This is a genomic window from Lysinibacillus sphaericus OT4b.31, from assembly GCF_000392615.1.
GTDB lineage: Bacteria > Bacillota > Bacilli > Bacillales_A > Planococcaceae > Lysinibacillus > Lysinibacillus sphaericus_B.
Map to the genome: position 1 here is coordinate 3,015,039 of NZ_KB933398.1, position 57,671 is coordinate 3,072,709.

Annotated in this window: 62 protein-coding genes, 1 riboswitch and 1 other annotated feature (1 of these 64 only partly in view); of the genes, 13 read left to right on the forward strand and 49 right to left on the reverse strand. The window is 38.0% G+C overall.

Going from position 1 to position 57,671, the window contains the following annotated elements:
* The 31 genes from H131_RS13815 to comGA form a co-directional block, all read right to left on the reverse strand.
* Positions 1–700, reverse strand: a 700-nt coding sequence (locus H131_RS13815) for a contractile injection system protein, VgrG/Pvc8 family (protein WP_473222651.1), incomplete at its 3' end; no start/stop codon positions are given.
* A gap of 297 nt (positions 701–997) precedes the next feature.
* Complete coding sequence (locus H131_RS13820) at positions 998–1,405, reverse strand: DUF4280 domain-containing protein (RefSeq protein WP_010859790.1); 408 nt, start codon at positions 1,403–1,405, stop codon at positions 998–1,000.
* A 133-nt stretch (positions 1,406–1,538) separates the two neighbouring features.
* Positions 1,539–2,276, reverse strand: a complete 738-nt coding sequence (locus tag H131_RS13825) for a hypothetical protein (protein WP_010859791.1) — start codon at positions 2,274–2,276, stop codon at positions 1,539–1,541.
* A gap of 18 nt (positions 2,277–2,294) precedes the next feature.
* Entirely contained in the window at positions 2,295–2,870 is a 576-nt protein-coding gene (locus H131_RS13830; RefSeq protein ID WP_010859792.1) for a hypothetical protein, read from the reverse strand.
* Positions 2,871–2,896: 26 nt separating this feature from the next.
* Complete coding sequence (locus tag H131_RS13835) at positions 2,897–4,027, reverse strand: pentapeptide repeat-containing protein (RefSeq protein WP_010859793.1); 1,131 nt, start codon at positions 4,025–4,027, stop codon at positions 2,897–2,899.
* Positions 4,028–4,074: 47 nt separating this feature from the next.
* Positions 4,075–5,499, reverse strand: coding sequence for a hypothetical protein (locus H131_RS13840; protein ID WP_010859794.1), 1,425 nt, complete (start codon positions 5,497–5,499; stop codon positions 4,075–4,077).
* Entirely contained in the window at positions 5,499–6,176 is a 678-nt protein-coding gene (locus H131_RS13845) for a hypothetical protein (protein WP_010859795.1), read from the reverse strand. The genes H131_RS13840 and H131_RS13845 overlap by 1 nt, the downstream gene beginning before the upstream one ends.
* Before the next feature lie 52 nt (positions 6,177–6,228).
* Complete coding sequence (locus H131_RS13850; RefSeq protein ID WP_419185151.1) at positions 6,229–7,014, reverse strand: DNA and RNA helicase; 786 nt, start codon at positions 7,012–7,014, stop codon at positions 6,229–6,231.
* Between the two features lie 30 nt (positions 7,015–7,044).
* Positions 7,045–9,690 carry an acetate and sugar kinases/Hsc70/actin family protein gene (locus tag H131_RS13855; protein WP_010859797.1) on the reverse strand — a complete coding sequence of 882 codons (2,646 nt, stop codon included), beginning with the start codon at positions 9,688–9,690 and terminating at the stop codon, positions 7,045–7,047.
* 22 nt (positions 9,691–9,712) lie between these two features.
* Positions 9,713–10,408 (reverse strand): hypothetical protein, encoded by a 696-nt coding sequence (locus H131_RS13860; RefSeq protein ID WP_036130326.1) that lies wholly within the window; start codon positions 10,406–10,408, stop codon positions 9,713–9,715.
* Positions 10,399–11,676, reverse strand: a complete 1,278-nt coding sequence (locus H131_RS13865) for a hypothetical protein (protein ID WP_010859799.1) — start codon at positions 11,674–11,676, stop codon at positions 10,399–10,401. The genes H131_RS13860 and H131_RS13865 overlap by 10 nt, the downstream gene beginning before the upstream one ends.
* Position 11,677: 1 nt before the next feature.
* A complete protein-coding gene (locus H131_RS13870; protein ID WP_010859800.1) occupies positions 11,678–13,315 on the reverse strand; it encodes a PP2C family protein-serine/threonine phosphatase in 1,638 nt (545 codons plus the stop codon).
* Positions 13,316–13,365: 50 nt separating this feature from the next.
* Positions 13,366–14,208, reverse strand: a complete 843-nt coding sequence (locus H131_RS13875; RefSeq protein ID WP_010859801.1) for a PP2C family protein-serine/threonine phosphatase — start codon at positions 14,206–14,208, stop codon at positions 13,366–13,368.
* Between the two features lie 6 nt (positions 14,209–14,214).
* Positions 14,215–14,742 carry an FHA domain-containing protein gene (locus H131_RS13880; RefSeq protein WP_010859802.1) on the reverse strand — a complete coding sequence of 176 codons (528 nt, stop codon included), beginning with the start codon at positions 14,740–14,742 and terminating at the stop codon, positions 14,215–14,217.
* Positions 14,743–14,782: 40 nt separating this feature from the next.
* Positions 14,783–15,346, reverse strand: a complete 564-nt coding sequence (locus H131_RS13885; protein ID WP_036131520.1) for an FHA domain-containing protein — start codon at positions 15,344–15,346, stop codon at positions 14,783–14,785.
* 46 nt (positions 15,347–15,392) lie between these two features.
* Entirely contained in the window at positions 15,393–15,821 is a 429-nt protein-coding gene (locus H131_RS13890; protein ID WP_010859804.1) for a J domain-containing protein, read from the reverse strand.
* A 92-nt stretch (positions 15,822–15,913) separates the two neighbouring features.
* On the reverse strand, positions 15,914–16,339 hold the full coding sequence (locus H131_RS13895) for a hypothetical protein (protein ID WP_010859805.1): 426 nt from the start codon (positions 16,337–16,339) through the stop codon (positions 15,914–15,916).
* A gap of 386 nt (positions 16,340–16,725) precedes the next feature.
* Positions 16,726–18,894, reverse strand: a complete 2,169-nt coding sequence (locus H131_RS13900) for a hypothetical protein (RefSeq protein WP_010859806.1) — start codon at positions 18,892–18,894, stop codon at positions 16,726–16,728.
* 541 nt (positions 18,895–19,435) lie between these two features.
* Positions 19,436–20,356 carry a serine/threonine protein kinase gene (locus H131_RS13905; RefSeq protein WP_010859807.1) on the reverse strand — a complete coding sequence of 307 codons (921 nt, stop codon included), beginning with the start codon at positions 20,354–20,356 and terminating at the stop codon, positions 19,436–19,438.
* 510 nt (positions 20,357–20,866) lie between these two features.
* Positions 20,867–22,330 (reverse strand): aminomethyl-transferring glycine dehydrogenase subunit GcvPB, encoded by a 1,464-nt coding sequence (gene gcvPB / locus H131_RS13910; protein ID WP_010859808.1) that lies wholly within the window; start codon positions 22,328–22,330, stop codon positions 20,867–20,869.
* Positions 22,323–23,669 carry an aminomethyl-transferring glycine dehydrogenase subunit GcvPA gene (gene gcvPA / locus H131_RS13915; RefSeq protein WP_010859809.1) on the reverse strand — a complete coding sequence of 449 codons (1,347 nt, stop codon included), beginning with the start codon at positions 23,667–23,669 and terminating at the stop codon, positions 22,323–22,325. The genes gcvPB and gcvPA overlap by 8 nt, the downstream gene beginning before the upstream one ends.
* A 25-nt stretch (positions 23,670–23,694) precedes the next feature.
* Entirely contained in the window at positions 23,695–24,798 is a 1,104-nt protein-coding gene (gene gcvT / locus H131_RS13920; RefSeq protein WP_010859810.1) for a glycine cleavage system aminomethyltransferase GcvT, read from the reverse strand.
* 205 nt (positions 24,799–25,003) lie between these two features.
* A riboswitch (glycine riboswitch) is annotated at positions 25,004–25,096 on the reverse strand.
* A 144-nt stretch (positions 25,097–25,240) separates the two neighbouring features.
* Positions 25,241–25,756, reverse strand: a complete 516-nt coding sequence (locus H131_RS13925; RefSeq protein WP_010859811.1) for a shikimate kinase — start codon at positions 25,754–25,756, stop codon at positions 25,241–25,243.
* 19 nt (positions 25,757–25,775) lie between these two features.
* On the reverse strand, positions 25,776–25,976 hold the full coding sequence (locus H131_RS13930; protein WP_010859812.1) for a hypothetical protein: 201 nt from the start codon (positions 25,974–25,976) through the stop codon (positions 25,776–25,778).
* Positions 25,954–26,379, reverse strand: coding sequence for a competence type IV pilus minor pilin ComGF (gene comGF / locus H131_RS13935; protein ID WP_010859813.1), 426 nt, complete (start codon positions 26,377–26,379; stop codon positions 25,954–25,956). Before comGF ends, H131_RS13930 begins: the two co-directional genes overlap by 23 nt.
* Complete coding sequence (locus H131_RS13940; RefSeq protein WP_010859814.1) at positions 26,376–26,690, reverse strand: hypothetical protein; 315 nt, start codon at positions 26,688–26,690, stop codon at positions 26,376–26,378. The genes comGF and H131_RS13940 overlap by 4 nt, the downstream gene beginning before the upstream one ends.
* Positions 26,687–26,830 carry a hypothetical protein gene (locus H131_RS25455; protein ID WP_010859815.1) on the reverse strand — a complete coding sequence of 48 codons (144 nt, stop codon included), beginning with the start codon at positions 26,828–26,830 and terminating at the stop codon, positions 26,687–26,689. The genes H131_RS13940 and H131_RS25455 overlap by 4 nt, the downstream gene beginning before the upstream one ends.
* Positions 26,830–27,126, reverse strand: a complete 297-nt coding sequence (locus H131_RS13945) for a prepilin-type N-terminal cleavage/methylation domain-containing protein (protein ID WP_010859816.1) — start codon at positions 27,124–27,126, stop codon at positions 26,830–26,832. The genes H131_RS25455 and H131_RS13945 overlap by 1 nt, the downstream gene beginning before the upstream one ends.
* Positions 27,123–27,464, reverse strand: coding sequence for a competence type IV pilus major pilin ComGC (gene comGC, locus H131_RS13950; RefSeq protein WP_010859817.1), 342 nt, complete (start codon positions 27,462–27,464; stop codon positions 27,123–27,125). Before comGC ends, H131_RS13945 begins: the two co-directional genes overlap by 4 nt.
* An 11-nt stretch (positions 27,465–27,475) precedes the next feature.
* Entirely contained in the window at positions 27,476–28,549 is a 1,074-nt protein-coding gene (gene comGB / locus H131_RS13955) for a competence type IV pilus assembly protein ComGB (RefSeq protein WP_010859818.1), read from the reverse strand.
* Complete coding sequence (gene comGA, locus H131_RS13960) at positions 28,527–29,546, reverse strand: competence type IV pilus ATPase ComGA (protein ID WP_010859819.1); 1,020 nt, start codon at positions 29,544–29,546, stop codon at positions 28,527–28,529. The genes comGB and comGA overlap by 23 nt, the downstream gene beginning before the upstream one ends.
* A 324-nt stretch (positions 29,547–29,870) precedes the next feature.
* Here comGA and H131_RS13965 point away from each other — a divergent pair, with 324 nt between their 5' ends.
* Together H131_RS13965 and H131_RS13970 are read left to right on the forward strand one after the other, a co-directional pair.
* Positions 29,871–30,581, forward strand: coding sequence for a helix-turn-helix transcriptional regulator (locus H131_RS13965; RefSeq protein ID WP_010859820.1), 711 nt, complete (start codon positions 29,871–29,873; stop codon positions 30,579–30,581).
* A 117-nt stretch (positions 30,582–30,698) separates the two neighbouring features.
* Complete coding sequence (locus H131_RS13970; protein WP_010859821.1) at positions 30,699–30,941, forward strand: DUF2626 family protein; 243 nt, start codon at positions 30,699–30,701, stop codon at positions 30,939–30,941.
* Positions 30,942–31,345: 404 nt separating this feature from the next.
* On the opposite strand, the gene H131_RS13975 is transcribed toward H131_RS13970, so the two are convergent.
* The gene (locus H131_RS13975) at positions 31,346–31,990 is read right to left on the reverse strand and encodes an MBL fold metallo-hydrolase (protein WP_036130333.1); all 645 of its coding nucleotides are present in this window, start codon (positions 31,988–31,990) and stop codon (positions 31,346–31,348) included.
* A 167-nt stretch (positions 31,991–32,157) separates the two neighbouring features.
* On the opposite strand from H131_RS13975, the gene H131_RS13980 reads away from it, so the two are divergent.
* The 3 genes from H131_RS13980 to H131_RS13990 all read left to right on the forward strand — a co-directional run bounded on the left by H131_RS13980 (position 32,158) and on the right by H131_RS13990 (position 33,655).
* On the forward strand, positions 32,158–32,337 hold the full coding sequence (locus tag H131_RS13980; RefSeq protein ID WP_010859823.1) for a DUF2759 domain-containing protein: 180 nt from the start codon (positions 32,158–32,160) through the stop codon (positions 32,335–32,337).
* Between the two features lie 258 nt (positions 32,338–32,595).
* Positions 32,596–33,135, forward strand: a complete 540-nt coding sequence (locus tag H131_RS13985; protein WP_010859824.1) for a TlpA disulfide reductase family protein — start codon at positions 32,596–32,598, stop codon at positions 33,133–33,135.
* 217 nt (positions 33,136–33,352) lie between these two features.
* Positions 33,353–33,655, forward strand: a complete 303-nt coding sequence (locus H131_RS13990) for a hypothetical protein (protein WP_010859825.1) — start codon at positions 33,353–33,355, stop codon at positions 33,653–33,655.
* 339 nt (positions 33,656–33,994) lie between these two features.
* On the opposite strand, the gene H131_RS13995 is transcribed toward H131_RS13990, so the two are convergent.
* The 4 genes from H131_RS13995 to rpmG form a co-directional block, all read right to left on the reverse strand.
* Positions 33,995–35,890, reverse strand: a complete 1,896-nt coding sequence (locus tag H131_RS13995) for an LTA synthase family protein (RefSeq protein WP_010859826.1) — start codon at positions 35,888–35,890, stop codon at positions 33,995–33,997.
* Positions 35,891–36,173: 283 nt separating this feature from the next.
* Positions 36,174–36,383 carry a YqgQ family protein gene (locus tag H131_RS14000; protein WP_010859827.1) on the reverse strand — a complete coding sequence of 70 codons (210 nt, stop codon included), beginning with the start codon at positions 36,381–36,383 and terminating at the stop codon, positions 36,174–36,176.
* A 2-nt stretch (positions 36,384–36,385) separates the two neighbouring features.
* Positions 36,386–36,970 carry a 5-formyltetrahydrofolate cyclo-ligase gene (locus tag H131_RS14005; RefSeq protein WP_010859828.1) on the reverse strand — a complete coding sequence of 195 codons (585 nt, stop codon included), beginning with the start codon at positions 36,968–36,970 and terminating at the stop codon, positions 36,386–36,388.
* A 65-nt stretch (positions 36,971–37,035) separates the two neighbouring features.
* Entirely contained in the window at positions 37,036–37,185 is a 150-nt protein-coding gene (rpmG, locus tag H131_RS23785) for a 50S ribosomal protein L33 (protein ID WP_008408521.1), read from the reverse strand.
* A gap of 150 nt (positions 37,186–37,335) precedes the next feature.
* On the opposite strand from rpmG, the gene H131_RS14010 reads away from it, so the two are divergent.
* Together H131_RS14010 and H131_RS14015 are read left to right on the forward strand one after the other, a co-directional pair.
* Positions 37,336–37,791, forward strand: a complete 456-nt coding sequence (locus tag H131_RS14010; RefSeq protein WP_230491853.1) for a hypothetical protein — start codon at positions 37,336–37,338, stop codon at positions 37,789–37,791.
* A 2-nt stretch (positions 37,792–37,793) separates the two neighbouring features.
* Positions 37,794–38,291, forward strand: a complete 498-nt coding sequence (locus tag H131_RS14015) for a hypothetical protein (RefSeq protein ID WP_010859830.1) — start codon at positions 37,794–37,796, stop codon at positions 38,289–38,291.
* 202 nt (positions 38,292–38,493) lie between these two features.
* Here H131_RS14015 and H131_RS14020 read toward each other — a convergent pair whose 3' ends face one another.
* The 9 genes from H131_RS14020 to H131_RS14060 form a co-directional block, all read right to left on the reverse strand.
* Positions 38,494–39,072 carry an anthranilate synthase component II gene (locus H131_RS14020; RefSeq protein WP_010859831.1) on the reverse strand — a complete coding sequence of 193 codons (579 nt, stop codon included), beginning with the start codon at positions 39,070–39,072 and terminating at the stop codon, positions 38,494–38,496.
* Complete coding sequence (gene trpE / locus H131_RS14025; RefSeq protein WP_010859832.1) at positions 39,069–40,454, reverse strand: anthranilate synthase component I; 1,386 nt, start codon at positions 40,452–40,454, stop codon at positions 39,069–39,071. Before trpE ends, H131_RS14020 begins: the two co-directional genes overlap by 4 nt.
* 519 nt (positions 40,455–40,973) lie before the next feature.
* Positions 40,974–41,179, reverse strand: a binding site (T-box leader).
* 39 nt (positions 41,180–41,218) lie between these two features.
* On the reverse strand, positions 41,219–42,289 hold the full coding sequence (locus tag H131_RS14030) for a mechanosensitive ion channel family protein (RefSeq protein WP_010859834.1): 1,071 nt from the start codon (positions 42,287–42,289) through the stop codon (positions 41,219–41,221).
* Between the two features lie 76 nt (positions 42,290–42,365).
* Entirely contained in the window at positions 42,366–43,238 is an 873-nt protein-coding gene (locus H131_RS14035; RefSeq protein ID WP_010859835.1) for a vWA domain-containing protein, read from the reverse strand.
* A 187-nt stretch (positions 43,239–43,425) separates the two neighbouring features.
* Positions 43,426–44,085 carry a phosphate signaling complex protein PhoU gene (gene phoU / locus H131_RS14040; protein WP_010859836.1) on the reverse strand — a complete coding sequence of 220 codons (660 nt, stop codon included), beginning with the start codon at positions 44,083–44,085 and terminating at the stop codon, positions 43,426–43,428.
* 13 nt (positions 44,086–44,098) lie between these two features.
* On the reverse strand, positions 44,099–44,890 hold the full coding sequence (pstB, locus tag H131_RS14045; protein WP_219362986.1) for a phosphate ABC transporter ATP-binding protein PstB: 792 nt from the start codon (positions 44,888–44,890) through the stop codon (positions 44,099–44,101).
* 54 nt (positions 44,891–44,944) lie between these two features.
* Positions 44,945–45,823 carry a phosphate ABC transporter permease PstA gene (gene pstA / locus H131_RS14050; protein WP_010859838.1) on the reverse strand — a complete coding sequence of 293 codons (879 nt, stop codon included), beginning with the start codon at positions 45,821–45,823 and terminating at the stop codon, positions 44,945–44,947.
* 1 nt (position 45,824) lies between these two features.
* Complete coding sequence (gene pstC, locus H131_RS14055; protein WP_010859839.1) at positions 45,825–46,772, reverse strand: phosphate ABC transporter permease subunit PstC; 948 nt, start codon at positions 46,770–46,772, stop codon at positions 45,825–45,827.
* 64 nt (positions 46,773–46,836) lie between these two features.
* Complete coding sequence (locus H131_RS14060; protein WP_010859840.1) at positions 46,837–47,814, reverse strand: PstS family phosphate ABC transporter substrate-binding protein; 978 nt, start codon at positions 47,812–47,814, stop codon at positions 46,837–46,839.
* Positions 47,815–48,045: 231 nt separating this feature from the next.
* On the opposite strand from H131_RS14060, the gene H131_RS14065 reads away from it, so the two are divergent.
* On the forward strand, positions 48,046–48,240 hold the full coding sequence (locus H131_RS14065) for a hypothetical protein (RefSeq protein ID WP_010859841.1): 195 nt from the start codon (positions 48,046–48,048) through the stop codon (positions 48,238–48,240).
* A 192-nt stretch (positions 48,241–48,432) separates the two neighbouring features.
* On the opposite strand, the gene H131_RS14070 is transcribed toward H131_RS14065, so the two are convergent.
* The 4 genes from H131_RS14070 to H131_RS14085 form a co-directional block, all read right to left on the reverse strand.
* Positions 48,433–50,637, reverse strand: coding sequence for a peptidoglycan D,D-transpeptidase FtsI family protein (locus H131_RS14070; RefSeq protein ID WP_010859842.1), 2,205 nt, complete (start codon positions 50,635–50,637; stop codon positions 48,433–48,435).
* A 282-nt stretch (positions 50,638–50,919) separates the two neighbouring features.
* Positions 50,920–51,525 carry a superoxide dismutase gene (locus H131_RS14075; RefSeq protein ID WP_010859843.1) on the reverse strand — a complete coding sequence of 202 codons (606 nt, stop codon included), beginning with the start codon at positions 51,523–51,525 and terminating at the stop codon, positions 50,920–50,922.
* Between the two features lie 229 nt (positions 51,526–51,754).
* Complete coding sequence (locus H131_RS14080) at positions 51,755–52,234, reverse strand: DUF456 domain-containing protein (protein ID WP_010859844.1); 480 nt, start codon at positions 52,232–52,234, stop codon at positions 51,755–51,757.
* A gap of 66 nt (positions 52,235–52,300) precedes the next feature.
* Complete coding sequence (locus H131_RS14085; protein WP_010859845.1) at positions 52,301–53,932, reverse strand: Na/Pi cotransporter family protein; 1,632 nt, start codon at positions 53,930–53,932, stop codon at positions 52,301–52,303.
* A gap of 194 nt (positions 53,933–54,126) precedes the next feature.
* Here H131_RS14085 and H131_RS14090 point away from each other — a divergent pair, with 194 nt between their 5' ends.
* The 5 genes from H131_RS14090 to H131_RS14110 all read left to right on the forward strand — a co-directional run.
* Positions 54,127–54,636: a DUF1189 family protein gene (locus tag H131_RS14090; RefSeq protein ID WP_010859846.1), complete on the forward strand. Its 510-nt coding sequence runs from the start codon at positions 54,127–54,129 to the stop codon at positions 54,634–54,636.
* Between the two features lie 52 nt (positions 54,637–54,688).
* The gene (locus tag H131_RS14095; RefSeq protein WP_010859847.1) at positions 54,689–55,033 is read left to right on the forward strand and encodes a hypothetical protein; all 345 of its coding nucleotides are present in this window, start codon (positions 54,689–54,691) and stop codon (positions 55,031–55,033) included.
* Positions 55,034–55,129: 96 nt separating this feature from the next.
* Complete coding sequence (gene ispG, locus H131_RS14100; protein WP_010859848.1) at positions 55,130–56,245, forward strand: flavodoxin-dependent (E)-4-hydroxy-3-methylbut-2-enyl-diphosphate synthase; 1,116 nt, start codon at positions 55,130–55,132, stop codon at positions 56,243–56,245.
* A gap of 12 nt (positions 56,246–56,257) precedes the next feature.
* On the forward strand, positions 56,258–56,842 hold the full coding sequence (locus H131_RS14105) for a 5' nucleotidase, NT5C type (protein ID WP_010859849.1): 585 nt from the start codon (positions 56,258–56,260) through the stop codon (positions 56,840–56,842).
* A gap of 560 nt (positions 56,843–57,402) precedes the next feature.
* Positions 57,403–57,671, forward strand: the 5' portion of a protein-coding gene (locus tag H131_RS14110) for a hypothetical protein (protein WP_230491901.1). Its footprint extends 217 nt past the window's final position; only the first 269 of its 486 coding nucleotides appear in the window; it begins with the start codon at positions 57,403–57,405; its stop codon lies beyond the right edge, outside the window.

Sequence of the window (57,671 nt, forward strand, 5' to 3'; positions counted from 1 at the left end):
TGGCTTCTTCCTTCTTTTGCGCCTCATCAATCGCTAGATGCAGTCGCACTTGATCCTTCTTTACCTCTAATACGGTCCCTTCAATCGCTGTGCCTGGAAGGGAGGGAATGCTTAGTCTCCCTTGACGAATGCCTGCCTCCGACAGCAAATGGTATTCATAGCTAAGCACACCTCGTTGCATGCGGGCCATGGACTTTGCCACAACTAGCTCCTTGTTTTGGATCAGGACACGGTCACCAAGTGCTAATGTTTTTTTCGATTCAATTATATACGATACCGTATCCCGCTCCTCCATCGGTCGTTCGATGTCATTGTGTAGCGTATGTAAATAGATGGAGCGATCCTTAGCGATGGTATAGCTAGTAGCGGACAGCTTTTCTACTTGTCCTTCCGGCAGACCAAACCAGAGCTTGGGCGTATCGGCATCTACTGCGGGTACCAGTACCGTGCGAAAATGAGAGGCCATACGCTGTAAGAACTGCCAGTCTGTCTCCTTATATTGTAATATAAACTGCTTGATAGGAGTAGCCTTTGACGCCGTATCTATGACGTCCGCTCCGGGATGAGCAGCGAGCACTTGCTCAAGCATTTTACTATACGTCAGCTTATCGTGCTGGAAGGAACGCGCATTTCGTTTACAATCTAACGTGAATGTTGACGACACAGCTTCAAGTTCAATTTGATAGACGCCTCTTACCATACGAACCGCCACTTCGGTTACTTGTCCCTTAAAAAGTGGGCGCACGCGCTGGCCATTGTTCTTTTGGTAGAGCTCTATACGATCTGCACTACTAGCAAGCTGCAGACAACTATCTTTCTTTTCCTCGGGGATTATTCCCGTAATGGATAACCTTGCATGGTCATTAACGGTTTGTATCAGGCTGATATCATGCAACGTCTGGACTTCATAGGGGGATACGAGATCGAGTTCTCCGTACCCAATCACTTCCTCATACGTCTTCACATGAATTCCCTTCTTTCCTCAGGGGATGGCGGCTTATTCCTGACCGTCATCTTCTACTTTAATGGTCCCGCAATAGAGGCACATATTGATAGATTGATTGATGAGTGCGGGGGATTTCTCAATCAACTGATCTGCTTTGCCATTAATCCATGGCATCGTGATAACAGGTGTGCAGGGCATTGGTGTCAGGACACCGTTATTCGCTGCTGTAGCTGCTGCGACCGTTGGATTGGATAATGTTTGGCATAAGCCAAAGGGTTGAATATTGACACCCGGTTTAAAATCCATCGTATTCATCTGTGCCTTGTTCTTCACGTAAACGCCGTGGCTTACGGGCATCTGTAAACTACTTGTTTGATCTCCCTGAGAGCATGATAATTTGGCGCCTGCTACTACATAGCTGCGCTGCTCGTCGCCCTTTGTTTGCATTTCGTCTGCCATCGAGAACCTTCCTTTCTATATGAATCGTGCATTCGCGTCCGTTTGAAGTGTTTCTTTATTTGCTTAACAAACAGAACTCAAACGTGTGGAGTAAATGCCTAGACTTTGATTAGAAAATTTATAGTACCTTGTATCAGAACATTAGAATTTCTTCTTTTTTCTCTTGTCCTTCCTCAAACAACTCTTTATAAATAACTTTTTTCTTGCTATCCTCTAGCTGACCAATTGAAATTTGTAACACCTGTTTTGTATTTTCTCCACCCATACGATAGAAATGACCGTTCCATTTGCCTGTAATTTTTTGTGCATCAGAAGCTACGATTTCCTCTACATATGTTAAGTCACCTAAATCGCTTGTTAGCGTGTTGCCATCCGCACTAATTGTCAGCTCCTTAACAATGGAAGCTGTTGGATTTTGAATCGTTGGCTGTTCATCAGCTGTTGTAATGGTGATGTCGCTTTCACCAACTTTTCCAAGCTGGAAGTGTTCATTTGCCTCTAGTAAAAACTTGTACTCATTTTCTGTAATGCCTAGTTTTTCATCGTAGGGCAGAATCTCGCCTTCAGCTAAGCCACCTACTGTCTCTAAATACCATGCTTCATTTTTTGCAAGAGACGCCTGCATAGTTTCTGTGATTTTTTCCATCTTTTCATTTAAATCTGCAGGTAGACCGATTGCCATAACATCCGCTTTGTATGACCCTTCTGCAAAAATTTTAGCGAGATTCGCTTTGCTATTATCTACTTTTTCTTTAGCTGCGCTTTCCTGTCCAGCTACTTGTTCTTTTTTCTCACCTTTTTCAGCTTCATCTGAGCCACAGCCTGCTAGTACTAATGCTGCGAACATAACTGAAATCCATTTGCTTTTCATGATTACTTCTCTCCAAATCTAGTTATATGAAATACTGCAATCTGTTCCGCTAAACGTCGCGTTCCATGTTCCCTCAGTTTGCACCTTTAGCAAGCGAATGCCTCGAAAAGCTCGGCGCAGTATGCTTTCTGCGAGCTCGATATTAACGATGAGATAATCCTCTTTAATACCGGCAATTTTAAAGATGGTATACGGGGCAGCTAACGCCTCATCGATAACCAATTTTTTCAAAGTTCCATCTAGATGGAACTCTGTTTGAGCTGAAAGACAAGCCACTTGTGGTGGAATGATGAGCCAATATAATACCTGTTTTAACTTGGCCTGTTCCATTAAAATTACAGGTTTGATTGGTAGTCGAGGTTCGTATTTTTCGACTAATTGTTTAACAGGGTCTGCTAATAGAGCAATAGGCTTTGCGATAAAATCGATATAGTCATTGTCATGCTTATTTAAAACTGGGAATTGACGATCAATGTCCTCCAATTCCTCCATTCTTTCCACTGTTAATAATTCTTTTTTGATGACTTGGGCTAGACCAATTGGTTCTACAGCATTCGAGATACGATCATCCTGGGATAGAATAAAATAGTTCATCTTCTATAGGCTCCTTTTTACAACATCTACTTCCAAATGACATTTGCGGCTTGAAACGGATCAAGCTTCAGATGCTCCCGTGCTTCCTGCGAGAATATAGCCCGCTCTAAATTCGCACCTGCAAAATCAGTATTTTTTAGCTTCGCCCCGATAAAACAAGCCCCTCGTAAATTAGCCAACTCGAAGTTCGCCCCTTCTAGATTGGCTTCCGTAAAGCGTACTGGAAGATAACCTGGCATTTCCCACTTCTCTCGATTAGCAAGACCGCTTGCCCCTTGCACCTGTTGGAAATTAGCCCCCTGTAGCTGGCTATTGCTGAAATCCGCTTCATGGATGGCGCTAAAGCTCAAATCTGCTGCCATCAGCTGACTAGCATGTAAGTTAGCGCCAATCAGCAGACTACCTCGCATGTGGCTATGCGATAAATTGGTTTTTTTGAAAAACGCATAGCGTACATCGAGGCTTTCATAGTTGCCTGCGGATAAATCTAAATTGTTAAAGACCTCATACGGATATTCGTCCTCTAGTTTTTGGTCAAGCCAAGCCTTAATTTCTTCCGTATCTTTCTTGGAGAAATCATCACTATAAACAACTTCATTTATATCCATATACTCGCCGATACGAATTTCTACAGTTTCAGCTCTTTCAAGTGCTAAGTATTGTGGGCATCTGATGATGTCAGGCAGTGCATATCTTGCAAGGCTAATGACATACTGATGAAAAAGAGTGGCTTCCTGTAACTTGATGCGCTCTATCTCTGCCAGTGTAATCGCGCCCATGAATGTTTTGCTGTACATAGTTAGCTCTTCTATGAATTGCTCTAAAAAACGAAATGCCCAGTTTGCATCATAGCTCGCTAAAATAGGGTGTAGGTCAAAAAACCATTCTTCATCTGTGCCCTCCACTAGGTAACGATGCTGCCCCTCTAGAAGCTCTGTTCGTAGCATGGAAAAAGTGATATGTCCGATTGGCCCCTTTTGTTGCTGGGATTGTTGTTGTTGCAACTGTAGACAAATGTTTTGAAAAGATTTTTGAAAGTCTTCTGCAAGCTCATCTTTAGAAGCTTGAAAAAAATCTTCTAATGCCAATAAATACTTCAATCGTCTTTTTTCTACTTCGGTTTCATAAAAATGCTGTAAAATTTCCTGTGCTTGCATATACGTCTCCTTCTTTCTTTTTGGTCAGAACGTCTCCCATACGGCTGTTAATTGGCCTTGACTTCTTTGCCGAAAATCTGGACATTGCCGTCCATTGTTATTTTACTTTCTTTGCATTTTAATGAAATTTCTTCCTCTGCAGACAAAAGAATTTTCTTACTGGCATTGACAGAAATATCTGCCGCTGAAATGAGTTTAATGTCCTTCTTGCTAAAAATCTCGATGCCGCTTTCTTCATTTAAGCGGATAAAAATATCGCCATCCTGCGCCGTAATGACAATTTCGCTTGGGCTCATCTTAATTTCTTTACCAAAGGCCGTTCGATAGTATTTAGTAGAAGGATCATCGAGCTTATTCGTCGCACTACTATCTAAATTTTTGCGAATCGAGCTACTTGCAAGCCCCTCTTCTTCTTTATGGCTCGGGAAATATACATGGACATAATCATTGATTTCAGGCATACAATACCAGCCGCTATGCCCCTCAGCTGTATAGCCAGTCGAGTACAAGAACCAATGTGCTTTTTCCTTATCTTGTTTTTCATCGATAGTTAGATGGACCTTGATATGATCCTTGGCCACCTCAAGCACTTTACCCTCAATGGACAGACCAGAAATAGCTTGATTAAAGACTTCGCTTTTGTTCATGCCCTTTTTTGTTGAAAGGCTATAAATATGTTTTAGCAGCCCATCATTCATGGACGTGGATGCTTCAGCTACATAGAGGGTTTGTTCATTAAACGATACATGATCCCCAATATTGAAGACTTTGTCCGTCTCCACCTCATAGTAAAGAAAATCATTTTCTTCCATACCTTCATTACCGTTCTCTATATAGAGGAGATAGTCTGCTAGTTTTTTTCTTGTTGTATGGTGATAGTCTGCAAGCTTACCTTTCGCACTACCAGCAGGAACACCGAAATGAAACTTCGGTTTATCGAAGGTCGCCGCAGGTACTAACCCCGTGTTAAAACGAGAGGCAAGTCGTTTTAAAAATTGCCAATCTGTTTCTCGATACTGCATGGTAAATTTGTCTAATTTATCGCCTTTTGTTGCTTCATCAATAATATCGAGGCCAGGGTAAGCGGGACTCATTAGTTGGAACAAGGATGAGTAGGTCATATCTTTGTGCTGATAGGAGCGACTTTTCGTTTTAATATCAAGTTGATAGCTGTTTGAGGCAGCCTCTACTTCTAGATAGTAAATATCTCGAACCGCTCTCACTTTTATGCTTAAAATCACACCTTTAAATAAAGGAATGGGATTTCCTTGATGATCCAATTGATTGACTGCAATGGCTGCGTTGGCTTCAGTCATTTCGACGTATTTATCTCTTATCTCTTCAGGCACAATACCAGTAAAGCGTAATGTGGCATGCTCATTCATTTTCTTTGTCAGTGTAAGCTCTTGGAGACTGACTAGCTCAAAAGGTAAGACCTGTAAATTGTGATACGCTGTGACGGATACGCTCATTACTGTGCCCCTCCATTCATTCCATTAGGAGTAAATTGCAAGGTTTCCATCATCGCCCTTGCGATAGGACGCCAATCCTCAAGATCCTCCTCCATACAATTGAAAGTACCAATGAGCGCTTGTCCATCTATAGAAGCAAAGAACATTAAATTAAAAATATCGCCATCTATAGCAGGTGTTATCACTTCGATAAAGCCAATTGTTTTGTCATTAATTTCTATCACATCTGTGTCTAACCATTCCGCTGATGGCTGGGCTTGTTCGAGAACGTCAATCATGTTTTCTTGAAACTCAGCAACCCCTGCTTCTGTTAAAACATGTGGTGTCATGTTGAAGGCTAGATTGATCGTTGTCGATTCATCTGTATAAATAATATTCGGCCTACGTTCCGAAGGGTATTTGAGAGATGCCAATTCAGGTAACATGATGGAAAATAGCTTGGGCATTCGTAACGTAATTTTCCCATTCAATATACGTTGGTCGATGACTGGAACATCTTCACCATCAATATCTACAAAGTCCTGGTAAAGGTCAATTGCTTGTAGCTCATGCTGTTCCTCCTGTTGAGGTTCCGGCTCATTTTCTTGTAAAGCCGCTTCCTTTTGGGCTAATTCATGCTTTTCTTGTTCCCGCATTTCATTTCTAAGTGCAAGTATCTTTTCATCTAAAAATTTCAACCTGTTTCACCTTCCCTTTCTTGAACGTATTATCACTAACAGACTTTCATTATTAGTCGACAATCATGCGCTTTGGGCGTCCTAGAGTCTGTCCTGCCTGACGACTGCCGCCCTTTGCTTCCACTAAAATACGACTTAAATATTTATGAATTTGTACATTTGTATACGCTTGGTCTTCCAACCCTAGTCGATTGCTAACGTAAAAGTCAATGACATCCCGTTGCACACGGTCATGATTTAAACATTCCAGCGCAAATGCTATATCATAGGCATTAGAGGGTCTACTTTTCAAAAGCTCGCGCGCAAAAAATTGTAAAATGATTGGATGAGATGTACTTTTTTGTACACCTGCATACTGACAGTGAATAAAATTGACCGTATTATATTCAGTAGCTAAATCGTGAAAATCGACATGTTGTGAACGGAGTCGAGCCCCTGGTTTTAATTTAAAGCGACCTAATTCCAGCTCATTTTTAGCCATTTCCACCGAATCATCGAGAACAATTTGCGTTGTGAAAGATGTAAAGTCTAATTCATTTACTTCTTCAGCAAATTTTATTTTCACCATCGTTTCATGCCCTGTTGCATGATAGGGCAGCTCGTAATCTGAATGAAGTATATAGAGATGATCGTTATACTTGACAATTCCCTGGGTAATAATGAGCGATGTTTCAGCTACAAGGACATTAACCCCAGTGATTATGCCATTTGAATAATCCTTAAAATACAAATCGAGAAAGTCTCTTGGATAATCACGAAGATTTTCAAGCATTTCTCGTTTTAAAATCCTTCCTTTTTGGAAATGTGGATATTGATTGGCAAACATTCTGTCGTTCACCCCTCTCCTCTATTTCAATATTGATGTGACTTACTTTAATCCATCAAAGAAATCCAGTTCAGACAAATCTGTTTCAAAGGCAAAGAAATCTTTCTTACCTATAAATAGTTGCTCTTCTCTTCTCGCTACAGGTACTACATGGAAGCCCCAATGATCTTCTCCTGCAAATACAAAGAATTTTACTTCTCCATTAACGATGGAATCCGTCTCATCTTGTGGAATTTTATCTTGATAGTACGCAGCGATGTTCTCATAAAGAACTGAAACAAAATCTTCTTGTCGATTAAAGTAAATGTATTTATGTGTCGTATGATTGTCACTGCCGCTGAGGTAAAATTCAACTTCCGTGACACCCCAGGGACGTGATATCGTACCGTGAATTTGGTTCAGTCGTTCCAGACTGCTGATGAGCAGTTTTTCCTGACGATTATGCGTAAAGGCACTGACAGCGTAAGGCACTACCGGTGCATGGTTGGTTACATTGGTTTCGATCATGCCTATCTTCTTAGCATTTAAATAGCGAAGTGCGCCTCGTAAACAAGCAAGCTTTAATTCAGGTACTTTTCCAACATTTTCAGCCTTTTGTCTAAATTCAATGCTTCGTCCTGGTACAAATTCCTTTAATGCCTCTCGAAAGGCATCAATTCTACAGGATTGACCCGTCAGTTTAATAATCGAATATTCGCCAAGCAGGCCGTTTTCATAAAAATCTTCTAAAAACTCTCTGACGATATCATAAATATCAGCCTTTATAAGGTGATTAATTTCCTTAATATTGAAATAGACATTAGGATAGTCGTAGACATCTTTGAATTGATTGTTTTCGAGTAGTGACAGACACCAGCGATCCACTGCTGTTACGTTAATATCACTATCCTGATGCAGATCATTTTCTGAATAAAAACGACTTCTTAAAATCCCTGTCTTTCGGAAGAACTCTTTCTTCATCTCATCTGCCATTTCCCATAAGAAATAATAATTATTACGTACACGCAAGTATTCATCGCGCGTTCGATTTTCATATTCTTTAAAACGAGTAGGGATAATGTATTCTGCTTCACGAAAGGCCGTTTCGAATTGTTCATAGACTGCTTCCACACCAAAATCATCAACATGTCTATAAATATCCTTGCCCGGAATATCGATTAATGCATCGATATCATAGGCACTTTTCCCTCGACTATAATAATTCGCAAAAACAATTTTCATAAACTGAAAAATACGGTATGTAATATTATTGCCGCCGAAATTTGTATCTCCATTTTCGTAAGTTGTATGAATATCAATTTTATAAGAGATATGTCCATCCTCGATTTGGAACTTACAGGAAGAAAGGTCGGTTGTACCGCCTCCACAATCGATGACCAGTGCTTTGTATTCCTTGCCATCCGTAAAGCTATTATTCTCTATTTGATTCGCGATGGTATTATAGAGCACAGCCATCCCTTCATCGAGTGCATGTTGTGATTCAATTTGATATTCAGGCAAAATAGCATGAAACATATCAAGAAATTGTGTTTTCAGCTTTACGGGACTTGAAATGTGCAAATGCTTGAATCGACATTTAAATTGATGCTCCGCCATGCGGACAATGTACAGCACAAACTCTCTTAAAATTTGACTTCGTGGAACAAGTGCCGTGTTGCCGTTTGCATCCATCACTTCTTCCAGCTTTGCATAGTTACTGACCCAGCGTTTAATGCCCTGAAATTTTGTTGCAAGCGTTGTATAGCTATTTTTTTTCATGACCTTTAACGCTTCGTAGCCAAAATGATAGCTTACTTGATCTGGATTCGAGCAGTCTGCTACGGTCATAACGGTCGGCACTACTTCAATCCATTCATTTTGATGAAGAGGGTCTGGGAACGCTACAAAGTTGATGCTATTTAACTGAATTCTTTGGTTTAATAAATCATGACTACATGGCGAGGTAACATAATCACTATCTAAATAAACACCTGCCGTTGTATTCGTCGTTCCAAAATCGATTGCAAGAATAGCATTGGTCGTTTCCAGCTGTTTGATTTCCAAATCTGGTAATGGCACTTTATAATAATGAAGATTTGTCGGTGGAAGTGGATTCTCTTGATAGTAAGACTTGTAAATATACTCTGAATCTTGCTTTCTTAAGAAAATACAGCTGTAGTTTTTATTTTTTGTCTCCCGTATGCCGATTGCTTGCTCAGCTGCAAGATAGTAACGATTCGGATATTGGTCATCTTTTATTAGGTTAAGAATTCCGCAAAGCGCAAACTGTTCATTCACTAACAGTACATTGGACTCCACAAGAAAACCGCCTGTTTCTACAAGATACTGGTCTGGCTTATCGATTTTCATTCCTTGATAAAGGCTCATTTTCGCGGGAATTTTTATCTCGCCATTATCAGAAAGGGGCGTTTTTAAATAAGTTTGCATCGCGGCTTCAACTCGTTCAAAGCCCCCATCCTTGTTCTCTTTAATAAGAAGATTTTCTTCAGCACCTCGGTATCTTAATATGGTCTGAATTAGCTGATCTCTTGTCAGTGTATTAATGAGTCCTGTGACAAGCTTTTCCTTATAGCAAATATTTCTAAGCTGAAAGGTTGTCATTTCCATTAATTCCACACGTGTAAATGTCATGTATTTCTTTTCTGTATAGCGCTTATTTGCATACAGTTTATACGAATATTTATTCATCCTGAATCCTCCTCCGCTCTATTCAGTAAAGGGCTATTCGATCCAGCTTCATTGTCTCCTCTGCACCAATTATGCCAAAGTGATTTTGCCAATAAACCTCCGTTTTAAAGTTCACTGGCAGGAAGATTTCTTGAACAAGTCGTACTTTCATCTCGTTAAGCTCTGACTTCTTTTGGCCAATATATAGAAGTAGCTCATCTTGTTCCTCTGACTTAACATAAATCATGCAATGTTTAAAAAGCCTTTTCATCGTATCCTTTAACAGGTAAATTTCATCACCTGTTTGATATAATCTTAAAATATTTAGCACGACCATCTCTTTTTCCTTTTTTGTAAATGCATGCATGTTGTCCCTCACCGTATTGCCAAATACATTTGCGTCGATTTCTCTGAGGATGAATTGTATAGAGAACTCTCGTTTATTCATGCCTTGCATTCGATCGATTTCTGCCAGAAAATGCAGGACAAAATCCAAGAAATACTCCCTTAGCTCTAAGTCATTCATGTTATCTGGATGAAATAGGTTTTTAAAGATTTCATAATAACGATAATAGGGATTTACTTCGACCTGTTGTTCTAGATGTTGTGCATTCAATAATTGTGGGCTAAGTTCCATATAGGGTGAAAAGTCTTTGGCAAGAAGAAACTGGATATCCTTTTTCGCAAAGCCCTCATCCTCGGCTCTAATAAGCAAGTCCCAAATATAATTCATAGCCATATACCTTCGCATCTATATTCAAAGAAGTGTCTTTGCACTTCCGAAACAAGGAAGCTTAAAATATCATTTGAAATAAAACTTTTTTCCTCTTTTGCCGTAAATTGCAACAACATGACTTTCTTGTTACTTTTCTCTCCTATTACATCTAATAAGGACGGATCTGTAGAATGACTGAAGCTTGTTCCTTGGAATGATTCCATTATTTCTACATTTGCCAGCTCTATCTTTTCAGCAATTTCAAAGGAATTGACAAGTCTTATGATTTCACCCTTTGTTTTCACATTGGCTGAATATTTACTTGCATACTTGTGCATAAAACGATCCGTTCTGCGATTAGACACAAGTGGATAATTCAGTTTTCCAATTTTCTCTTCTTCTATTTGCGCTATTTTTAATAATTGCCAAATACCGGATTTGTCCTGTGGTGAAACAATGGTTATTTCATTTTCTAAGCGTTTCACATAACGTACATTTTCCTCTTGTGTATCTACGAGATAGCCATGGTGACTTCCGGTCTTTCGAAGGGAAAGAACATGCTCATAATTCACTTTATCGACGGCTGGGGTGGGGAATCCTACATTCTTCACCGCATGTCTTTCAATATTCCATAGCGGCACCATATCCAGACGCTTTTTATGCTCAAATTCTTGTAAATCCATGGTGAATTCAATAATTTCGGCATCCTCGTTTAAAGGAGGGCTATCGACGAGAACAACATCAAAAAATTTATGGGCATAGGGGTGATTGATGGTTTTCCACGGTAGGCCATTTATTTGAAAAATGGGATATAGCTTGTCTATCTCTTCCAAATAAGTTGTATTCTTTTGAAGACTTACCTTTATGTCGACTTGTCCTTGCGTCGTTAAAAGTTTGCCAGCAAAGTAGCGCTGCTGCGTAAGTAACTGCTGGATTTGTCTAGAATCACACTGTAAAAATAATGTGAGCAGGACAAATGTTTCATTTTTCCTAAGTGCTTCAAGCATTTTTCCGATATGGATTTGTTTCTGTTCAAGATCAGATGGAAGCATAGGGAATAAGCAATCATGAATGGGATCGACATCTTCCTTTGTACTGAGTGTTACAAAAATATCGTGCTTATTCTCCAAATCTTCCATTTCGTTGAATATGCGCTCCTCAAGCTTTTTGTTCATTTCATCCTGATAATCGACTAAATTGACAAAGACGCCACTGACAATATCCTTTAGCAGTTGACGTTGCTCTAGATTTTCTATTTTACGTAACCGTTCAAACATGAGCTCTTTTATCACTTTACTTTCCTTCTTTCTCAGTATTTGAATTCTGATCGGCCGCTGTCGCTTCATCCATTGGCGGTTCCGCTCCACTGGCTGCTGTATCAGCTGGTTGTGCTTGAGGAACCGGATTTAACTTGTCATTGGCATTCATGATTTTACGTTCGAGACCTAAAACCTTCGCGAGTAAATCTGTCTCTTGATAGATTTCTTGTGCAAGTGTATAGGATTCGATTGCCTGCAAGTATTCTTGTCGTGCATAGCTTTGATCGCCGTTTTTTTCTAATCCTTCCGCTTTCAATTCCTTCTGTGCCTTCTTCAATTCCGCTATTTTTTCTTCTGTTTCTTCAATCTTTACCTTTATTTGAGGTTCACCAGTAAAGGATATAGCAAGTGCCTTCTTTCGTGCTTTTTGATAGGTTTCTAGTGCGCCATTATAGTCCTCTGCCTCAAATCTAAAATCGCCATCCTTTATGCCCTCAACAATTTGAACAATGGAATCCATATTGGTAATTCTTTGTTCAATAACCTCTTTGCCGAAGCTTTTAATAAGCTTGCCTTCCTTTTTGGCCTTCTCATAATGCTCCATTGCGTCAGTAAATTCTCCTGCCTCAGCTGCCTTATCGCCATTAATAATCAGCTGCGTCACTCTTAACTTTCTAGCTAGTAAATTTCTATGTATAGGATCTTTCAATTTCTTGGCGGCATTTCGGCCTTCGCTATATTCCAGTAAAGCATCCGCATAATTTCCATCCTGAAAATTAACGTTACCGGTCTTTTCATGCTCCTTCATCTCTACTGTCAATTCTGCTAATTTTTTTGCTTGTTTTGCTTGATAAAAGATCGTACTTCCTCCAACAATTAATGCTACGATGAGGGCAGCTACAATCATCTTAATGTATTTCATTTTTTTCTTGTTTGTTTCCTGATAAATCTTATTAGCGAAAATAGATGCTATTGTGTAGTTATTGACGACTTTTTTTTGCCTACTTAAAAGTACTTCCTCCAATAGATCTGTATATTGCTCGGGTTCCTTGGCGCCCTCTAATGCGTCTGCCATCTCAATTTCACTAACTTCTTCCCATAATCCCGATGTACAAAGTAGCAATACGTCGCCATCCATTAGCTTGATCTTATTGGAAACGAAAGGTTGAAAACTATTCGGTTTTCCAAGATAATTTAACAGATTCGTTCGTTCATCATGTTGGCTAATATCGAATGAACTGTTCCTGTCATTCACTAGCTCTTGTGCTAGACTTTGATCATTGCTTTTATAGGTCAATAGGCCGTTTCGAAAATGATAGAGTCTTGTGTTCCCTGCCACTGCACAAATCATTTTGGAGTAATCTGATACAACGACGACGATGCTTGCTTTCAGTCTTACTCTTAAGCTTTGCGCTTGTAGTAAGTTTTGCGCATTTTTTATATATTTTTTAATGCTCCTTTTAGACATTGATGGTTTTTCCATAAATTTCTCGAGAATACCCTTTGCCGCTAGCTCTGCACTATTGATTTCCTGATCAGCATCTAGTCCTTTTACAGCCACCCAGCAGGCAACATCGTCTAGCTCTGCATAGGCAAAATAGTCCTTATTCTGCATAAACGAGCCAGCTTCTGATAGAAAGCTTGTTTTGAAATCGCTATTTTCCTTTCTCATGATTATCCTCCTTATTTACTGAGCCAATAATAATCACGCATAAATCAGCATTATGTCCATGTTGTTTCTAGAATGATGATGGTAGCATTGTCTTGATTTTTTAAGCGCTTTTGTTCAACAGCTTTTATCATATTTTGAGCTAAATCATAGGGCGGAGCTTGTTGGGAAAGAATTTTTTCCATTTCAACCTCTGTTAAGGTATCATAGATGCCATCACTAAATAGACATACCTTATCTCCTCTATTAAGCTTTATTGGACTTTTTCCAGTATCTATATTTTTAAATCCTTCATACCCTAAATAATTAATAAGCCTTTTTTTTAATGGATTCTCTTGCACCTCTAGCTGCGAGATTTCCCCTGATATATAACGATCCTTTAATACCGACTCAAAAATATGCTTTTGATTGATTGCTATAAATTCTCCGTTTCGAAAGATTGAAATCACACTATCCCCGACGGCTCCCCAATGTAGAAATCCATGTTCATCAATCACTGCAGCCACGAGTGTAGTGCCCCCATTAGAACCATTTAAATTTTGCACAATCATCTGATTACTGGCCAAAGCCGTATCCTTAAAAAAGGACTGTATATTTGCTAGACTATTAAGCTTCATAAACTCTTGAATAAATGTCGTGACAGCAATCGTACTTGCCATTCGACCGTTAGCCAAGCCACTTATCCCATCTGCAAGTACAGCCATTGTTCCGTTATTCGTTTCAGCTGTAGAAAAATAATCATCCTGCTCGTCACGTCTGCCAACTGTCTGACCATTGCCGATTTCAATCTTTCTCGTTTCAACTTTTTGCACAATAATACTTCTAATGATTAGCAAACCTATGAGTACAATGATAAATCCAAGTACAACTATGTATGGCAGTAACTTCTGTTCCATTAGTCATCATCCCTCACTCTGGTTGTTTTCCCATTCAAAGTGAACACCACATAAAGGAATAAACAGAAACATACTTCTCCCTAACTGGATAACATCGTATGCCGCTAGCTCTGTGGGCGTATAGACTGCTTCATTATTGAGATAAGCTAATCCTGATGCGTCGCCGGGAAGGAGATAGAAATTTCTTTTTTTAGGATCATAGACAATAACAGCATGATTACGTTTGGAAATGGAATTATCTCCAATAATCCGAATGTGCATATCTTCAGCTCTTCCGATAAAGTTCTTTTCAGATAAAATTCGGTAGTCTCTTCCCATTTGAGGACCTTCAATACAAACTAACCAACCTGTAACAGGGTCAATACCATCCATTTCTCCAAGATAGGGCATTGTTTTATCATCCGCTTCCATAACAGCGATGGGTTGGCTAGTACCCTTTGGTTCCTGCTCCACCATCACATTGCAATACGGACAAATATTTCTATGTCTTCTTGAACTAAACATGTGACCATTTGTACATCTAATCAAACTCATTTTCATTTTCCCCCGTCTTTGTTACGAATCTAGATTTTCTTTATTTCACTAAAATACGTGTATTTGCTATGTATATAATATCTCCATGATTTATGCGAGAAGGATTGTCATATTTTAATCTATTTTTAACTCGTTTATTGGATTTTTTAATGCCTACTCCATTAACAGAATCAATATCCTCTATGTACCACATGCCAGAAACACAATTTAAAACAGCATGCTCGTAGTTGATGAGCGATTCATATTCTGTACCACTTAAATCGATGTCCGCTTCTAGTTCGGTTGTGCTTTTTCCTATAAGTAGTGAGGTTTTTCCTTTTACCGACCATTCTTTCATTTCTTTCCCTTGTTCACTGAGAAGGACGATTTTCTGAATGTCTGTATCCGTTATGTCATTTAAAACTTTCTTCGTTTCATACATAATGGATCCATAAACAATGATGATTATCGCTAGTATTGATCCAATAATCGTTTTCAACAGAAAATCTTGATTCATTACGAATACATATAAAATGAAAAAGAAAGCGATGATAACAATTAAAATATCTATGATTCTTAACATCATTTGTTTCTTTTCACTCTGCGCATAGGCTGAATTTTTCATGTCATACACGTTATCACTCTCCCCCACACTGATTGTTCATTTGTTGTTATTTATTAAAAAAGCGCTCAAATAAATCAGTTGTATCTATTGGATTTTTCTTTTTCGATTTATTTTGTGCTGACATTTCTTTCGTTTTCGGATTAAAGCCAAAAAAATGCTCGAAGTTCTTTTCAAGATCATTCATATTAAAATCTTGTTTATTTACAGTGGACTGTTGACGCGATTTATTTGTATGTTCATTTGTATAACTAGCACCTTGTCCTGCTTCATCAAGCCGAGCGTCATAAGCCTCTCTAGAAGCCGTGTCTTTTAGTACTTTGTATGCCTCTTGCACTTCTAAAAAAATCTTTTCCGATTCCTTGTTACCACCGCTTACATCTGGATGATGTTTTTTTGATAGTTTTCTGTATGCAAGTTTTATTTGATCTTGTGTTGCTTGCCTGCTAACGCCTAAAATTTCGTAATGATTTTTCATTAAATTTCATCCCCAGTATTAGGATTATTCAAAATTATCTAAGGAACTATATAGTCCCTTAGATAATTTGGTGTGTTCTATCAAACTACGATTTAGACAGCGTAGCCGCCTTCGATTTTTGCTAAATCTGTTTTGTCTTTCTTTTGTTTGATGAATAAGAAGAATTCGCCAATACCTTCTGTATCGCCGTATCTTTCTGTGTAGTCAACAACAAACGCATTTGGGAAATTAATTTTTCTTACTACTTGATCAGCCGAGATAACTTCTAATGTTACTTTACGGTAACAGTCAGCTTTTTCAGCAGGTACTAATGACCATAATCCTAATTTCATTGTGTCATCAGAATTATCGCCATCTGTTGCAGTAAGGATTTTCCCTTTAATTTTTAAAGTTGCTCCTACATCTGTAGAACGAGCGTTTGAGTCATCCGGCGTATCTGTTTCATACTCAACCGTCATAATACTTTCTAACCCTAGTTCAATTGCTTCTGATCCTTCTACTTTTAATACAAAACCCATACTTATTACCTCCTAGAATTTTTGGAATCAACACTTTAATCTGTTTTTGGTGAAATAGAAAAGTATTAATTTCTCGTCGATTGGATAAAGAAAATCATCGAGAAATATGTAAGTATTTCACCAAATATAGGTTTAAGGAGATTCATATATTTATGTTAAAAGATTTATTCATGAATAAATCTTAAACATCCAACGAATACATCAATGGATAAAAATTTAAGTGAAACTTCAATCAGTGGGTGTTTTTTTATCCCCACTGATTGTTAGTTTAATCAATCGTGCTTTTACGGTCAGCTGAGCGCTCACCTAGTTAACTTGTTCTCTATCTTTTGTGGTGGGCGTCTTATTGACCAGTAAAGCGGGATAAATTTGTAGTTGAAATTATCTTATGCTTTAACTGCGCTTGTGCCTTTTGTAATCATAACTTCAAGGTTCTTCACATTGCCGTTAAATACTAGATCTATTTGACATAAGCTTGTTTTCTCATCAATAATGTAGCCGATATCGTCTCCATCATGGATAACCGAGTTTACATAGCCTTTATCATTGAGCCACTTACTTTTTTGGCTACTTGGATTATTACTAAAGAATCGAACAATATTTTCATGTTTAAAGTCTCCTGATTGGAAACGTAGAATTCGTTCGATATAGGTACTCACTTGTGTTTTGTAGATAGAATCGAATCCATCTTCTTCCATCGCAAGGCTTCTTGCTTTATACACGGTAATACGTTTAATGTCTTTATCTTGAAGCTGTGCGTTTTCTGATGAGAAAACAAAACCAAAGCTTCTACTATTAATGGCGTCTTTTATATTGTTCGTAAAGCCTGAGATCTCTTTTGCCATCGTTGTAACAGCTCTTAAAGAGTTATCTCCTGCTTCAATATCAAATCGAACGCCAGGATAGCTTCTTTTCACATTTCGGAAGGATTCTTTTAGATACTCTGGACATTGATAAGCGGAAACAATACCAGCAGCTACATAACTAGCACCTACATATACGCCCTCTATCCATAGTTTTAAAATATCTTCCTTTTCCTTAGATAGTCTTGCCCCATTTTCCGTTGCCTGCATTCTTGTATCAATAACTACTCCAGATTTATCTTTGGGAATAATAGTGAAGTTCGGGAGGCAAGGGATTGCAAATTCACTGAATTCTTTTCTAACAAGAACAGAACATTTATCGATAAGTCGATCGATACCAGCCGTTGCAATTCCATTGAAAGTTGTCTCTTCTTCAGCCATAAAGTTGAAGAAAATCTGCACTTTATAATCTTTTACAGTGTCAAGCAGCATAGATAAGGATTCCATTGTGTTACCTTCTTGTTTGGCAACTTTTTCGTTTCCTTTAAAACGTGATCTGCTCACTTTCATCTTCCCTGATGCTTCTAGCTCGAGCGATGGCACAATCCCATACCAGACCGTATCAGTAAAGTCATTTTTCGAGTTTACTGTATTTAAATACGTACTTAGTCTTGGGATGTTATTACTTTTAACGAGCATGTCCAACTTTGTATTTGTTACAAGTAACGAAGGCTGCATACCTTTGTTCTTTGTCGCATACTGATCAAAATACATTTTGACGCCTAGTAGTTTTTCAACAAGTGGCTTTACAGTCTTTACAAATTCATCTTTTGCATCTTTATAGAATTCTAAGTATGTATTGTAGTTCTGTACCTCTGTTTCTACATCAAATTCTGCTCTCACTGTTGGTAATGGTGAGAAGGTTCTTACTACCAAATCCTTTACATAAGATGATGGTGATTCGGTAATCGATTCATAATCCTCTTCGAAAACTGTACTTAAACCATAGTTACTGTTTTCTTCAATGACCATTAAATCAGCATTCGTATTTTGAGGTGCTTCGATGATCTTTAATTCACCTGTTTCACCAATAGTAAGCGTTCCGATTTGTAACTTTTCGGATTCATCCTCTTCCTGATTAGCGCCTAGTAAAAGTCTTGTCTTAATATCTTCAATAGCTAGTGGTAGCATCGCCATTACGTTGTTATAATTTCGACTTGCTACTTCAAACATCAGGTTAAGCTTATCCCCAGTATCTAGTTTCTTGGGATCCCCTTCGTCTAACTTGTCATATTCACCATATAAGTAATGGATTTCTTTCCTTACTTGACGAATATCATCCATAACCTTTTTGGGAGAAATCATATCTAAGAGATTTTCAAATTTAAAATCTACATTGGCGATGCCCTGACTGCGTTTCGTATCTATGAGGGTAAATAGCATTTTTAAGAAATCATTATTTTGATCAATTGCGATTTCAGAAATACAATCGTCTTGAATACCTTCTGGTTTTTTTAGTGTATACATAACCTTTTGATTTGCTGCATTGTAGAAAGAGTAGACCGTTGGGGAAAACTTATCTAAAAATTCATCGAAGCTTTTTACAAGAAGATATTGATTAATTTCTTTGATTTTCTCATCACTGAGGCTGTCAATTCCCTTTACATCCCCTACAAGTGTAATTAAGTCCAGCTTTTCTGGATTAATCTCCTCAAAGAGCATTGTTCTGTTTGTTTGATTGATAATCTCCATTTATTCGGCTGTAAATTTCTACAGCCATCCCTCCTTTTATAACGAATTTCGAGTAACCATAACTATTTATAAAACATAACCATTAGTGGTAACATATTTAAACCCAGTAATACTCAGTTATTAAACACTATTTTCATACTAATAAGTAAACAAATGGTACCATAAGGCGAAAAAATCTCTTGCAATTCCTAATCCGACAAATGTTACAGTATGTTATTGGTATGTAAAACTGTATTCACTGAAGAGCCAGTCATATCAGGCGTTACACTAATGACAATATGTATCACAAGTAACTATACATTACGAAAAAATATTGTCAATATTTTCAATAGTATTTTTTTCAATTTGAAATATACAAATGTATTATTAGTAAAAAATAACCATGTTAAATTTCGTGTAAATAATTTTCTAAAAAAGGTATAGAAATGTTGATTTAACAATATTAAACAGCTTATGGATTGATGTTTATTCATCCACAAGCTGCTATAATTCGCCCAACTATGAAACTGTAAAATGATTATATAGATTTATTTTTGTAAATTTATTTATTATTATCGTCAAAATAATACCTAATTTTGTTGACTATACTCTCTGACAACATAGTCAATAATAAAAACTTTAGCGAAAAGCATCTTTTTTTTGCGTTAACGGTTAGACTCCACATGATCATTTTAGACATGATGAAACTCACTTTTTTGTTATATTGTCTGACATTTTTTAAGCTATCCTCTATTATTCTTTGTGGTACATCCATTGGTACAACATCTGTGAGGGAATAGTAAAGTGTTGCAGCTAAAGCGTAGATATCAGTGTATACCCCCTGCTTCGATTTGTCAGAATACTGCTCAAGTGGAGAAAATCCAGGGGTTGTAAATATCTTATGTTGCGTCGCAGTCTTATAAAATATAGCTGAGCCAAAATCGAGTAACTGTGGCTTCCCATGCACATCAACCATAATATTACTTGGTTTTATATCTCGATGCAGAATGCCTTCTTTATGTAGATAATGTAATGCATCAATTAACGGCAGAAAAATATTATTGTACAAATGATTTCTATTGTTAAGCTCATATTTTTTTACATATTGAGCTAACGGCAAGCCTTCATAGTATTTCATGACGATATAACAAGACCCATTTGCTTGAAAATGCTCTATGTACTTAACAATATTTTGATGAACAATTTGCTGTAAGAGAAGTGCCTCATGCAGAAACTCCCCCTTTAGCTCTTCAAATTTTGTCTTTGTAGAGGGCAGTCGATGAATCACAGTTAAATTATCTAAATCACGCAAAGCTAACTCACTTGGATAGAACTCTTTTATAATAAATTGCTCCCCTGAATGAATGTTTTCCCCTTTGTAAACAATTGACAGCTTACTGGAAGAAATAATCTCATTTATTTTATATGTATCTTGTAGGACACAGTTTATGGGTAAGCTTATTTCGTACTGAATAGCATTCATGTGCTTCTACCATCCTTTTTAGCAAAATCCATTTAAAAAATATGTATAGTCGATGACAAAATTAGTATAAGTTCTTAATTGTTATAATTCCAAATTAATGTAATTAATATAAATATATCCCTCTATATTAGCAATTTTCTCGTTAATTGTCAGCGACATACCAATGACTTTTATTGTAATTTCGATTTTTTAGATATAAAACTGGATTGACTTACGAAGCTCGGGGTGGGGCTTGTAAATTCTGGGTGCGCTCAGGTTCGTGCTCGGAGGGGTGGATTGGTCGCCGAGTTGGGGCCTCGGTACGCTCGGGGTGGGACCAGTTGCGCTCGGGTTTGAGCTCGGAACGCTCGGGGTGAGAGCAAATACGCTCGGGTCTCTCTCACTATCGCTCGGGTCCAGACTCGGAACGCTCGGGTTGCTATCAGCATCGCTCAGCTCCGGGCGCAGCACAAAAAAGCTGTCCGAAAAGTAAATATATACTTATCGGACAGCTCTCTATTTTGTTGAAAATTATGCTTTTTGGTAACGAAGCACTGGGGTACGAGCAGCGCGTGTTTCGTCTAAACGTGTTACGACTGTTGTATGTGGTGCTTCTTGCACGATAGATGGGTTTTCTTCTGCTTCTTTAGCGATTTGAATCATGATGTCGCAGAATGCATCTAATGTTTCTTTTGATTCTGTTTCAGTTGGCTCAATCATCAACGCCTCTTCCACGTTTAGTGGGAAGTATGTTGTTGGTGGATGGTAGCCAAAATCTAACAGGCGTTTTGCAATATCCAGTGTACGTACGCCCAGTTTCTTTTGACGACGACCAGATAACACAAATTCATGCTTACAATGACGGTTATATGGTAGGTCGAAGAACGGCTCTAGGCGACGCATCATATAGTTTGCATTTAAAACGGCATATTCCGTTACTGCTTTTAAGCCATCTGGCCCCATAGTACGGATATATGTGTACGCACGTACGTTAATACCAAAGTTACCATAGTAAGGTTTTACGCGTCCAATTGATTGTGGACGTTCGTAATCGAAGTGGTATGATCCCTCTTCTGTTCTTACAAGGACTGGTTTTGGTAGGAACGGAATTAAATCTGCCTTTACGCCCACTGGACCTGAACCTGGACCACCGCCACCATGCGGGCCTGTAAATGTTTTGTGTAAGTTCAAATGCACACAGTCAAAGCCCATGTCGCCAGGGCGCGCTTTACTCATTACTGCGTTTAAGTTAGCTCCATCATAGTAAACTTTACCGCCAACAGCGTGAATCAGCTCGGCCATTTCGATAATATTTTCTTCAAATAAGCCTAGTGTATTTGGATTTGTCAGCATTAATGCAGCTGTATCAGGACCGACTACATTGCGTAAATCTTCAATATCGACTAAGCCATTTTCATCGGATTTTACAGTAATTGTTTCGAAACCAGCAACAGTGGCAGATGCCGGATTTGTACCATGCGCTGAGTCAGGCACGATGACCTTATTACGGTGGCCTTCACCATTCGCCTCATGGAAGGCACGAATCATCATCAATGCTGTCCATTCACCATGTGCGCCTGCTGCAGGTTGTAATGTTACTTCATCCATCCCTGTAATTTCTACTAAAGAAGTTTGTAGGTCATAAAGAAGTTCCATGGCACCTTGTACAGTGGATTCATCTTGTAATGGGTGAACATTCGCAAAGCCAGAAAAACGCGCAACCGCTTCATTAATTTTCGGATTATATTTCATCGTACAAGAGCCTAATGGGTAGAAGCCAGAGTCTACACCGTGGTTTCGACGAGAAAGAGCTGTATAGTGACGCATAATATCTAACTCTGAAACTTCTGGTAATTCAGCTGCTTCGGCACGTAATAAGTTCGCAGGAAGTAAATCTGCAAGATCAACTGCTGGTACATCAAGTGCTTCTAAGCTATACCCTACGCGACCTTCTTTTGTAATTTCAAAAATGAGTGATTGATTTTCGTTATGCATTGAGAGCCCCCATTTCTGCAACAAGTGCATCAATTTCTTCCTTCGTGCGTAATTCAGTTACAGCAATTAACACATGGTGCTTTAAAGATTCATAAGTTTGACCTAATGGATAGCCACCGATAATACCTTTTTCAATTAAGCCTTTATTGATTTCTTTCACGCATTTATTTGTTTTCACGACGATTTCATTAAAGTGTGCGCCTTGGAATGCTACTGTGAAGCCTGCCGCTTCAAAGGCATTTTTTGCATAGCGCGTTTTTGCAATATTTTGCGTAGCCATTTCTCGAACACCTTGCTTACCAAGTGCTGTCATTGCAACTGATGCTGCAAGTGCCAGAAGTGCTTGGTTTGAACAAATATTCGAAGTCGCTTTATCACGACGAATATGCTGTTCGCGTGCTTGTAATGTTAAGACGTAACCGCGTCGACCTTCACCATCCACTGTTTCCCCAATAAGACGGCCAGGAACTTTGCGCATTAATTTTGTTGTAACTGCGAAGAAACCACAGTGTGGACCACCGAAAGCTTCTGCGATACCAAAGACTTGCGCATCCCCAACACAAATATCTGCTCCTAACTTTCCAGGAGGCGTTAAAATACCTAATGCTAGTGGGTTTGAGGAAACAACAAATAAGCTTTTTGCTTCATGTGCAATATCACCGATAACTTGTAAGTCCTCTACTTGACCGAAGAAGTTTGGATATTGTGCAATGACAGCAGCAGTATTGTCATCGATCAGCTCTTTTAATGCGCCAACATCCGTCACACCATCTTTTTGAGGAATTGTTACGATGTCAATAGATTGACCGTAAGCATATGTAGCAACGACATCACGGTATTCAGGGTGAACCGTTTCAGATACTAAAATTTTCTTACGACGTGTATGACCTGCTGCAAGCATACCTGCTTCAGCTAGTGCTGTTCCACCATCGTACATAGAAGAGTTAGCAAGATCCATTCCTGTTAGTTCGGCAATCATCGTTTGGAATTCAAAGATTGCTTGTAATTCACCTTGTGAAATTTCTGGTTGATAAGGTGTATAAGCTGTATAGAACTCTGAGCGCGAGATTACGTGATCCACGATAACCGGTTTATAGTGATTGTAAACGCCTGCACCTAAAAATGATACGTTGGCATTAGTATCTTTATTTTTCGCAGCAAGTGCTGTTAATTCTTTTAACAGTGCTGATTCTGATTTTGCTTCTTGAATGTCATAAAGGCCTTTGAAACGTACTTTTTCTGGGATATCCTCGAATAATTCATCAACTGAGGATACGCCAACTACGTCTAACATTTCTTGTTTATCTTGCTCCGTCATTGGTAAATAACGATGTTTCATAAATGTAGGTCCCTCTTTTCAAATTTTATTTTGAACGCTTGTAAAACGGTGTTGCAACTGTTACTACCTTTAAGTGCTTGCCACGAATTTCAACTTCTAATTCCGTTCCGATAGTTGCGAATTGACTGTCAATTAAGGCGTGACCAACATTACGTTTAGAAGAAGGAAGTTGTGTACCTGTTGTCACTTCACCAATTTCTTCGCCGTCCTTGAACACTTTGTAGCCATGACGTGGAATACCTTTATCAATCATTTCAATCCCAACAAGTTTGCGAGATAACCCATTTTCTTTTTGTGCTACTAATGCATCGTGACCAATAAAGTCATCTTTATTTAATTTCACAGCAAATCCAATACCTGCTTCAAGCGGTGAGATTGTCGCTGATAGCTCTTGACCGTATAGTGGAAGACCCGCTTCAAAACGAAGTGTATCACGACAGCCTAAACCTGCTGGCACAACACCTTTGTCTTTACCGGCTTCTAAGATTTTACCCCAAAGTACTTTAATATCCTCTGGAGAACCGTACAGTTCAAAACCATCTTCTCCTGTGTAACCACTACGAGAAACTAAAGCTTTGTGTCCAGCAATTTCAACGTCTTCTTGGAAGCGGAAATATTTAATGGCACTTAAATCCGACGTTGTTAATGTTTGAAGAACTTCTTCTGCTAATGGACCTTGTAGGGCAATTTGCGCATAAGCATCGGATTGATTGTCGATTGTGACCTCGTATTGGTGCTGATTTTCTAACATCCAGTCATAATCTTTTTCAATATTCGCTGCATTGACACATAACAAATAATGATTGTCAGCTAATTTATATGTTAGTAAATCATCGACAACGCCACCATCTTCATAGCACATTGCATTGTATTGCGCTTGACCTGTAGCAATTTTTGAAATGTCATTTGACAAAAGATTTTGTAAAAATTCTAGTGCTTCAGGACCTGTTACTAAAATTTCTCCCATGTGCGAGACATCAAATAAGCCTGCGCGACTACGCACGGCATCATGCTCATCTTTAATAGAAGAGAATTGCACTGGTAGTTCCCATCCACCGAAGTCAATTGTTTTACCACCAAACTTTGCGTATTCATCAAATAGAGGTGTACGTTGTAATTCATTCGTCATTAGTATTGCCCCCTTATTGTTAGTATCATTTTTACTGGTAGTAGTTCGTCTGTTTTTCCACATAAAAAAAGACAGACGAACCCCTTTTCGGGATTCTCTGTCCTTGCACCTGAAAGTTACACCAGACTGACTCGCATTTTCTTGATTGCCAATCAGCAGGCTTTCCCCTTTGGTGGCTGTTGTACTACAGCTCTCTCCAGAGTTGCGTCTTGTACGAGTCCTTTTACCTGAGAGATTCATAGCCCTTAGCTATTTGCTCCTTCGGTGGCGTCTATACGCGCTCTCCCCGCACAATCATCCGCCCAAGAATCATCTTGGTACTATTTAGTATTCAATGAACTTAAGTTACCTTATTAGTCTATATCCTAACATTGATTGTATTGAAAAGGCAATCATTTTTTAATTTAACTTAAAAGGCGAATATTAAAGTTTGTTTATTGTATTATCGTTCGCCTTTTAACCTTTTCACCTGAAATACTAAATACTCTAGAATATTGCGGATTGTTCTACCTTCTGTCAGAACCTGTATATGTCCTGCTTCACGATAAAATTTTCTTCTGTAGTGATACAGCTCCTCTAACTCTTCCTTCGTTGAACTTTGTACAAGGGGTCGGTTTTGATCATGCTGTATTCGTTTGTAAATATCTTCGAATGTGGCATCTAAAAAGAACACGAGTCCACTACGTCTCATTATTTTTCGATTTTCTCCATTTACGGCTACACCGCCGCCTGTTGAAATAATACAAGCTTCGTCTCGGAAATTTTTCAAAAATTCTGTTTCTATCTCTCGAAAACGTGCCTCACCGTATTTTTCGAAAATCTGCGGGATCGTCATGCCCTGTTGTCTAACGATTTCATGATCCATATCATAGTACGGCAGCTTTAATAAATAGCTTAACCGCCTTCCTAATGCACTTTTCCCGCACCCCATAAAGCCAACTAAATATATTTTTCGCATTCGAATCACCTTCTTATAACTACGATTCTACACTGTCTGACAAAATTTGTCCTAATAAATTTATCGTAGCTCGAACATTGACCTTTTCAAGCGCATCATATGTTCGTAACTGTATTTCATAAGACATACAATACGTAAGAACAAAAGTAGTTACAAAAAATAATAATGCAATTGCGATTAAAAAAATAGCCCCTCTGTCATTTTTCAATAATTGGCACATAATAGGTCCGCTCCTTCTGCAAACCACTCGGAAATCCGACGGCTACCGTAAGTTCATTATTTGTATATTGGAACTGACAGCGATTAAGCCCGATGAGCATCGGTACATGGCCACCATTCACTTGATTACGTATCATATTGTTATAGCAATCGATATGATGAAGTGTTCCTGAAGCTTGGAAAGTTATCCTCCTTTGATCATCTCGAATCGTAAACGATGTAACATCCACTAAGTACGTATTTAAATCATAAACAAATAGCTCCCACTTCGAGTGTTCATCTGTCAGTATGGTTGTTTTTATTTGCGCATACCATAGCATGATGACTATAAAAAGATGCGAGATTAACACAAAAACGATGACTTGAAACAACGATTCCAATAGTGTGTAACCTTTTTCGTTCATTTACTTTCACCTGTAAGTTGAATGCATTTGTGACGCAATTCTCGCATATTTTGGAATGTGACACATATCGCCTGCCCATCGTAAGCCCAATGATAATCCACACCATCTATTGTTTTCATACCTTCATTTTTTTGTAAGTACCGATACTGCTTTAAACCTTCATAAGCCGTTTCAGCAGCAATAACCTCAAGCTTTTTGTTGGATAAATTAGTTTTCATATTATAGGTAATGGGTAATAACGTTGTACAGATTACCATTACAATGACCACTGATAGTATGGATTCAACAAAAGAATAGCCCGACTCATTCATTCCACTCTGGATCTCCCTCGCCCTAATGTAATAACAACCTTTTTTATACCTTGAGGCGTTTTAAAATACAATGTGCCTGCATTCATCACATTACCACTGTAGTTATACATAATTGTTTGAATGGTACTTGCAGCTGTCATCAATTCCACACCGTTTGGGAAAGGTCGCTCGTAGTGATTGGTATAAAAATCTTTTTTATAAGATAGCGATGAGGTGGGCTTTCAAACTTCATGGATACATACTCTCGCTGCTGCATACTATAAGTTTGAATAAATTGAATATCCAATTGGATTTGCGTAAAAAAACGCTCAAGTTCCTTTGTTTCAGCTGCTTTTAAGGAAAGCTTTGTCACGATCCCCGTTAAACACATTACGATAAATAAGACGAGTAACATTTCAACCAACGTAAAACCACACTCATTTTTTATATCGTTCATGTTCCACTATCACCTGCTCCTGAAGGCGGATTTGCTAATTTTACCTCGCCTTCACTTGTAATAACAATTTCATTTTTATTTGGACAGGTCGTTTCATTTTCTTTTAAATAACCGTTCGTTACTAAATCTTCTAATGTTGGATATGACATATAGTCCACTCTGTAAGCCTCAACTTGTCCCTGCACCATCGAAATATATGCCGTACAGCCCTTTTCATCTATCGTCGCGAAATGTTTCGTTACATTTGGAATGGTGATTAAAATTAGTATCGAAATAATTAGCAGTACGATTAGCATTTCGATAAGAGTAAATCCTACTTGTTGTTTAACATATTTCATTTAGCATCCTCCTATACTAGTTCAATCATGTGATATACCGGTAATAATAAACTGACATATGCAGCTATTATGCAAAGTGCAATGATAATGAAAAACGTTGGCTGCACAAAGGCTAGCATACGCTTCAGTAATAGCTGCTGCTTCTCTGCCAGTAATTCACTATACAAGACGAGCTCTTTCCCTAGATAGCCACTTTGCTCTCCATGTTCTACGAAAATTGAAAAATCCTTGTGCCATTCAGCCATAAATATCACAGCCTGAGTAAGTGTATCACCATAAATAACCCTTTCTTTTATACGACCAGCAAAATGCTGCACAAATGGTTGTAACTGCTGTTCTTGTAAAATTTGAAGACTGGCTTGTAAAGAGAAACCACTTTGCAGCAAACTTCCTAAATATGCGGCGAATTGTCTTGTGATCGATAAGCGAATATAGTTGTTTATAAATGGAATTTTTAATGACATGCGCAGCTGCTGCACAATTGATTGTCGTTTAAGAAAGAACCGAAATATTATTGAACTGGATACAACAACTATCCCTATCGTAAAAAGTACATCAGGCAAATGTAATAAGTAACGCGAGAATTCAATACTACTCTCCCCCGCTTCACCACTACGACTTAAGACCATTTTCTCTATATTTGGAAAGAAAATTGTTCGAAATACTAAGAACAGCAGCAATAAAAACAACAGTAATATGATGGGATACAAAAGTAGGCCTTTCAATTTTTTCTTTGTTGCTTCATTTAACGCCATTTGCTTAGCTACGCCTTTTAACGCTTCCATCATATGCCCATTATTTTCTGCAATAGCAATAGCTACTAAATAGTGCTTTGATATTTGCAATGTTTCCAGTACTCCTGTTACACCTGCCCCTTCTTTAAATTTTTCATTTATCAATTGTTGTATCTCTTCATGTGCTTCTACATGATGCGGTAAGAGCATGGAAATCGCTTGTGCAAACAAATAACCTTCCTGCATCAATACACTTAAGTGACTGAAAAAATTGGCCTGATCCTTTACTCGCCATTTGGTTGCTTTTATATAATCCATCTGCAACTTCTCAATAAGCTCTCGTAGTTGCATAATGCTGTCTCTCTAACAACTTTTTTTGACCAGTAAGTGTTAAATCATAGGGCAACTCATAGCTAGCTTTCTGCCTAATTGCTCGGATGGCCTCACTAAGATGAACATCGCTTAATATTTCTAACAGTGCACGTCGCTCTTCTTGCATTTGTGGTGCCTGGATAAGTATTTGTGCCACTATACCAATAACCGTTTGCCGTAGTTCCTCTATAGACACACCTAAGTCGATTAGTCGGTGGAGACAACTAACAGAGTCCTTCGCGTGTATCGTCGTTAAAACAAGATGACCTGTAAGCGAGGCCTCTATTGCAATCTTTGCAGTTTCTTGATCTCGTATTTCGCCAATCATAATAACATCTGGTGAATGACGTAATATTGCCTTTAATCCCGAGGCATAAGTAATGCCCGCTCGTTCATTTACTTGAATTTGGAGAAGATGAGCCTGATTATTTTCTACAGGATCCTCTAAAGAAATGACATGTTTATTTAGATGTGTGGAACAATGATGAATGAGGGAATATAAGGATGTCGTTTTACCAGAGCCGGTTGCTCCACTGAAAAGCAAGATGCCTTGCTTGCTATCAACTAGCTCCAGTAGCTTATCTGCTGCGCATTTGGAATAACTTAAGGAAGTAAGAGGAAATGACTGATTTTGAAGTAGGAGCCGTATAATTAGACTCTCTTTTAAATAGGCAGAAGGAAGTGTAGAGACGCGAAAAGCAAACCGATTTTGCTCCACTGTTTTTTGAAAGGAGCCACTTTGGGGTTTTCGTCGCTCACTAATATCTAATGCGGCTAAAAATTTATAATATGATACAATTCGCTCTGCTAATTCATTTGGTAGTTCACCTGCGTAAAGCAACTTATCATATTTGCGAAAATTAATACGGTAACGACCTTCATCTGGTATTAATAACAAATCCGAAGCACCAAAATGATAGGCCTTTAACAATAGTTGCTCACATTTTTGTTCGACTACCGACTCAAAGTTTTGCATAGATGCACCTCTTTTCTGGTTCGTTCGAATATGACCGCTCTATTCGTTATTTCCTAGTATAATTAGGAAAGTGATACGAGAAAAGCCCTTTTCTTAAAATAAATTTTTACTATAAATTTTACTATCGAATGTGGTTTTTGCTAAAAAAATGTGGATAACTTGCAAATTTTCACTAAAAATGAACATAACTATATGTAAAAGTTAATATTTATGTTGAAAGGAACTGTAACTTTTTCAATAATACAATATAATAGAATCAACATGATTATTTTCCTAGCTATAATTTAACAACATTTTCAAAAAATCAATATTGAGGTGAAGCAAATGATCCATCCATTAAAAATTACTAGTACATTAGCCGATGAAACTAGATACTCTATATATGAGTACATCCTAAAAGAGAAAAAGACAGTAACTGTGCAAAATATTGCTGATGAATTTGGCATTCATCCGAACGTTGCGCGCCTGCATTTAACTAAACTATCAGAGATCAATATCATTTCAGCCGATTTCGCAAAAACTGGTAAAGGCGGTCGTCCTGGACGTGTTTATAAAGCATCGGAAAAAGGTGTCTCCCTTACATTCCCACGACGTGATGAAGATCGTCTTTTAAAATGGTCCATTCAACTGATTCAAGAATTAGGTGAATCAGCATTGGCAAAATGCCAAGACATTAGTTACAAAGATGGCTTCCAGCAAATGAAACATTATGTAAACGCTGAATTTAAATTAAATAATATATTTTCCTTTGAAGAAAAGCTTCAATTACTAACAGACAATGCTGCATTAATCGGCTATATTCCACAAGTACAGCAAACAGAACATGGTAAAAAAGTGATTTTCTCCATCTTTAATTGTCCGTTCCAAGAACAGCTTAACAACCACTCAGATATTGTTTGTACTTTGCATGAATCTTATTTGAAAGGACAGTTAGACGCTCTATTCGCAAGTAATGAATTTGTCCAAATTGAAAGCATGATACATAATTGCGATTTATGCAAATATGAAATAAACGTGACAGAAATTGATAGCTAAATCAAAAATCCATTTGTTTGTCACAAAGAAGTAGAAGTTCCAGTTTACAGACACCTTTCATATCATTTATAATGAGTAAGAGATTATTGTGTCGTGGGCAAAAGGAGGGGAAATTTCATGGATAATATGTATAAAGTTATGGCATTCTGGACAGGTATTTTTGCAGTTATGTTCTACCTTGGTGGTATGAACGAAGTATCGCTATTATTCGTAGGTAATACAGGTTTATTCTTATTATTAGGCTTCTTGAACCTTTCAGAACGTATGTACATGTACATTTTCGGAGCATATTTAACTGTATTCTTCGCTGGCTTCACGTACTATACAACATTCATTCACGTACCTGGTGCGGGTCATTAATACAGAGAAAATAGTGTGTCTCATAAATATGTGAGACACGCTTTTTTTATGTTCATTTATGCAATCATTTCGATAAGAGCAGAAATTTACAGTAATACGAGATAAAATCTTCATTTGTTTTGCAGTTGGTCGCATAAAAACATAGAAAAAACCCCCTTCACAATCAATTAGGTTTAAATTCTATTGCTATCAAACCAATATGAAATGTTTGGGGGATTTTTACATAGTTAATTCGTTAATGTTTGATTAAATTTAGTAATTCAGTAATTAAATTCAATAATCAACGATAGTAGTACTATTAATTCTATTGCATCACCTATGGTCATTTTTAACAAATGTATAGAACGGTATCATTTTCTACATGATTCGCTGTTATAGCAGAAACAGCGCTTCCTACCAACACTTTAAAAACCATTTAAAAATGGATTTGTTTCCATTTCCGCCCCAACTGTCGTATAATTTCCATGACCTGGGTATATAATCGTATCCTCTGGTAGCGTTAATAGCTTATCGTGAATCGATGCCAAAAGTACCTTTGTCGAACCACCAAGTAAATCTGTTCGACCTACACCTTGTTCAAATAATGTATCTCCAACAATTGCAAAACCATCATTTTCGAATAGATATGAAATACTACCTGGTGAGTGTCCTGGTGTAAAAACGGCTTTAAAAACAAAATTGCTTATTTCAAATGGTTGTTCTTTCTTAATAATATTTCCCTCAGCTGGTGCTCCGACATTATAATTCGGCAGCGCTGCGTATTTACTTGAGCCATTTTTAGCTGGATCACTTAACCAACTTACCTCTTTTTCATGAATCCATAGCGGGAGTTCAAAAGCTTCTCGCACTGCATCTACTGCACCGATATGATCAAAATGTGCATGTGTTAAAAAAATGGCTAACGGTTTAAGGCCATTACTGCGTATCACCTTTATAATACGTCCTGCTTCCTCGCCTGGATCAAAAATTAGACATTCTTTGTTTTTATTTGATACGATATAACAATTCGTTTGCACTGGACCAAGCGAATAGCTTCGTACATTCATCATCCTCATCACCTCAACTTCATATTATACATTCATTGCCACAATTTGACGATAAAAGTTCATAGTTTCCGCTATATTAGTTCTCGACAAACAAAGATAGAACGTTTACAATTAAGTAGGAATATTGTTTACGACATTCATTTTCTGATGTCGAAAGGAGTGTCTTTTTAATGAACTTATTAATGGTTATTTTTGGTCTAGTAGCGATCTTAGCAGTCGTTGGTACATTCCAAGCAATTAAAGAAAAGAACCTATTAAGCGTTGTTTTCAACTTATTAAGTGCAGCTGTATTTGGTTGGTTCACAATCATGACAGTTATCCATAGCGGATACCCACCAACACTACACTAAGATGTAGACAGAAAAAAGAGCAGCCTCGTATGAGGTTGCTCTTTTTCTATTTTAATAAAGCGTAATCACGCTGTATAGACTCCAGATCATGTTGTGTTAATTAGCTTTATCGCTTATCTATGAAGCCTTCATAAAAAATAATTACTGTCACCTCTTGTCAGTTCAGTTATAATATAAGTAAATATTTTGTAAAACAGTATAAATTTTATTTTCCGGTACGAAATTTAAAAACACAAACTGGTATTAAGGAGATTCATCATGCAGCGTAAAAAATTAATTTATATGATATTTTCAGTGCTATTAGTCATTTCACTTATTGGGATTACTGTAAAAAATGAAATGTCAAAAGAAGCAGTATTAAATTTGTTGATTGATAAAGAAGATGGCACGAAACAGATTGCCTTTGAGACGAGACTGACGCAATTAGATGAAACAACGACAACATTAGCAGCATATAAAGGAAAGGTCCTTATCATTAATGTTTGGGCATCTTGGTGCGGCCCTTGTCAAGAAGAAGCGCCAGATTTAAAGGATTTTTACGACAAAAAACCTGACGATGTTGAGCTGCTAGCAATAAATGCAACTTCATCTGACAGTCGTGAAAATGCCATTAAATTTCAGCAATTGTATAATTTAAATTTCCCTATATTTCTCGATTTAGATGGATCGTTAGGTAAATCATTAGAAGTAATGGCTTATCCAACAACTTTTATTATTGATGCTGAAGGCAATCTAAAGTACACAATAAAAGGTCAAATAAATCAACAACAATTAACTAAATTGTTAACAAATCTTTAGTTAGCGTGAGTGTTAATGACCGTAGCGAATCGTTGTCTCAATTTGCACTCTAGCAAAAATCATCAAGATCTTTAGGAATATTTGTATCAACATCATCTATAATGTAAAAAAACTGCATTAGTAATATAAGGACAGAATTTTTCGCAATTGTGGTTGTTCTGTAAGGCATTTAATAAAGTACATACAATTTGAGGTGATGGTCTTGAGGAAAAGTAAGTTGTTTGTAGTATGTTTATTAATCCTATTTGTTGGAATATTTGCAGCAGGTTTTTATACGCTTAGTGATGTTCTAATTGAAAAAACAGTTAAAATTGACGAACAAAATATTATAGAGAAAAACGGCGAATACTATCTTTTAATTGATGAACGTGAGTTGTCTTTATCGAAGGATTTTTACGACAAAATTGATTTAGGAAAATACAACGAATACAACATTAAGTATGTTTATAATCGATTGAAAAAAAATGATGGTGAGGTCGTGATGCTAAAAAGGTATGGTGAACAACCTTGGGGTAAATAAATGGGTTATTAATGATGATATAAGCGTATTTGGGATGTCCTCTCAAATACGCTTATTAATTGGTCAAAAAACAACATTAGAGCCTAAATAAAGCTCCCAGCTAATCCACTAAGGAATCTCGTGCGTCACTTGATTAAATCGTCATCATTGCAAGCTGATGGCATCGCTTGTCGTCTTCATTGCACAAATTCCCCTCAATACCGTATAGAGAGACTCGTGCGGTAGAGCAAGCCTGCTAACCCCCACGGGAAGTGAGTGACTTTTCCAGACTTCAGACTTGCATTATTACTACTTATTGTAAAAGAAAAAGAGAGACCTCGCTAGGAGATCCCTCTTTTTTTATTTCACAGCGTCTTGCTTTAAGTTACCTGTTTTTTCATCATAGAAACGAAGTAAATCTCCATTAATAATGGCGTCGGAGTTTTCTAATTCAATCGTTGCACGATCAGCATAAGGCTGACATGGCTCACCATCAATTTGCTCTCCTGTTGCTTTGTCGTAGCAAGCTTCACCTGCATAGACATATTTGTCAGTTACAAAACGACCGTCACGGAAAATAACAAAATCCTCATGCTCAGGAGAGAATAAATCTGCACCTAATTGCATATCTTTTGACGTTTCAATTCCTAGAAGGTGTAAAATCGTCGGACGTATATCCACTTGACCTGATACCTCTTGCATTTCTTTACCTTCACCAGAACCAGGAATATGGATAAATAAAGGTACTTCTTGCAGCATTGCATTATCATAAGGTGTGATGCTTTCTTTGCCTAAGTATTGTGCCATTGCCTTGTTATGGTTTTCAGAAATACCATAATGGTCACCGTACATTACGATAATGGAGTTATCATAGACATCTTGATCTTTTAACGCTTGGAAGAAGTCTTTAATACCTTCATCCATGTAACGAACTGTTTGGAAGTAACGATTTAATGTGCCTGAGTTTGAAGTATATTCAGGAATCATGACATCATCTGGATCCAATGTAAATGGATAGTGGTTCGTTAATGTAATTAAACGAGAGTAGAATGGCTGTGGCATGTCTTTCATTAATGCTGCAGATTGCTCAAAGAATGGAATATCTTTCATACCCCAGTTGACTGCTTGGCCTTCTTCTACTTTATATGAGTCTACATCATAAAATTTATTGATTTTTAATGATTTGTACATCATGTCACGATTCCAGAACGATTTATTGTTCGGGTGCATAACGTTTGTAAAGTAACCATTTTCCCCAAGACGCTCCGCCATTGAGTTATACGTGTTTCCACCATGTGTGAAGAATACTGCACCACGACCTAAGCCAAATAATGAGTTTTCTACAATAAACTCTGAGTCAGATGTTTTCCCAAGACCTGTTTGGTGATAGAAATTACTGAAATAATACGTATCTGGATCTTTTGTTAAAGAGTTCAAGAACGGTGTAATTTCATGACCGTCCATATCATTATTAATCACAAAGTTTTGTAAAGATTCAAGTGACACGTAGATTACATTACGATCCTTGTATTTGCCAAACATATCTTTATTGATTGCTGCTTGATTTGATCGAATGTAGTTGTTTACTTCTACTAATTCACTGCCATCCGCCAATGCGCGTTGTGCAGAAGATTTAGACTGAATATAAATATCATACAAATGGTAGTTGTACGTACCGATATTTTTTACAAGTAATTCGCGGTCAAAGCTACGTGTTAAAAGCTGTGGACGCTCTGTTTCCGCTAAACCTAAGTTTAAGAAAGTCATCGCAATAGCTAATACGAAGAATGCACGACGGAATTCAACATTAACTTTTACTGCTGCCTTCATTCTTGGTAAGTATTTATTCGCAAGTATTAGAATAAACACATCCGTAAAGTATAATAAATCCCAAGGGTTAATAATGGCTGCTGCCGATGTTCCTAAATCACCAAAGTTACTTGTCTGGAATAATACCGGTAAAGTAATAAAGTCATTGTAGAAACGATAGAAAGCAACGTTCCCATATAAAACAATTGATAAAATGACACTGACAATAAGAATATAGCGATTTCTAGCTTTAGGTGATTTAAAAAATAACGATAGACCATAAGTAAATAATAAAAAACTTAGCGGGTTGATAAACAAAATGAATTGTTGCATCGCATTTTCAATTTTCATCTCAAAGCTTGTGTGGTAAACAATGACCGTTTTTATCCAAGTTGCTACGACTGCTAGTATCATAAATGAATGTTTAGGCCACTTTATTGATTTCATTCCTAACATCCTCTCCTATTCCTTACACAAAAAATAATAAATTTAACTAAATTGTTACTGAAACAAAATATATCTTAATCCTTTTTTTACAGATAATCAACAGATATATTTTTGGAAAAAATTTCTGCTCATGCACTTATATGCTCAGGATACTTATATATACGTTTCTCATTGTAAAAAGTTTCGTAAAAAACATAAAAACAGTGGGAAACCACTGTTTCAGAGAATATTACATACATATTACAATATTTTTACCATAACCAAATAATTCACACTTAAAACACTATTGTTTATTTTGTTCAACACGCAGTCTTGTCGTTTCTTGTCGAATCAATAATAAGGCCATTTGGTAATCTTTAATGTCTAGAACATTCGCCTTATACAACTCGCGAATTTCATCTTCCATTAACATTAAATCCCCCACTGGATCACGTGTATAAATATAAGTGCCATATGTTTTTAATAATTCATAAATATCTAACATTTTATCCATTTTTAATTCGCTCCTCGTTGTGCTACACAGTTAATACGATTTGTAGGCGTCACAATGATATCCACCGGACAATCATGTGGCTCTTTTGGTACACTTTCACGTAGCTGTTCATCGAAAAGCAGCGACATGAGTTTTCCCTTTTTATAGTTTACTAAATAGCGGTCATAATAACCACCACCATAGCCTACACGATAGCCATGTGTGTCAAAAACAACCCCTGGAACAACAATAACATCCATTTCATTTGCGTCAACAAATTCAGTGACTTCAGGAATTGGCTCACGCAAATGCATATAAACCGTTTCGAGCTGAGCAAACGATTCTATGACATAAAACGACATTTCTCTCGTTTTCGGATTGCACTTAGGGACAGCAACGTTTTTGCCAAGTTGCCATAGTGCTTCAATTAGATGAATTGTGTCAACTTCTGGCTTACTAGAAATCGTGATACCGATCGTCTTTGCTTCTATTATATATGTTTCCTGTAACAGTTTTTTTGCCACTAAAAATGATTGGTCGCGATATGCAGTTGCAGACATTTTCGCAAGAGCTTCGCGTACCTCGTTTCGTAAAATTGTTTTATTCATACTAGGCTACCTCCTATTAGAATGTAGAAAGCCAAAACCACATGTGGTTTTGGCTTAATGAGCGATTACTTTGTTTCACGGTGAAGAGTGTATTTCTTCTCGCGAGAGCAATATTTTTTAAGTTCAAGACGCTCTGGATTGTTACGCTTGTTCTTTTTTGAAATGTAGTTACGTTCGCCGCAATCTGTGCAAGCTAAAGTAATGTTTACGCGCATCATTAACCCTCCCACTCTATATCAAGAATTAAAATTTGAGCATGATTTATACGACTAACCCATTATACCATAAACTGAAAAAAAATCTACCTTCATTTCATATTAACTTTGCATGTGGTAAAATACCTTATAATTACATAATTTAATGAGGTGAAACTATTGGATTTATCCATCATACTAATGATTGCTGGTATCGTTCTTATAGTTGTTTCGTTCTTTTTCAAAAATACTGCGAAAAAAGTCGAACAGGATGTAGAAGAATTGTCTATATCTATTTTTCAAGAAACTAATAATTTGAAACGTCGCATGAAAATTGTTGAAGAGGAGCTACTTCTAGAACCAGAATTTCAGGTGAAATCACCAGTAGCTCAAAATCAAACGATTCAAAATCCCAAAATGCAGCAGGTCATGCAGGCTGTTCAACAAGCAGCTCAACAAGCGACTAAATCAGCTCAGCTGCCCCAGAATACGAAGCCTATTCACCAAATCATTATTAGTCAGGTACTCGAGCTCAATAAGCAAGGTCTATCTATTGCTGATATTAGTATTCGTTCAAATTTAACAGAAGAGCAAGTTCGCCAAGTGATTGCAAACGGAGGTCGGTAATTGTGAATAAATCCGCTATCCGTGCATTTGGAATTGCACTTTTTCTAGTAGGGGCATTGCTTGCATTGGCCCAGCGTTTTGATGTCAATATTGGCTTTCCCACTGTAACCTCCACTACAGATAAGAACGTAGAGGTACTACAAAAGAAACTGGATCTGGCAAATAAAAAACTTGCTTCGTTAAAAGAACAGACCACTGAGCCTACTACAGCCAACAAGACGGCCGATAATGATACGCCAGAAGAAACAAACGAAGGCGACATTGAGACAGATAGCCCAACAGATGAAGCAACGATGACACTTCAGCTATATAGTGGTATTACCCCCTATATCGTGGCACAGAAGCTTGAAGATGGGGGCATTATTTCGAATAGCGTAGAGATGGAGCTCCTACTTGCAAATGCTAAATATGCTCGTAGTTTACAAATTGGCGCTTACGAAGTGAACTCTTCAATGTCTTTAGAGGAAATTGCAAAACTTATTACCGGTAAGAAGCAATAAGCCACAGCTTATATAAAGTGAAACTTCAATCCGTGGGGCTTCCTGGCCGTTCATGCGGGATACAGTGAAGGTGACATTCCGTAGGATCAATTGATTATCGTCATCGATATACACGAAAGCTGATAAAAAATCTTTTTCTAATTCTACACGAAAAGGCTGTTAACAAAAATCAGAAACAACTGATTTTTGTAACAGCCTTCTTTTATGCCATTTGCACTTGCTCTAAAAACGCCTGCACCATATCACTACCCTTTTGGGTGCCAATTGATTCTGGATGGAATTGTAACCCGTATATTGGATATTGCTTATGTTGAATCGCCATAATTTCTGCATCATCACTTGAAGTTGCCGTAATGATAAAATCTCCATGTAAAGTGCTCGGCTCAATTATCAACGAATGATAGCGCATCACTTCAAGTTCACCGTCTAAATGAGCGAACAAGCCTGTTTTGCTATAGTGTAAGGTAGACAACTTCCCATGCATAATATGGGTTGCTTGCACAATGTTACTGCCAAACGCCTGCCCAATCGATTGATGACCAAGGCAAATACCCAAAATCGGAAACTTCGTATAAAGCTCTTTCACCACATCTACTGTAATTCCTGCTTGATCTGGCGTACCAGGACCAGGTGATAAAATGATTGCTTCTGGTTGCAATGCCTCAATTTCTTTAATCGTTAGTTCATCGTTTCGTACTACCTTCACTTCTTTGCCCAGCATACTTACCTGCTGATATAAATTGTAAGTGAATGAATCATAGTTATCGATCAGTAAAATCATTTTTTCACCTCCAGTAGCGCGCGCGCTTTATTGAGTGTTTCTTCATATTCGGATAAAGGGACCGAATCATAGACAATACCGGCCCCCGCCTGTACATGAGCACGGTCATCTTTGATAACCATTGTTCGAATTGCAAGGGCTAAATCCATATCCCCTGTTGAAGAGATATAACCAACCGCTCCTGCATAAACGCCACGCTTTACAGGTTCCATCTCATTTATCAGCTGCATAGCACGGATTTTCGGTGCCCCTGATACTGTACCAGCTGGCAAACAAGCGCTCAGCACATCCAACACATGCACCTCATCGCGTAGTTCGCCGATGACCTCTGATACAATATGCATCACATATTTATAACGCTCTATGTTCATATATTTAGTCAACTTCACTGAACCCACTTTGGTTATACGTCCAATATCGTTGCGACCTAAATCTACCAGCATACGATGCTCTGCAATTTCTTTTTCGTCGTTTAGCAAGTCATCTGCAATTAACTCATCTTGCTCAAGCGTTTTCCCACGCGGCTTCGTGCCTGCAATAGGATTCGTTGTCACCTTTCGATTCTTAACCTTTACTAGACTTTCAGGAGAAGTGCCTAAAATGATATATGCTCCATAATCCATATAAAACATATACGGTGATGGATTTGATGTTCTCAACTGACGATATAAGGCAAAGGGATTTCCTGTAAATGGTGACGAAAAGCGTTGAGATAACACAATTTGGAAAATATCACCCTTCTTAATATGCTGTTTGGCACGTTCTACCATGGCAACAAATTCTTCTTTGGGTATCATGGGCTGAAAGTTTAAAGCGCCTAACGCCATCTCTCCAAACGTTGCACCAGCATGAAGTTGCGCCTCCATTTCATCAATAATTGCTTCCATCATTGTTAGGGAGCGCCCCTCTTCAAATAAATCGATTGCTGCTAACGTAATCTCTTGCTTTAAATGATCAAAGACAATAAAAGTATCATAGAAAAAAACATGTACATCTGGCATCTTTAAATCATCATGCAAATATTCACCAATGTTCTCTGCATAAAACGCTGTTTCATAACCAAAGAAACCAATTGCTCCTCCGAAAAAGGCAAATGGATAGTCTGCCTTATGGAAAGGCATCACCTGCTTAAATTTCGCAAGTACACTTCCGCTTGACTTTTCCATATCTTTGTCCTTAGTAAATGTATAGCCAGTTTTATCCCCAACAAGCTCTGCAACTGGATTGACCGCAATAAAGGAATAACGCCCACTTTCCTCGTGCTTGGCCGACGATTCGAATAGCATCTTATGTTTTCCCGCTAGCGATTGATACACCGAAATTGGCGTCATCATATCCCCTTGTAATACCTTCATGGCAAATTTTCTAAGCTCAACTGTCATACACTTTCTCTCCTTCGCTATGCTATACTCTGCTCTGCTACACCAAAAAAATTCAGTATGTTTTACGCCTCGTAGTATTGTCACTGACGCTTTGCTTGCGCGCAAATAAACAATACGTCCGGATTTTGAATTGAGCTAAGACCTGCATGTGCAAGTCAGTTAGTCATTCTCACAAGGATGCGAGGAATTTAGGATAACATTCACCTTAATTTCAAAATCCGTGATATCTACCAGAGGCTTTCTTTATGCAGTCAGCATTAATTGCTCACTGCATAAAGCTACAAACCCATTCATCTTAGGGCTGTCTAAAAGTCCTTCTAACAATAATGCTCGTCTTTCTTAATGGTAAAAATGCGCTTCACTCAGGAGTTTATGCGGATTTTTACCTTAGTATCAAAAAATAGGATACCTCCAAGCATGTTGTTTTTACTTTTGGGACAACCTCGGTCTTCTGTGGTTGTTGCTGCACTTTTTCCACAAAAAACTTTTGTAAATGAATATAAAAAGGCCTTTCCATCACAAAAGGACGGAAAAGCCGTGGTGCCACCTTCATTGGTCTTATTAAGACCCACTCTAAGCCCTGTAACGTAGGCAAACGCTAATCCATACTATTTTCAGGATTAGAGCTCCGAAGTCCATTCACCATTCATTTGTACTAGCTCTCACCAACCGCTAGCTCTCTATAACAAATTATAATAGCTACTACTCTTCATCAAAGCTGATTATTTGTGTATATTGTAAAACATAGCGTCGAACAATTCAAATTATTTTTCTTTAGCCAGCCAATGATCATCTGTTGGTTCTGCTAAGTCAATATCATGTTCTTGCAATATTTGTCGAATTGCAAAAAGTATATCTTGTCTTACACGCAACAAAACACCTGTATCGTTTGTTGCCACAAAAAATCGCACAAGAACACGGTAGGAAGCTGGACGGAATTCATCAATAAATACATGAATCATATCTTTCTCCGTATTATCATGTAAATAAATCTGCTGATGAATCGCACTTAATGCGCTGCGCAGTTTTTCTTCTTCGTTTTCAAGCGCTACATATAGAAATTGTTCACATTTTCGTTTTTCACGTTTCGATAAATTATATAGTGGGCGATTGACTAAATATGAGTTTGGTACATAAACCAGTCCTTTATCGCCAGTTTGAATAAGCGTACTACGAAGGTTAATATCTTCAATTATTCCTTCAATCTTTTGATCTTCTGTAGCTACCCAATCGCCAATTTGAAACGGGTTGTCGAGTGCAACCGACATTCCTCCAAATACATGCGCCAATGTATCACGAATCCCAAACGCAATGGCTACACCCGTTAAACCAATTCCCGTTAAAAAGCCATTCAAGTTAAAATCCCAAAGAGAAGCAATCGTGAACATTGCTAAAATCATTATTAGTACTTTACCAATGCGTAGGAAGAACGGCAAAAGAACATTTTGCTCCTCATCATTATTAATAGTCAAAGGTTGCTTTGTATAATAATGTAATACATCATACACACCTTTAAAGGCAAAAAACACCATAATGGACAACACAAAATTCTTTGTTGCCACATCTGTAAATAAAGATACTTCTAGTAACCTCGATAAACTAATAACAATAACCGCTGACATGAAGGCATAACGTATCGCCTTATTAAATTGTTCTAGTACGGTTGCTTGAAAGTAACGCTGTCTTTTTCTTAAAAACGCAACGATGACCGTAATTATTTTTTTCAGCACGAACTGTTGCAATAACCACCCAATTAAACATAGGGAAATGGCAATGATTATGTCCATCCAAGTCGGTGCTACTACATTTGGTAATAACCATTTCAATAAATCCATGTAATTCTCCTTTTCTTACCTATGTAAATTTACATAAAATAAGCCGACCAAAATCCGTCTGGTCAGCTCCACGTGTCTATTGAATAGCATCATCCGCAAAAAAAGCTCTATTCGCAAACCAAAATTGTTGCTCGTTAAAATTTTGCTCCTGCATGGCAATCACAGAAAAATCAGCATGATAGTGATGCTTCATATCCTCTAATATTGCTTTCGCACGCTTTCCTAATAAATGTTGACCATCAACAGGATTACCTTCGGTGAAAATGATGATATCCGCTTCTGTACATTGCTGATTTTCTTGTAGTAAACCTTTAACAAACTGTAACACAGGCAAAATTGCTGCTTTCCCTTTTGCCTTATATTCTATAAAATCCTTAAAATCTGATAAATTCAAATGGCCATTTTCAAATCGATAATGGACATGAATTTGGCAATCATATGGCACGATATATAAATCCCGCTGCTCACGATGAGCACTCATAAATAACGGTAGGATCATACTCTTGCAAAGCTCGGAATAGACCTCCATTCCCGTTGTTTGCTCAAGACAAATAATCATGGGCCCAGGCTCTTTTTTATATTCAGCAAATGGAACATAGTAGATATTTCCTTTTTTTGTAGTATGATGCTTCAATTGTAGACGTTGTGCCTCCTGCCATTTTCGTTCATAATACAAACGCTGCTCTTTCCCATTCGCTTGCCGTTCAGCCTGCTCAATAGCAGGGATATTTTCTCGAATTTCACGCATGGCATCAGCTAACTCAAGTGCAAATGCTGCCATATTTCGTAAGGTCTCACTCTTGTAAAAATATTCTATAAAAAAATGTTGTTCCTTGTCACTTAACTCCTCTAGATGTAAGTGTTCATATAAAAAACACAAGTATTCGCGTTGTTCAGGTGTGATATCTAGTTCAAATTTCTCTATAAGTGTTTCTACAGCATCTTTCACGAAGCAGCACCTCCTTAGCACATACTTTTTGGATAATGTCTATAGTATAACCAATTTTATTTTTTGACAATACAAATTCATTCCGCAATATTTGACGCTTTACGGAGGGCAATGTTGCTGATATTGCGGAATTTTTCACCACATTAACAAAAAAAGAGAATGGCTTCATCCGCCCTTCTCTTCTTCATTAATTATTCAGTTCATAATGTTTACCTTTAATTAAGTAAAATAAGTGCTCAGCAATGTTTGTTGCATGGTCAGCTGACCGTTCTAAATAACGGCAGACAAAAGTTAAATGCGTAATCTGATGAATATGAGTAGGATTATCAGCACCTGCACGAAGCAACAGTGTCACTGTCGCACCATATAAATCATCTACATAATCATCAAGCTCTGCAATTTCTTTTGCACTTACAGTATCTTCTTCAGTAAAGGCTTTGATGATACTTTCAAGCATTTCAACCGTTTTTTGGCACATTGTCTGTAAATTTGTTGTTGGAAAGATAAGTGGCTCTTTCCCAAGGCGAATTGTCTCCTTGGCAATATTGACAGCATAATCTCCGACTCTTTCCATATCCGATGCCGCTTTCACTAGTACCATGAGGCGGCGTAAATCTGTGGCTACTGGTTGTTGCTTGGCAATCATTAAAATTACCCGGTCATTTATTTCTTCCTCTAAACGATTAATGATTAGATCATCTTCGAGAATCTTCAAGGACTTCTCTAAATCCTGCTCCAATAATGCATCAAAAGCTATTTTTAAAGCATGAATACTGCTACTTGCAATTTCTACAAATTGCGCTTGAATTTCTTTTAACTCCTGCTCAAAGCGTTCACGTACTACCATCTATCGTTCCTCCTTAGCCGAAGCGTCCTGAAATGTAATCTTCTGTCCGTTGATCTGCAGGTGTTTGGAAAATCACATCCGTCTTATCGTATTCGATGACTTCGCCGCTTAGGAAGAATGCAGTACGGTCTGAAATACGCGCTGCTTGTTGCATATTGTGTGTGACGATAATAATCGAATAATCTTTTTTCAGCTCTTGTACCAATTCTTCAACCTTTAATGTAGAAATGGGATCAAGTGCAGATGTAGGCTCATCCATTAAAATGACATCCGGTTCGATTGCTAAACAACGCGCAATACAGATTCGTTGCTGTTGACCACCTGAAAGGCCATATGCATTTTGATTTAAGCGGTCTTTTACCTCATCCCAAATAGCCGCACCACGCAATGATTTTTCAACAATTTCATCCAGAATTTTTTTGTTTTTTATGCCATGTATCCGCGGACCATAGGCGATATTATCATAAATAGATTTTGGGAATGGGTTTGGCTTTTGGAAGACCATCCCTACATGCGTACGTAATTCTTCTACCGTATAGTTTTTATCTAAAATATTGCGCTCACGATATAAAATTTCACCAGATGTACGAACGATTGGCACTAACTCTACCATTCTGTTTAACGTTTTTAAATATGTCGATTTCCCACATCCAGAAGGGCCAATTATTGCTGTTACTTCGTTCTCATAAATGCTTAAATTGACATCTTTTAAGCCATGGTGATCACCATACCATAAATTTAAGTTGCGTGTATCATACACCATTTTTTTTGCTACTTCTATAGTAGGCTTTGCGCCTGTATGAATCGATTTGACGACTGATTTTTCCTCTTTAAAATCTAGTACCATAAGGTCACCTCATTAATAACGTTTTTGGAATTTATTTCGAATAAAAATCGCGATAGAGTTCATTAGTAAAAGTACTGTCATCAGTACTAAAATACCGGCCGATGCTACATATTGAAATGCCTCTTGTGGACGTTTTGCCCAATCATAAATTTGCATTGGTAGCGCTGTAAACTGACTTAGTAAATTATCTGGTAAAAACTGTAGAATAACAGGAATTCCAATAACCACAAGTGGAGCTGTTTCACCAATTGCACGAGACAAAGCCAAAATACTACCTGTTAAAATCCCTGGTATTGCTGCTGGAAGAACGACACGTAAAATCGTTTGCCATTTTGTTGCCCCCATACCGTAAGAAGCTTCACGTTGTTCACTCGGTACAGCGCGAATGGCTTCCTGTGCAGCAACTATAATAATTGGTAAAATTAGTAAACTCATAGTGAAACCGGCTGCTAAAATACTTTTACCAAGTTCCATCATACGAACAAAAATCGTTAAGCCTAGTAAACCAAAAACAATGGAAGGTACGCCCGCTAAATTTGAGATATTCATACGAATAAAGTCATTTAGTCTATTTTTCTTCGCGTATTCTTCTAAATAAATTGCTGTACCCACACCTAAAATAATTGAGACAGGTGCGACAACCCCCATGAGCCAAAGTGAACCGACTAATGCCGCTTTAATTCCCGCTTTATCTGCAAAACGTGAAGCGAAGTTTGTTAAGAAATCGAAATTTAAATAGTCAATACCTTGCGTCACAATACGGTACATCAATATAGCCAGCATTACTAATGCAAATGTAGTGGCTAAGAAGAACAAGGTTTTCCAGACTTTATTGAACATAATACGCTTCGTCATTCGTTTCATGACGACTGAGTCATCGATATAGCGCATGCTAGTAAACCTCCCTGAAGCGTTTCGCAATATAATGAGCGAGTAAATTCATCACTAATGTAAAGATAAATAATGTGAAACCTACTGAGTAAATCGAATAATAAATTGTCGTTCCATAGCCGGCGTCACCCGTTGAAACCTGCACAATATATGCCGTCATCGTTTGAATAGAGTCCGTGACGTCCAAATCAAATTTCGGTGTAGAACCTCCTGCAAGCGAGACAATCATCGTCTCCCCAATTGCCCGGGAAATAGCGAGGACAACTGATGCTATAATACCTGATAATGCCGCAGGTAATACTACTTTAATGGCTACTTCAAACTTTGTAGCACCGAGGGCCAATGCACCTTCTCGCATACTATTGGGTACGGATGACATGGCATCTTCTGAAAGTGAAGTGATCATCGGTAAGATCATGATTCCAACAACAATCCCTGGACTAAGTGCATTAAAAAGTTTTAACCCTGGCATAATTTGTTGTAACATCGGTGTGACAAACGTCAGAGCGAAGAAACCATAAACAATTGTTGGTACCCCAGCTAAAACTTCTAATATAGGTTTAACAATACGTCTTGTTTTCTCATTCGCATATTCACTTAAATAAATAGCAGATGCAATCCCAAATGGTACTGCTACAACAACTGCGATAAGCGTGACTTTCAACGTTCCTGCAATAAGTGGTAGAATCCCAAACAACGGTTCCTTCCCTGAAAACGGTAGCCACTGTGTACCAAATAGGAAATCCGTAATCGAAACACGTTTGAAAAACTCAAACGTTTCAAAAATAAGGGTGAAAACAATGCCAAATGTCGTCAAAATAGAGATAAGGGCTGCAGAAAATAATAGAGCTGGCATTGCTTTTTCCACTATTTTCTTCGTTTTATGATTGCGTGAATTCGCAATTAATTGCTGCACAGATGTTGTCTTATTTTCTTTTTGAGAAACCATTGGGTGCTCCTTTCAAGTAAGCGAGGGAAAGAGCATACATCTCTTTCCCTCCATGCATGTCTACTTATTTTAAGCCTTCTAAAGTTTTTAAACCTTCAGCATATTTTTCTTCAGGTAAGCGGACATAACCTACTGCTTCAGCCATGTCGCCTGAATTTTCAAGTGTGAATTTCATGAAATCGTATGCTGCTGCGTTATCTTTAATTGCACTATTTTTTACATATGTGAACAATGGACGTGAAAGTGGTGCGTATTTACCAGTTTCAATCGTTTCATTTGTAGGTTCTACTCCATTTACTTTCACAATGTTTAATTTGTCTTTATTTTCTAGGTAGTACGCGTAGCCGAAGAATCCGATTGCGTTTTTGTCACCTGATACACCCTGTACTAGCATGTTATCATCCTCTGATAATGTTGCAGAACTTACTAGATCCGCTCCATCTAAGATTACTTCGTCAAAATAGTCATACGTCCCAGAGTCTGTACCTGGAGAATAGAATACGATTTTTTCTGCTGGCCATGATGGATCTATATCAGACCACTTCTTCTCTTTACCATCTTCAATCCAGATTTGTTTTAATTGCTCTACTGTTAAATCTTTAGCCCAGTCATTCTCAGGATTCACTACTACTGATAAACCGTCATATGCTAAAGCTAGCTCTGTATAAGCAATACCTGCTTCTTCTAGTTTCGCTTTCTCTTCATCTTTTATATAACGAGATGCATTTGAAAAGTCTGTCTCCCCTGCGATGAATTTTTCAAAGCCACCACCAGTTCCAGAAACACCTACTGATACTTTGACATCCGGTTGTGCACCTGCATACTCTTCTACAACTGCTTCAATAATCGGTGCTACAGTTGAAGAACCATCTCCAGCTACAGAACCTTGCAGTTTTTCGTCAGTAGCATCTTGTCCTGAACTTGCTGGTGCATTAGTTTCTGCATTGTTACCATTTTGAGTAGAGTTGTCACTACCACATGCACCTAGCATTAATGCTGAACCCATTACCGCTGTCATCGTTAAGTACTTCCACTTTTTCATCTCATTTGCCTCCGTCACTAACTTTTTTATAGTTGTTTACCTTACAATCTTTACTATAAAGACTGATTGTTGAAGTCGTATAAACCGTTCGTAAAAGAGACGTAAAGGAATGTAATTGTTTGTAAACGATTGTAAAGACACATTTACAATTGAGAAAACTTGCTTCCTCTATGAAAGATGCTATAATTAGCAATTGTGTGTCAGAAAATAATACAAGAGGGGTTTAACTTTGTGATAAAACATGCAAAAGTACAAAATGCCGATTACTTTAAAACGTATTTAACACTTATAATGCATCATCGGGAGTTTTCTTTACAGGAGGCTGTTGATTTTATGGTCCAGTCTTATTTCTGTAATAATATAGAGCTTTATGGTACAAAACCAAAGCAACAATTTGAATTAGCTGTACAACAACTATCTGCTTAATGCAAAATCGACTGCCTCTACTAGGAGAGACAGTCGATTTTTTTATAGTACTGTTGAATGGTTGTATCCATCATTTTAATGATTTTATCCGTCACTTTTCACTTTGTATCCATCACTTTAATGATTTTATCCGCCTAGCCACTCAATGGAAGAGTAAAACCGCTAGGCATTTTTCATGCACTAGCGGTTTTGTTATTGTTGTTCATCTTCACCAATTTTTTCTTTTGTGATTGCTGGTAAAATTGGTGGCTCTACATTGCTATCATTAACTTTCGTAGAATCATACTTCTCTTTAAGTTCATAGTACTTATCTAAAGAACGTCTAGCAATTTCATTATTATGATCCAAATAAATTTTAAAGTTTGTTGTTACCCAAGGAATCAGAACGGCATAAGCAATTTCAGGATTTTCATATGGCGCATAGCCAACATGTGTTAAGTTAGTTGTCTCTGTACCGTAATGCTCTGTTAATGGTCCATAATAAACTACCTCAGCTGTACCCGTTTTCCCTGCAGCTGTATACGGTGCATTTGCAAATTGTTTTCGTGCAGAACCTTGATTACCTGTATAAACACGACGAAGCCCTTTTTTCACATAGTTAATTTCTTCTGCAGAATTATCAATGCTATTTAAAATCGTCGGGCCCACTTCAGTTACTAATTGGCCGAGCTTTTGACCATCTTTTGATGGCTCACGTACTTCTTTCACCACGTGTGGTTGAATGCGATAACCACCGTTCGCCACTGTTGAAATATATTGTGCTAATTGCATTGCAGTATACGTGTCGTACTGTCCAATGGCTAAGTCAAGTGTTTTACCGCCCATCGTTGGACCGGATGGACCCTGCACGCCACTAAATTCATTCGGTAAATCAATACCTGTTTTTACCCCTAAGCCAAATTGGGCATAAGAATTACGCATTTTTGAAAACGTATCGTCCCTTAAACGGAGCGGCATCATATAACTATAAGGCGTTCCATTAATAAGCAAGGCCGTTTTAAACATATATACGTTAGAAGAACGCTCAAGAGCGGTCAAACCATCCATAGATATATAGCCACCACGGTTAAAAATCGAGCTCTTTTTTGGCGTGCCGAGTAAATGAATTGGTTCGTCTCCTAATACAGTATTTGGTGTAATTACTCCTTGATTATAACCAGTAAGTAAAGTTGCAGCTTTGACAACTGATCCTGCCTCATAGGCTGTTGTGAATGAACCATATGCATAATCGACGATGATGTTTTTACCTGTTTCAGGATCTTTCTCAATTTTCTTACCGACCATTGATAAAATGTCCCCTGTATTCGGATTCATCATCACTAAGAAGGCACGGTCTAATAAATATGAGCCCGGTATCGCTTTTAATTTCAACAGCTCTTCTTCTACAATTTTCTCTGTCTCAGCCTGTAATTCGCTATCAAGCGTTAACACTAAGTCCTTACCAGGCTCGCCCTCGTACGTTGTAATCGTATCGACCACTTGCCCTTTTTTATTGGTAATATTTTTGACAACTGTTTTTTGTCCTTGTAAAAGCTCTTCGTACTGCGCCTCAATATAACTTTCCCCAACACGGTCATTACGTGAGTAATCGCGCGCTAAATAATAGTTCAGCTTCTCTTTAGGTATCCCTTTCGTTGGTAGCGTTGTACGCCCTAAAATAGAAAGTGATGATAATTTGACACGCTTCCAGTCTGTCGTCGTATTGACCCCTGGTAATTCTGTTAATCGTTCTGAGACACGAGCAAATTCATCGGCTGAAACATTTTCACTCTTAATGATTTGCGGCGATAAATTGTAGCCAGATGCCATTTCTCGATAAATCGCCAACACTTCTAAATCCGCCTCTGTAAGTTGCGCCAATTCTTCATCTGTAATTCGCTCGCGTACAACTCTATCAATCTCAGCATTGATTTGACTTGTCGTAATATTTTCTTGCGTTTTAATTTTCGCTTGTTCTTTATCTGTTATCTTCTCATAGGCAGCATCGTGATTTTTTAGAATCCAAAAATCCTTCTTATCACGTAATGTAACACGTTTTGTTGGTTGTTCAATCAATTGCGCCAGATCCTCGGCAATTTTCAGCATATCATCCGTTTTTGTCGTCTGCATTTTCGTATACGTAATCGCATTTTCAGGCTGATTGTCGACCAAAATACGGCCATAACGGTCATACATGCGGCCCCTCGGCACACTTGTATTTACAGGAACTTCCTCTGTACGCTCTAAAATACGTACATAATCTTCTCCTTTTACAATTTGCATATAACCAAGCCTAAAAATTAACATTGAAAATATGATAAATATAGCAAAGAAAAGGACATTCATCCGAAATGTTAAATTGGAATGATGCTTAGCTTTAACACTCGCCGCGCGATTTTTTCCAGGTGCTTTGCGCATATGTATTCCCCTCCTCCTCTAATTACTGTTTAAATACACGATACTAAGTATACCATCCGAAGTACCGACAGAAAAGCATACTCTTGAGTAAAGCTCCATTTTATTTGACGGCGCTTTCATTAGAAAAGTTTCTTACATTTGTAATTTTGGGGGATAAATCACAAAAAGTACTCGATAAAATTTAAAATCTGGGCGATAAATCAAAAAAAGTTCTCGATAAAATCAAAAAAAGCTATGCCACAGTGAAAACTCACCCTTGGCATAGCTCATTATTAAGTATTATTATTTTGCAGCTTGGAATTTAGCTTCTACTACATCCCAGTTTACTACGTTCCAGAAAGCACCGATGTAGTCTGGACGACGGTTTTGGTAGTTTAGGTAGTAAGCATGCTCCCAAACGTCTAATCCTAGAACTGGTGTTTTGCCTTCCATTACTGGAGAGTCTTGGTTTGGTGTAGATGTAACTGCTACTGAGTCACCATCAACGATTAACCAAGCCCAGCCTGAACCGAAGCGAGTTGTTGCAGCTTTAGCAAATTCCTCTTTAAAAGCATCGAAAGAACCGAATTTAGCGTCGATTGCTTTTGCTACTTCACCAACTGGTGCGTTTGAACCGCCTGGAGCGATTAATTCCCAGAATAATGTATGGTTAGCATGTCCGCCACCATTGTTGCGTACAGCTGGTTGTTTGTCAGCTGGAAGTGCATCGATGTTAGCGATTAATGCATTAATATCTTTATCTGCAAATTCAGTGCCTTCAACTGCTGCGTTTAAATTTGTTACATAAGTATTGTGGTGTTTAGAATGGTGAATCTCCATTGTTTTAGCATCAATATGTGGTTCTAATGCGTCATATGCGTAAGTTAATTGTGGTAATTCGTAAGCCATTGTTAAGTTCCTCCCTAGATTAAAGAATAATTAGTACATACATAGATTATCAAAATTGGTCAAACCATTCAATGAAAAATATCTCAAATCCAAGATTTCAGCCTTTTGACTGAAAAACCAATTCGATTACTATCATACCCGCTCGCTAATTTTGTTAAACATCGGCTCAATTGTATTAGCGTATTAGCATTCAACGTTTGACTCCCCGGTATCTATGCATCTGTTAAAGTTAAATAGTTATAAAGAAAACAACAATCATTACGACTTGAATAACCCCTTTTACTACAGTTGATGTTAAAAAACCTATAAGTGAACCAATGCCACTTTTTACAGCTTCATTAACTGTACGTCGCTCCACTGCCAGCTCTGCAATAACAGCTCCTAAAAATGGACCTATTAATATCCCAGCAATAGGAATAACGAATGGGCCAATTAATAAACCAATTGTACTGCCCCACATGCCCGCATTCGAGCCACCGAACTTTTTTATACCAAATGCATTTGCGACCGTATCAGCACCGAATAGTAATACAACAAATAATATTTCAATTGCCCAGAACCACCAGCTTAAATCAGCAAATGAGAAAAATAATCCATATAGTAAAAAACCACCTAATAGAAAAATTACACCAGGTATAATCGGGTACACGAGCCCAACAAAAGATATGATAAAGCAGGCAATGACCAATATCCATCCAACAACTTCCATAAAATTTCTCTCCTTTTGCCTCACATTGCCTTTTATACGTAGGGTACTATAAAAAGTTTCACAATTTTAATAACGAATACCTAAAATAGAATCTGCGATATTGACGGCATGATCGCCAATACGCTCTAAATTACTGACGATATCCGTGTAGACGACCCCCGCTGCACCGCTACATTCATTCGTATTTAAGCGCGCAATATGTTTTTGTCTTAGTTTATCCTCCATATCATCAATTAAACTTTCTAGCTCAGTGACTTCTTGCGCTAGACTAAGGCTGGCTGTATCAAGAGCCTCGATGCTTTTACGTACCGCTTCAATCGCTAGACTAAACATTCCTATTAAATCTTGGCGCGCTGATTTACTCAAACTTACCTCATGGTGATCCTTATACTGTAAAAGTTCTAAAATATTTTCGAAATGGTCACCAATTCGTTCAATATCCCGTACATTCGTTAACAGAGTATGATGACGAACCGAATCTGCACGAGACAGCGGTTGTTTAGACACCATCACGAGATAGTTGGTAATTTCTTTATCTAAATGATTAAGTGCTACTTCTAATTGTAGGACTGTCGGGATATGCTCTGCCTCACCTGTTTTCATATATAAAAAGGTTTCTTCCAAACCACGTAATGCATGGTCACCCATACGTAAAACCTCTTCTTTCGCCTGACCAAGTGCAATAGCTGGTGAAGAATCAATGAACGAAGGGTCCAGATGTTTTGTCGTAACATCTATATTGCCATCATGCCCTGGCAGTATTTTCGTAACTAGGATTGACAAGCCACCAATAAACGGTAATTGAATCAGCATATTAAAAATGTTAAACGAGCCATGTGCCACAGCTATTTGCATACGTGCCTCTAAATGGAACAGTTCACTTATCCATTGGACATACTGCATAAAAGGTGCAAAAAACAACATAAAAATCACTGTTCCTATGACGTTAAATAGCACATGTGCCGCTGCTGCCCGCTTTGCATAAATAGAAGCACCAAACGATGCTAAAACTGCTGTAATAGTCGTGCCAATATTTTCGCCAAATAAGATGGGTAAGGCACTTTCCAAACCAATTAAATGTTCTGCATATAAGCCTTGTAATACTCCGACAGTTGCTGTAGAGCTTTGTACAAGCAACGTAAAAAGTGTACCAAGAAAAACGCCTAAAATGGGTTGGTCACTTAAAAGTACAGTTAATGAAGCAAAATCAGCTAATTGGTGAAGCATCTGCATACTTGTGCTCATAAGCTCAAGCCCTAAAAACAGACCGCCAAAGCCAAATAAAACTTGACCAACATGGCGATATATTGCTCTTTTAAAGAAAAATAAAAATGCCGCTCCAATCGCGAGTAGCGGATAAAAATAAATACCAATATCAATGCCGATAATAAATGCTGTTAATGTCGTACCAATATTCGCACCCATTATTACGCCAATTGCTTGACGTAATGTTAAAAAGCCAGCACTAACTAGTCCAACTGTAATGACTGTCGTTGCAGAGCTCGACTGGATACAAACTGTCACAATAATTCCGACTAGTACACCCATGAACGGATTTGTCGTAAAACGATTCAACCATTCGCGCAGTCGATCATCTGCTGATTTTTGTAGACCTTCCCCCATTAATTTGATGGAAAATAAAAAGACCCCTAAACCGCCTAAAAATTGAAATAGTATGCTTTGCCAATCTATTGTCAATTGTATTCGCTCCAATTCCTACATCTCTACTACTCTATTTCTAATCATTAAATGAAAAAGTACAAAAAGTAAAGAAAACCTTTAACTTTTTTACATAATGTTAACATTTTAGCATTAGATCCACAGGCAATCGAATTCAATTCATACCTTGTCACAAATGAACATGGTAGAATAGCGATTGGAGGAGATATTTTATGAAACACTCACAACTATTTATTGATAGCCTGATTCATCCTAAAAAACTAGCTGCCTATCGTCTATTACCGATCGGAAAGGTTATTCAATACACCTTTCTACTAGTTAGCTTTGTTACAGTTTTCTCATTCGGCCGTTTCACAGCTGGGATGTCTATCGATACCTTTGATATTAGCGGAATGACGGAATACATAGAAGATATTAAATGGCTATTATATCCGGCAACATTCATCATGCTTTTTGTCTTTACTACCATGCTAATTTTTGCGCAAATCGCCATTTACGCCTTAGCAGGTCTGTTTATATTGAAAGTCATGAAACGCCGTGGTGAATACCGTCATATATGGCGCACAACAACGTTCGCTATTACCTGGGCGACTATCTTAAGTACCCTTTCAGAATACTTACCTACTAGCAATACGATTATCTCAATAATATCGCTACTCTTAACAATTACTCTATTAATCGTAGCCTTTACAAAATATCCAAAACAACCAATTGCAAAATAATGTGCATGATTCCCCTCTCTTCTCAATATAGTGTAGAAAAGGAGGGGATTTTTTGCGAGCATTAATTTTAACAGCTATTATTGTACTTATCGTCTTTGTTGTGAAAATAGATTTAACGGAAGGGACATTACCACTCGCTGCTTTTTATCCTAAAGAAACAGCAAACGCCCTTTGTGAAGAACAACGAGAGCCAAATTATATCAGTGTACAAACCATTCAAGGTGATACTCTCCATAGCTTATTTGCACTACATCCTGCAAAAGTACCCATGACCTTTCCAGAAAGACTACAGCTCTTTTATGAATTAAACCCACATTTACAGTTACAGGCACTTGTTCCTGGCGAAAATATTAAGCTTCCGCTGTCATTTGAATTCCACAACAAATGCAGAAAATGAAAAGTTAACGTTTCTTCCTTGTCCTTATTTTCTTACACTGCTAAAATAAATGACAGTGACGGCTGAAAGTAGTGGCCCGAAAAGGAGAGAAAGTTAATGAGTGAAATTTGTCACCGTTCAAAAACACGTCCTGTACGTGTCGGTAATTTAACAATAGGTGGTAGTAATGAATTATTCATTCAAAGTATGTGTACAACAAAAACACATGATGTCGAAGCAACAGTCGCAGAAATTCTTCGCCTAGAAGAAGCAGGCTGTCAGGTCGTTCGTGTCGCAGTGCCTGATGAGCGAGCAGCTGATGCGATTGCAGAAATCAAGAAACGTATCAATATTCCATTAGTAGCTGATATTCACTTTGACTATAAATTAGCATTAAAAGCGATTGAAAATGGTATCGATAAAGTTCGTATTAACCCAGGTAATATCGGGCGTAAAGAAAAAGTAGAAGCCGTTGTTAACGCAGCCAAAGCTAAAGGTATTCCCATTCGTATTGGTGTAAACGCTGGTTCGTTAGAGCGTCACATTTTAGAAAAATACGGTTACCCAACAGCAGACGGCATGGTAGAGTCTGCGCTACACCATATTAAAATTTTGGAAGACTTAGATTTCCATGATATTATCGTGTCGATGAAAGCATCAGACGTCAATTTAGCAATCGAGGCCTATGAAAAAGCTGCTAAAGCCTTTGATTATCCACTTCACCTCGGGATTACTGAATCAGGTACATTATTTGCAGGTACTGTAAAATCAGCTGCCGGCCTTGGGGCAATCTTGTCAAAAGGAATCGGGAACACGCTACGTATCTCCCTTTCCGCTGATCCTGTTGAAGAAGTAAAAGTAGCACGTGAACTATTAAAATCATTTGGTTTAGCCTCTAACATGGCTACACTTATTTCTTGTCCAACATGTGGTCGTATTGAAATTGACCTCATCTCTATTGCCAATGAAGTAGAAGAATACATTTCTACACTCAATGTACCGTTAAAAGTAGCAGTTCTTGGCTGTGCGGTAAACGGACCAGGTGAAGCACGCGAAGCAGATATCGGTATCGCTGGCGCACGTGGGGAAGGTTTGTTATTCATGAAAGGCAAAACAGTACGTAAAGTACCTGAAAAAACAATGGTTGAAGAGCTGAAAAAAGAAATCGATAAATTGGCTACTGAAATGGCAGAGAAACGCGCGGCTGAAGAAGCAGAAAAAGCGAACGCCTAAGGAGGTGCTAGCATGAAAAAGCCTCGTTTTGGTATCGATATTGATGGCACAGTGACCTGTCCGAGTACACTTATTCCACATATTAACAAGCAATATAATGTCAACATTACATTAGATGATGTGTGCGAATATGACTTTTTGTCTGCATTTCCACATCCTATAGACCGTCTGGCGTTCAATACATGGTTTAAAGCAAACGAGCCTTACATGTATGAAGTTTCAGAAGCCGCCAAAGATGCTAAAGACATTTTAAATGCTTGGCAAAATAACTATGAGTTGTATTACATTTCTGCACGTGGTGAGAATGTATCAGATATAACGTTGAATTGGTTTAAATCTCAAGCAATCCCGTACGATCACATCGAATTGATTGGTAGTCATGATAAGCTGGCAGCGGCAAAAAAGCATAACGTTGCTGCTTTCTTCGAAGATAAGCATGATAATGCAGTGATGCTAGCCGAGGAGTTAAAAATACCTGTTGTGTTATTCGATACACCCTATAATCGACTTGCAGTACCTGACAATGTCATACGTGTCTATAACTGGAAAGAAGCCAATCAATTCATTACAAACTATTTTAAAGAACAGTTGCGCTAAAGTGCGCCCATACATCCACCAGCTGCTTGCTCGTCCGAAGCAATAGTAATACTCTACCTAAGGAAACGAGCGACCACGAAGATGTAACGTGTTAGCCTAGACGATATCTACGTACTTCGTTATCAACAGCTAAAAAACGATTGTTTCATAATAAAAAGAGTCGTGTTCACTTTGCTGAACACGACTCTTTTTTACTACGAACAAAAGGCCATTCAACAGATTAAACCTCCAGTATCCCCCGAACCCATCGATCAACAAAGCTTTCGAACGTAATACCATAGTTGTCGTATATTGCATGATACACAAAATAAGTTCCTAACCTTTCCAGTATTTCATCGTTAATCTTCATAACAAACAGCTCCTTTTCTTTGGAATTAAGTTACGAAGTTTTAAGACCTTCTACCTTTCCCTACCAGACATGGCCTTCAAAACAAGAGTTTCACATAGTATCGTTGCAAAAACGACACAATCTCATCACCTCATGCCCTTTTTTCATGTTTTCCTTTTCGCTAATATAGTAAATAACAACTTGCTTTCTGGAGGGATTACTTGTGAAATGGATGACCAAAGTTATTTGTATCATATGCCTCTCTACATTACTTGTAGGCTGTGGCGATCGACTAACCGAAATTAAAGATGCCGCATCTGGCATTTCCTCAGCAGCTGACTCAGCAGCTACTGCAGTTAGCCGTGATGTTCACGCGATCAGAGCGATTCCGATTGACTACAACGACAAAACATTTACTGCTAATGACTTATTTAAAACTATTTTACGTGACGTACGCTGGGATTATGACGCTAAGCACAACGAGCTACAAGTACATGGCAC

Coding starts and splice junctions, on each gene's coding strand:
- H131_RS13820 (WP_010859790.1), bottom strand. CDS start 1,405: ATGGCAGACGAAATGCAAACAAAGGGCGACGAGCAGCGCAGCTATGTA.
- H131_RS13825 (WP_010859791.1), bottom strand. CDS start 2,276: ATGAAAAGCAAATGGATTTCAGTTATGTTCGCAGCATTAGTACTAGCA.
- H131_RS13830 (WP_010859792.1), bottom strand. CDS start 2,870: ATGAACTATTTTATTCTATCCCAGGATGATCGTATCTCGAATGCTGTA.
- H131_RS13835 (WP_010859793.1), bottom strand. CDS start 4,027: ATGCAAGCACAGGAAATTTTACAGCATTTTTATGAAACCGAAGTAGAA.
- H131_RS13840 (WP_010859794.1), bottom strand. CDS start 5,499: ATGAGCGTATCCGTCACAGCGTATCACAATTTACAGGTCTTACCTTTT.
- H131_RS13855 (WP_010859797.1), bottom strand. CDS start 9,690: ATGAATAAATATTCGTATAAACTGTATGCAAATAAGCGCTATACAGAA.
- H131_RS13860 (WP_036130326.1), bottom strand. CDS start 10,408: ATGGCTATGAATTATATTTGGGACTTGCTTATTAGAGCCGAGGATGAG.
- H131_RS13870 (WP_010859800.1), bottom strand. CDS start 13,315: ATGAGAAAGGAAAATAGCGATTTCAAAACAAGCTTTCTATCAGAAGCT.
- H131_RS13875 (WP_010859801.1), bottom strand. CDS start 14,208: ATGGAACAGAAGTTACTGCCATACATAGTTGTACTTGGATTTATCATT.
- H131_RS13880 (WP_010859802.1), bottom strand. CDS start 14,742: ATGAGTTTGATTAGATGTACAAATGGTCACATGTTTAGTTCAAGAAGA.
- H131_RS13885 (WP_036131520.1), bottom strand. CDS start 15,346: ATGAAAAATTCAGCCTATGCGCAGAGTGAAAAGAAACAAATGATGTTA.
- H131_RS13890 (WP_010859804.1), bottom strand. CDS start 15,821: ATGAAAAATCATTACGAAATTTTAGGCGTTAGCAGGCAAGCAACACAA.
- H131_RS13895 (WP_010859805.1), bottom strand. CDS start 16,339: ATGGGTTTTGTATTAAAAGTAGAAGGATCAGAAGCAATTGAACTAGGG.
- H131_RS13900 (WP_010859806.1), bottom strand. CDS start 18,894: ATGGAGATTATCAATCAAACAAACAGAACAATGCTCTTTGAGGAGATT.
- H131_RS13905 (WP_010859807.1), bottom strand. CDS start 20,356: ATGAATGCTATTCAGTACGAAATAAGCTTACCCATAAACTGTGTCCTA.
- gcvPB (WP_010859808.1), bottom strand. CDS start 22,330: ATGCATAACGAAAATCAATCACTCATTTTTGAAATTACAAAAGAAGGT.
- gcvPA (WP_010859809.1), bottom strand. CDS start 23,669: ATGAAACATCGTTATTTACCAATGACGGAGCAAGATAAACAAGAAATG.
- gcvT (WP_010859810.1), bottom strand. CDS start 24,798: ATGACGAATGAATTACAACGTACACCTCTATTTGATGAATACGCAAAG.
- H131_RS13925 (WP_010859811.1), bottom strand. CDS start 25,756: ATGCGAAAAATATATTTAGTTGGCTTTATGGGGTGCGGGAAAAGTGCA.
- H131_RS13930 (WP_010859812.1), bottom strand. CDS start 25,976: ATGTGCCAATTATTGAAAAATGACAGAGGGGCTATTTTTTTAATCGCA.
- comGF (WP_010859813.1), bottom strand. CDS start 26,379: ATGAACGAAAAAGGTTACACACTATTGGAATCGTTGTTTCAAGTCATC.
- H131_RS13940 (WP_010859814.1), bottom strand. CDS start 26,690: ATGAATGAGTCGGGCTATTCTTTTGTTGAATCCATACTATCAGTGGTC.
- H131_RS25455 (WP_010859815.1), bottom strand. CDS start 26,830: ATGACAGCTGCAAGTACCATTCAAACAATTATGTATAACTACAGTGGT.
- H131_RS13945 (WP_010859816.1), bottom strand. CDS start 27,126: ATGAACGATATAAAAAATGAGTGTGGTTTTACGTTGGTTGAAATGTTA.
- comGC (WP_010859817.1), bottom strand. CDS start 27,464: ATGAAATATGTTAAACAACAAGTAGGATTTACTCTTATCGAAATGCTA.
- comGB (WP_010859818.1), bottom strand. CDS start 28,549: ATGCAACTACGAGAGCTTATTGAGAAGTTGCAGATGGATTATATAAAA.
- comGA (WP_010859819.1), bottom strand. CDS start 29,546: ATGCAAAACTTTGAGTCGGTAGTCGAACAAAAATGTGAGCAACTATTG.
- H131_RS13965 (WP_010859820.1), top strand. CDS start 29,871: ATGATCCATCCATTAAAAATTACTAGTACATTAGCCGATGAAACTAGA.
- H131_RS13970 (WP_010859821.1), top strand. CDS start 30,699: ATGGATAATATGTATAAAGTTATGGCATTCTGGACAGGTATTTTTGCA.
- H131_RS13975 (WP_036130333.1), bottom strand. CDS start 31,990: ATGATGAATGTACGAAGCTATTCGCTTGGTCCAGTGCAAACGAATTGT.
- H131_RS13980 (WP_010859823.1), top strand. CDS start 32,158: ATGAACTTATTAATGGTTATTTTTGGTCTAGTAGCGATCTTAGCAGTC.
- H131_RS13985 (WP_010859824.1), top strand. CDS start 32,596: ATGCAGCGTAAAAAATTAATTTATATGATATTTTCAGTGCTATTAGTC.
- H131_RS13995 (WP_010859826.1), bottom strand. CDS start 35,890: ATGAAATCAATAAAGTGGCCTAAACATTCATTTATGATACTAGCAGTC.
- H131_RS14000 (WP_010859827.1), bottom strand. CDS start 36,383: ATGGATAAAATGTTAGATATTTATGAATTATTAAAAACATATGGCACT.
- H131_RS14005 (WP_010859828.1), bottom strand. CDS start 36,970: ATGAATAAAACAATTTTACGAAACGAGGTACGCGAAGCTCTTGCGAAA.
- rpmG (WP_008408521.1), bottom strand. CDS start 37,185: ATGCGCGTAAACATTACTTTAGCTTGCACAGATTGCGGCGAACGTAAC.
- H131_RS14020 (WP_010859831.1), bottom strand. CDS start 39,072: ATGATTTTACTGATCGATAACTATGATTCATTCACTTACAATTTATAT.
- trpE (WP_010859832.1), bottom strand. CDS start 40,454: ATGACAGTTGAGCTTAGAAAATTTGCCATGAAGGTATTACAAGGGGAT.
- H131_RS14030 (WP_010859834.1), bottom strand. CDS start 42,289: ATGGATTTATTGAAATGGTTATTACCAAATGTAGTAGCACCGACTTGG.
- phoU (WP_010859836.1), bottom strand. CDS start 44,085: ATGGTAGTACGTGAACGCTTTGAGCAGGAGTTAAAAGAAATTCAAGCG.
- pstA (WP_010859838.1), bottom strand. CDS start 45,823: ATGCGCTATATCGATGACTCAGTCGTCATGAAACGAATGACGAAGCGT.
- pstC (WP_010859839.1), bottom strand. CDS start 46,772: ATGGTTTCTCAAAAAGAAAATAAGACAACATCTGTGCAGCAATTAATT.
- H131_RS14060 (WP_010859840.1), bottom strand. CDS start 47,814: ATGAAAAAGTGGAAGTACTTAACGATGACAGCGGTAATGGGTTCAGCA.
- H131_RS14070 (WP_010859842.1), bottom strand. CDS start 50,637: ATGCGCAAAGCACCTGGAAAAAATCGCGCGGCGAGTGTTAAAGCTAAG.
- H131_RS14075 (WP_010859843.1), bottom strand. CDS start 51,525: ATGGCTTACGAATTACCACAATTAACTTACGCATATGACGCATTAGAA.
- H131_RS14080 (WP_010859844.1), bottom strand. CDS start 52,234: ATGGAAGTTGTTGGATGGATATTGGTCATTGCCTGCTTTATCATATCT.
- H131_RS14090 (WP_010859846.1), top strand. CDS start 54,127: ATGAAACACTCACAACTATTTATTGATAGCCTGATTCATCCTAAAAAA.
- ispG (WP_010859848.1), top strand. CDS start 55,130: ATGAGTGAAATTTGTCACCGTTCAAAAACACGTCCTGTACGTGTCGGT.
- H131_RS14105 (WP_010859849.1), top strand. CDS start 56,258: ATGAAAAAGCCTCGTTTTGGTATCGATATTGATGGCACAGTGACCTGT.